This is a genomic window from Janthinobacterium sp. GW822-FHT07A03 (genome assembly GCF_058798815.1).
Map to the genome: position 1 here is coordinate 1 of NZ_JBXAKW010000018.1, position 52,933 is coordinate 52,933.

A 52,933-nucleotide genomic window follows, 5' to 3' on the forward strand; every position below is an offset into this window, starting at 1 on the left:
GACACTGAGGTTTCAATGCGGTTACCCCAGGCATCATATTGATAGCTGGTTTCCAGTCTGAGCTGTGCGTTGTCGGGCTCACGGATTTCCGCCTTGAGCGAGCCATCAGCGTAGTAAGTAAAATCCGTGGTGCGCGTGACGCTGGTGGCCGGCGCCGTAATGGCGACGATAGGTGGCGTAACCGCCTGGGCCGACGCGCACCAGAACAGCGCCACGCCGGCACCCAATGACCAGTGCCGACCGGTAGTGTAAATAGTATCTGCCTTCGATTTGAGTTTTTGTAGTGTGTTACGCATGCCAGGGTCTTTGCAATGGGTTGATGACAGTGAGTTCAACGACAAGCCTCTTTTTAATCATCGAGCAGTATCATCAGGATCGGTGTCAGGTCGATCGTCACCGCCACGGCGGCACCGGTACTGCTGGCGGCATGATTTGCATCGCCGGAATACTCTGCCCGCAGGGCATGCGTCCCGATGCCGTTCAATACCATGCTGAAGCTGGCCTTGCCTGCGCCATCGAGCGCAATCACGGCCTGGGCAGCATTGCCATCGAAGAACGTCACCGTGCCGACCAGCGGTGCTGCGCCACTCACTTGCACCTGCAAGGCCACTGTGCGGCCTGGATAGGCCTGCGCCGGCGGTGCAAAACCGGCTACCCAGCTGACCGTGCTGGCCTGCATGCCGGACCCTGGCGTGCCGCCGCCGTTGTTGCCGCCACCATTGCCTCCGCCCGGGATTCCCGTTTCGCCCGAAGGCAGTGCTGGTCCGGTGTACGCAGGCACCGTGTTGGTCACGCTGGTACGCTTGAGCTGGCCGATCACCCAGGTACTGGTGTCGGCCGGGTTATAGGTATTGACGGTCTGCGTCGACCAGGTCTGGCCGCCGTCGCTGACGCTGGTGGTACTGCTGGTGGCATTTCCCCATACGTCATAGGCCACAGTGCTGGTCTGCACAGGAAGGGCCGTGCCGTTCAGGTCCCATTTCTGACTGCTGCTTTGGCTGATGAACGGAAAATAGCTGCGGCCCCATCGGCGCACGCATGGTAGGCCATCAAGCGTATCGATGCAGCCAAACTGGCTGTCAGTCTGGCTTAACAGATTGCCATGCCCACGGCCCGCCAGGCTGGTGGTGCTTTTCAATACCATGCCCGCGTACGGCCAGTCCTGGCGGTACTCAACCAGGCTGGTCAGGCCAGTCGACAACTGCTGCTCTTCCTTCCAGCGGAAACCCGTTAGTTCGTTGCGGCTGCGGTCCTTTTTTAGGCCGCCATAGCGGTATTTGAGTGTGTCGCTGCCGCCATTGCCGTTAGGCAAATCTGCCGAGGCGATAACATACATTGGCATCTGGACATTCATCATCGGATAGATGTCTGTATCAGCGTCTCGCACATAGGTCGCGCTATCGGTCAGGGGCGTGTAGCGCATGGTGGTCTTTGCGCCTAGCCCATTGGTAATGCCTATCATCAAGTCGCCGATGCCGCTATCAGTCAAATACGGCAGGAAATAGCTCGCTTCCGATGGCTGGTTCCAGACGGACTGTTTATAACGTTGCTGAACCAGATCCATTTTTCCATCACCATTAATATCGAGCACGATAAACTCCGGGCTTACCGCTTGACGAATATAATTGCCGTCTGGATCTTCGACGACATGATATACCGTGGCCCATTTTTGCCCTGTATCATGCCTTGACTGATTCAGCAAAAATCCTTTCCCTTCTGAAATGAGCGGCTGAATAAAAAGCTTTGCCTCATCAAATGTAGGAGCGCGGCCATACCACGTCAACAGCAAATCAGTTTTGCCATCACCATTGATATCGCTGGCAGTCAGGAAATCTGGAATCATTCCCATATCTCCTCCTGTTCCTGCTTCACCAAGCAAAACTTCGCTTTTTCCCTGTATAAAATTAACACCATTGGAATAGAATGGACGCAGCTTGAAATTGGTACGCAAAAATACTTGATCATCCAAAACCTGGCCGGCAAACATCAGATCCATCATGCCGTCGCCGTTCATGTCCAATGGTAAAATTTGTTGTACGGCATTTGGGCCGTCATAGTTAAAACTCCTCCAGAAAAATCCAGAGTCCCGCCATTCCCCTGATACAAAATCAGTTCCATTTGACAACATGGGCTGAGTCCAGATGTTACCTGTACCATCTCCTTCAACTGCCCAGGTTTCAAGTAGATCCATCTTGCCATCACCATTGATATCCAGTGGAATAAGGCTGGTTCGCGCCACATATTTTCCTCGCCGGGTATTCATTTTTTTCCAGGCAGGAGGATTAAAAGTCGTGCCGTTGAATTTTGAAATAGAAATCCACATTTCATAGGTCAGCAATCCATCGTGCCAGAACTCGACCAACTCCGCTTTACCATCCCCGTCAATATCCAAGGCCAAGGGATAACCATAACCACCAAGGTAGGTTCTGTCTGGGATTTTATCGCTATGATGACTGCCGCCGTTTACGTGAATAAATCCTGCTCCCGTCGACATGAAAATATCAACTTTCCTTATCCCATCCGGCCCTGTTGCAACGCTGATCAAGTCAGCCAGACCATTGCCATCGACATCCGCAACTAGAAAATCACTATAAATGCGGCCCAAGGGGATCCATTCACCGATCGTAAAACCAGTACCATTGGAATACATCGGAATTAGCCAGGACTGTCCATCCCTTTGTACGTGCTGCAATAAATCGGTTTTACCATCGCCATTCAGATCGATAGCCATGACGGTTTTAGAATCAATATTGCCATCCACAACAAATCCAGGCGAAACCCATTCCCCGGCCGTACTTCCATATGTTCCGGGCGCCTGCCAATCAAATTTAATGGCCGGCAAGCAAGTGACTCCGTCTCCCTGGCACTGTTTGATGCCATTCAGGCGCGAGCGCTTGGTCAGTGCGTCGTCGACATACGACAGTTGATAGTCATGCGTGCGATTCTCACCTTGATAGGCATCGATGGCTTTCAGGCGCACCGTCGCCTGAATCAGGGAACCCTTCTTGTAGCCGGGGATCAGGATCGGCAAGGGTTCATAGCTGAAGCGCACGGAATTATTTGTCGTCGTGCCGGTGTTGGCATTGCCCGTGTAGTCGATGCGGACTGGATAAAAATCACCGTTTGCGTTATCTTCTGTGTATGAAACAATCAGAAAGTTGCCTTTGATATCCTGCTCGCGGTTGATCGCCCAAGTACGTACCTCAGCCCTGCCCTGTGCTTCAATGCGGGAGTCAGCCGTATTGCCGTATTCCAACACGCGGCCCGCCTTGGTCCACACCTTGAACCAGGTCGGTCCTTGTACGCCGCCATATGAAATAATTTGGGAGAAGGAATCGTTTTCCGTACGATACTCGGCATTATTGGCGCCATAGGTAAGGCCATTGCTGACCATTAACCTCTGCCCGTCTAGGCAAAAACGGTCATTCGCATCGAACTGAACTTCACCAAGTCCGGCACCATCCTGGCCCGGTGTTTGTGCGCAGCGTGTAATGCTGGACAAACCGCCGAGTGACCAGCCCCTGCCCAGTAATCCCGCGTTGGCCTGGCTGTTGAAGGACAGCGAAAGGGAAGGCGCTATCCCGGCAGTGCCTGGCGGTATAGCGATGGGCACCGTATAAGTTGCCGCGCCTAAATCGCTGACGCTGAATTTGCCTGGGGTGTGGACTGCGGCAGTGGCGTGTACGGGTATCGCGAGTGACGCGGCACATCCTAGGAAAAATAGGCTTGCTTGGAAAAGGGATGCAAATGTTGAGCGCCGCAACTGGGCAAGAACTAGCGAAATTGTAGGCATTTGAGGAAAATCAGGGGATTGACGGGAGGAAGGATTTCTATTTATATAATTTTATAATTATTAATTAATTTCCACAACGAAAGATTGCATTCAATGAATTTTCACCAAGAAAATACGTAAAGAAAATTGTCCTTGACAAAGCGTCTCAATAGATGATGAAAAATACTTTGAATATCCAGTCATATCGCGATGAGAAAAAGCTTGACCAAGTGTTACAGCTACATTTTAATTTTTGGAACTTGCCACTACTTGCGGCTCGTATATGAAACGCCAATCCCTGTAATACTCCTTGCCCTCAAATTCACTATCGCGTTGTTGAAAAGCGTTGCGCTTAATCGTCGGGGATGCGGAAAGGCTGTAGACGCCCATGATGCCGCCATCCGGAGCGTGCACCACGCCCCACTCAGGCAGCTTGGTGATTGGGTCACGATAAGCTCGGCGAAGATGGCGCATCGCGGCAGGAAAGCGCAAATCCTCGAGTAGCGCGTCGATATCGCCGGGGTAGCGCTTGACTGCACCCGGGGTTTTTTCGTAATAACTGGCAATAGCCTGGCGATATTCATTGCCGATAAAAAGCAGCTCCGCCTCACGCTCGCGCGCCTGCTGCGTTGACCACAGAACACCAGCACCCGCCAGCATGATCCCGGCGATGCTTATTGCGAACAACACAGCAAGATAGGTAAAACCCAGCTGGCGCGATGGAAGGCGAGCCGTTCTGTTACCAGTCACGGTAATAGCTTCCGTCGCGGGCGCGGGTCTTTGCTCCACTGTGGATGTCGAATATGCCGGCTTTTTCGGGATCCTGCGACGGTACGATTATCCAAGTACGGTTGCTGTCGGTAAGTGGGTCGAGCGGTATTTTTCTGATATAGCGACTTGTCACCAGATCCTGCAATTCGGTCGGATATCTGCCCGTATCGGCATAATGCTTGTCGATGACGTCTCTCAGCGTGGCGAGATTTTCGGTCAGCACTGACTCACGGGCCTTGTCGACATTGCCCATGTAGCGCGGTGCGGCAAGCGTCAGCAAGGTCGCGATGATCGTCATGACCACGAGTAATTCGATCAAGGTAAAGCCGGTCTCGGTAGATGCCGGCAGGAACGCGCAATTTTTCATCTGCTCACCATTCACGATAGGCAATCCCATTGATCCCGCTGCCGGCGCTCCTGGAATACACGTCGAAGACATCGTCGCCTTCTTTCGGCTCCACTGAGCTTGATGCATAGCTGCGGGTAGCCCAGGTTGCGGCAGCAGGCTGGCCATCAGCCTTGGGTGCCAATGGATCGCGTGGCACGCGGCGCAAAAAAAAGATCGGTGCGCCGTCCGGATCCTTGGCATTGGGCACGCCGTCCTGCAGCACCTGCAAGTTGGGCGGGTAGCCGGACTGGTCTGCTTTTCGCATAACGCGACCCTCATCGGTGGCTTGTTTGTAGGCGTCCAGAGCGACTCGGATTTCTCGCAGGCTGCGTCGAAGCTCTTGCTCCTTGTCGCGCTGATAAGCCAGCTCCGCCATGGGAAAAGCTGCACTGGCCAGGATGGACACCAATACCACGGTGACCAGCATTTCGACGATCGTGAAGCCACGCTGTGCACCGATCATGAGTCGCCCATGATGGTTAATGTCTGCTTGACGGATAGGGGCAGGTACTCAATCACCATTTGCGCGTCGTCCACGCTGTCCAGGCGATACGAGGTATCGAAGGTGTCTCCGCGGCTGACGGCAAACGATTGATCGCCGCGCATCAAATAATAGGTCCAGCGCCCGCCCTCTCCTTGCAGGCGCCCCGCATAGACAAAAGGCATGGCGGGTGCGCTTGGCGGTGGTGGCGGCGCAGCGGAAGGCTGTGGCGGCGGGGGCGGTGCGACAAACCAGGCGGTTGGAGAAAAGGGGTTTTGCTCGGTGACCACCATCGTTTCGCGTTCCAGTTTATGCAGTGGCAGCGCTGGAGCGGGCTTTGTATTTTTCGCAGCTGATGCCGCCGCGCGTGCAGGGGCCGCTGGCCGAGCTGCACTCGGTTCGATGATCCCCAGGTCAACTTCCGGGCTTGGCCACAATGCAGCGGCCACCGTTGCCGCCAGCAGCGTCAACAAAAAAAATTTCCTCTTATTCATGATGGTCGCCGAGGTAAAGCGTTAATCTGATATTCGCCTCCAGCATCGCATCGCCCACTTTCTGGCGCTCAAACGAGATGCTCTGCAACGCGAGATGAGGAATTCTGGCCAGTGTTTGCCCAAGGAACTTACGTACTTGCGGATAGCTACCGTGCACGGGCAGCACGATGTCATAGCGCCACATGGCACCTTTGTCATCATGAGAAAGCTGGTATTGACCTTGATCCAGCACCACGCCGTTTTCGCTGGCGGTCTCGTACAATTTTGTCTGCCACTCAGGTAAGCTGTTCCTGTCCGGGAAAAACTGATAGAACTGCCGCAGTTGCTCCGCCGCACCGTCTGCTGGGGGCAATTGCATCAGCCGCACGGTTTGCGCTTTGCGATGGCTGAGCAGCCGCTGCTGCGCGACGGCGATCTGGTCCGTCATGGGAGCCACGATCATCTTTGCCGCGCCCACCACCACGAGGGCCAGGACCAGGGCCAACATGGCTGGCCAGCCCAGGCCCACCGCGTGCTGCCACAGCTGCCAGCGAAAGCGCTGAAAGTTTATTTGTAGCTTCATGGGGTAGCCTGTTGCTGTGCTTCCAGAGGCTTGGCAAGTGGCGCTGCGCCGGTGAGCCAGCGTGCACTAACCAGGAAGCGCACTGGTTTCTGCTGATCTTGCTGCTGAGTTTGGTGACTGGAAATATACACATCCTGAAACAGTGCGTCATCCGCCAGGCGCGTTTGGTAAGCTACCATCGCAGCCAGGCTGCGCGCTTCGCCATTGATGTTCAACGTCATTTTTTCCGCATCCGGCACCACGCCCAGCAAGCTCACGTCATCACCCAGCGTTGTTTCCAGCGTTTGAAACAGCGTGTCCCACGGCATCGCGAGTTGGTCGATCACTCGCTGCGCGAGCAACAATTCCAGCGCCAGTTGCTTACTGGTCCTGTTGCCGATAGCGACTGCTGCGGTCGCCTTACGCTGCATCTGCGTCAAGCGATGCAGTTGTGCGTCCAGCGTTTCCAGTTCGGCTGTGCGCTGGCGATAGACGTACATCAGCGCAGTCAGGCCCAGCAGAGCAAGCAACAGCAGAATGACGCCGGCCATGCGCAATAGCTGTGGCCTGCGTACAAAATCGAGGTCCGTTTTTTTCATGGATCATTTCCGCATGCGGCCATCATGGCCGCGGCAACCGGGGCGGAGTTGGCGGCGACGACCAGGATGGTGGCATCGCTGTCTGGCATGGTGGCCGACATATCGCGGCCTGGCGCATGCAGATACACGGTTGCTCCGTCCAGTCCTTGCAGCACAAGCTCGCGTTCTATCAGCTGCTGCAGTTGAGAGACACTGGTATCGCTAAGCCGAATGCGACGCACGCTGTGCCATGCGCCAGCCTTGAAGCCTGCCATCATGCAGTGCTCTGGCGCTACCACGACCAGCAAGGCGTCGCCGCTCAGCTGGGCATGCCAGCGGTTCATGACACAGATCAGATAAGGGCGCAGCGAGACCATGCGTATTTTGTGGGCAGCAAAAAGAGCGTGCAGCGCGGATGACAAGCGAGAGTCGACGGCGCAGGCGATGCGCGCTTGTCCATAGCCCGCCGGTGCCGCCTGGAATTCCCATTCGCTAAGCATCGGCCCGAACATAGCTTCGAAATGGATACGCGCCATCGTACGGTGCTCGTCTGCGGCCAATACATCGGCAGACCATGGCATGATGGCGTAGCGCACCAGGCTGTCCGCCAGGATTACTTCCACGCGCGCCGCGATTTGGTTCTGGTCCAGCCATATGCCCAGGTTCGCGATTGCCAGCTCCCAATCCGAGCCATCGGCATCGATGTCACAGGGAATAATGAGGGTATCTGACGCGAGTTGGCGCCAGCCGCGCGACTGCACGCTCAGGGCCAGTTGCTCACGGCAGAGCACTACGCGCAGGCGATTACGCAACAAAAGTGACACGGTTGATCTCCTCTAGCGTGGTCCTGCCCTGTGCCAGCAACTCGATGGCGGAATCCCGCAGGAAGCGAGTGCCCTTGGCGCGTGCGGCTTCCTTGATGCTGCGGATCGGCGCCCTGGAAATGATCAGTTCTCGCAATTCATCGTTCAGTACAAGCACTTCGCCGATCGCATGGCGTCCGTGATAGCCGGTACTGCGGCACTGGCTGCAGCCCTGCCCCTTGCAGAAACTCATGCTCGCTGCATCGTCCGCGCTGATGCCAGACAATGCAAGTTCTTCCAGGTCAGGTACATACGGTGCCGTACATTGCTGGCAAACTAGCCGCAGCAATCGCTGTGCCAGGATACCGTTCAGGGCCGAGACAAAACTATAGGTATCGACGCCCATGTGAAGGAAGCGCCCCAGTACGTCGAACACATTGTTTGCATGGACACTGGTAAATACCAGATGGCCGGTCAGTGCGGATTGAATGGCTATCTGCGCTGTTTCCGGATCACGTATTTCACCCACTAGTATCTTGTCGGGATCGTGGCGCAGGATCGAGCGCAGGCCCCGAGCGAAGCCGAGGCCTTTCTTTTCGTTCACGGGGATCTGCAGGACACCGGGTAACTGATATTCGACAGGATCTTCAATCGTGATGATCTTGTCTTGCCCATTGTTGATCTCGGATAGGGCCGCATACATCGTCGTCGTCTTGCCGCTGCCGGTGGGCCCTGTGACCAGCAACATGCCATACGGTTCACGTGCAAGGCGGCGTATTTGCAGGAGGGTGGCAGGATTGAAGCCCAGCAGGTCGAGGCGCAAGCCCTGGATCTGATCGGTCAGGTTGCGCTTGTCCAGAATACGGATGACCACGTCTTCACTGATCAGGCTTGGCATGATGGACACTCGGTAGTCGATCTCCTGCCCACGCACCGACAATTTGAAACGACCATCCTGTGGAATGCGCCGCTCTGCAATATCGAGTTCGGCCATGACCTTGATGCGAGATACAACCTGCTCGGCCATCTCCAGCCCCTGGACATGGGCGATGCTGGCTAATACTCCGTCAATTCGGTACTTCACGTGCAAGCCGGCTCGGGTAATTTCGAGGTGGATATCGCTCGCGCCGGTTTTCAGCGCATCATAAATGGTCGAATTAACCAGCTTGATGACGGGATTGGTATCGCTGGCGATGGAGCTGAGTGACAGGTCTTCCAGCGTCAATGACGCGGGTGCCTCGTCCGGGGTACTGTGCAGGGCACCATCAATGGCGCGCAAGGTATTTTCGTGAAACGCGAAGAAAACCTTCAGGTGATCACGGTGCGTGAGGCACCATCTGACCGCTTCGGTGCTGCGCGCTTCGATTGCTGCCTGCGAGGCCAAATCGAATGGATCGGCGATCACACAGACCAACTCGTCGTTGTCGCGGGCCAGAAAACAAGCCTGCTGCAATGCTTCAGCAAATGGCAAAATCACAAACTCGGGCACCAGCCGTTGCAGCTCCTCCAACTCAAACACCGGATAATGCAAGGTCTGGCCGAGAGACTGTATGAACTGCGCTGGCGGCAATTGCAAGTGCTTTTCCAGCAGATCGATCAATTTGCCGCCACCAAGGATCGCTTCCTTGCGGCAGTCGGCAAATACGGCATTGGGAATAACCTGCCCAACGACAGCGGGACGTGCAAGCATCATTGAATACTGCTCGCGAGTTCGAAAATGGGCATATACATCAAAATTACGATCAGACCGATAATCAAGCCTATCCCTATCATTAATAAAGGTTCAAATAAGCGCCCGAACCAGTCCACCCAGCGGGCCAATTCATCTTCATATAGTGTCGCGATGCGCTCCATGGCCAGCCCCAGTTCACCGGAACGTTCTCCGACTGCCAGCAGCCGCACGCCGACCTCGCTGGCCAGCCCATGTGCGGCAAAGGCGTCCGATACCGAACGGCCCTCGCGTATCCATTGCGATGCCCTAGTCAAACCATGTTGAAGACCCGGTTGATGCAACAGGCCGCCGACCATTTCCAAAGAGGTGACAAAGGGAATGCCCCCCTTTACCAGCATTGCGAGCGTTCGAGTGAAACGCGCAAGCTGATACAGGCGCATCTTTTCCCCTACCGCCGGGATCGACCACAACAGTTGCTCAATAACCATGCGCGTGGACGGTCGCACGAAGATGGCGACCAGCCCAGCCATGATGGCCACCATACTCAACGCCAGCCAGCCGCCATAATTGCCGACCAACTTGCCCCAATACATGAGCACTTGTGACATCCAGGGCAAATCGCGCCCAAGATCTTCATAAACCTGGCTAAAACGTGGCACGACATAACCCAGCAAAAATAAAATGACCAATGTGCCCACTGAAATCAGTAGCGCCGGATAAACTGAGGCAGCAACGATTTTTTCGCGAACAAGATTAATCTGCTGATTGTAAGACAGGTAGCGCCGCAACGAGGCAATCAGATCGCCGGTCCGCTCCGACGTACGAATCGTCGCCACATACAGAGAAGAGAAAGTTTCGGGGAGGTCTTCCAATGTGCGAGAAAAAGAAAATCCTTGTTGTAATCGGACATAAATGGCAGCAAGAATTTTTTTGGCGCCAGCATGTTGTGATTTTCGCTCAAGTAGATCCACGATTTCAATCAGGCTCAGCCCCGCTTCCAATAGCGATACCAACTCCTGGCTAAATAGCGGCACCGAGAAATCATGCTTGGATTTAGAGGAAAGACGCCAGTTCCACTGCCTGTGCATGGAGAGGACTTGATATCCGAGCACCTCAGCTTGTTTCTTCGCGTCAGCAAAGCTGTCTGCCTGCAGAACCAACCACGCCACCCTTTGTGCTGGACGAAAAGTCTTGATTTTAACTTGCATTTAATTTAATCAGAAAATTGTACTCACCTTTTCCGGGTTGCACCAATCCAGAACTGATAATGGTGTGGCGTTTCAGTTGCCAATAAATATGCATGGTAGCGCTATGCTTTAGGCTACGCCTGCGTGGTGTAGAAACGGCTTTGCCAGTGTGCGACGCATCTCCGAAAAATTTCAGAAACGATCCGTATAACTGGAATACCCTCCCGCAAATCGCGCCTATATTAAGTGAGTAATTTCAATTTTTCAAGATGCCAGGCCAGCTGTGGTAGCGCTAAGTGCTTGGCGCACTTCCGCTATTCCCCAGAATAGATCAACACAACCAATAATATCAAATTGGAGAAGTGCGTACATATGCAGCCTATTTGAGTGGCATTATTCAAAATGCATCTATGTATTATTTAAAAATAAATTATATCAATTTTACAGATTTCCGTCAAGAAATATTTATTTTAAAAATTATACTTGCAATTTTGATAGGTGTGAAACTTGCTATAATTAAAAATTATTATTAATGAAAATTATTTCAATGGTTTCTTCGAGTGGGGCTATTTAAGTGGTCGTTTGAGTATTGAATTATTACTTAAAAATAAAAGAAGTTTCTTAAAAATGTCATTGTGGTGTCGCAACCACGAAATCAGGAATGGCGTAGACTTTATTTTTCTCGTTGCATGAGGCTAAATCATTCCAGGCAAATCCTAATTTTTTATTGCTTAGCTGAGCTGATAATAGCATTGCATATGATTGCTTAACAAAAGAGGTATTTCCTGTGAATTGACACCAATTCACGCAGGTTAGGCCTGTTGTGAAATAAATATTCCCATTTGAATGGCTAATTATGGTAACAATATTTTCATTGCAGAATGCCGCAGTTGCCGTTGTGCTAAATGCAGCTCCAGAAAGCATGCCTATTCTAATGATATTTTTTATTTTCATATCTAATGTCATTCAATATATTTTAAGGTGACGTTGGCAGGTGCGTGGCGTTTCGAATTCGATAATGTGAGAGGATGAAGCATTTATTAATGAAAAATAAGAATTATTGTAGGCCGAAACTAACTAGCATGCAGATTCCTGGGTTTTCATCATAATAAATAAACATCGTTGCATTGGAGGTTTTTGCTGCAATGAGTGTTGCATAAAAACGATTTTTATCAGCGGCAGTCATGTTACTTGGAAAGCTAATCGCACCATTGTTACATGACGAAGGAGTGTTCCATATGGCAACTCCATCAGCCATGTAGTTTTCCAATTTCCAGCTCGGTTGCCCGGATGCCACAGAATAAAAGATTTGGCGTCGCTCAGCATGTGCGGAATCAAAAAAAAATATGAAAAAAATAGCTAGAATTCTTAATATCTTTGGGAGATTTTTCATGTAAGTTATTTTATTGTTAATGCGGTAGCATTGCATTGATTTTATGCTGTTGTTCATGTTACAATATTTCTGGTGTTGTTGTCAAACAATACTTGATGATTTTAGGTAAGCTTTAGGTATAGAGTTATTGAGGCGCTGTCTCGTTGTTGATTCGAAGATGTAATTTTCTGGGAAAGAAATTTCAATGTTTCAATTCGGGCGGCCCTAGGGAACCGCTGATTTAATCACTACCCATCAAACTACCTACACAACGGAACAATACTAGTTAAGCGACGCCCAGGCACTGGCAGAGGCGGTTCAGCCGATTTGATCGGTTCAAGGATTGGTGGGCACGTGGCTACAGGTCAATGCCGCTTCGGCCCTTGCCCTTGCGTCGATCGAGGTGGGCGCGAGGAAGACGGCCTGGATCACCGACGACCCGCGCGGGGACATCTGTACCGGCGGGTCCGCATGTACGGCATCCATGTCGATATGCCCTTCATCCAGGCGCCGGATCCTGCGCTGCTTCGCCGGCGTTCCCTGGAAGGCGACCAGCGTTGCCCCCACCGCGAGGGCCGTGTAAGCGATGATGTGCGAAAAGCCCATCAAATCGTTTCTCATGACCGCATCTGCGGCGCCCAGCCTCACGAATCCCACGTTTTCCCATTTTTCCAAGGTGGCTTGCAAATCCTGCGTGTGGTCTAGCAGAATTCGCGCGGCTTCACATGTCTCCGGTTCCAGATGGGAAGTTGCAACCGGGGGTGGCGCACTAAGTTCGAACGTCGTGCTTCCATAGCCTCGCACGGTCCGGCCTGCCTCTCGTGCCTGTGACGAGGCCGGCGCCAGATAGACGGCTTGCGGCGGAGCTGGCCAAGCCGTAGACACGACGACAGATGCTCCAATGGCTGCCGCCTTGAAGGGAAAGCCGCTCCGATCCATGTTGTCGGCTAGCGATGTCTCACCGCACGGGTTGACCCGCACAAAGCCCAACTGCTCCCATTTGCGGACCGCAACCGGCAGGTCCGCGGTGAGTTCGAACTGGATGGTCACCAGGGTCACCTTGCTTGGCCCGATGTAGGCGACAGTTGGCGACACGGGAAGATAGTGTTCGGCAAGCGCACTGATAGTTTCGGGCGTGGGTTCATGCATGACGTTGTTCGCTTGAGTTCGGATGAACAGCATCATAGCTGAACAAGCTTATGGGCGGTCCTCCAGAACAGGGGCGAATGTGCCCGAATAGTTGAGTATCCAGGGAAGCATTGATTTGAACCGGCAGCGGCCCGCCTGACATCCTGAACTGGCACAATGACGTCTTCGATTCCTTCCAGAGAGCCATGAAGCAAACCACGTTCTCCGACGCCGAGTTCATCCACAAGAAGAAGCAGACTCGCCGAGACCGATTTCTGGCCGAGATCGAGGCGGTGACCCCGTGGCTGCCGCTGGTAGCGGCGCTGCTGCCGTATTACCCGAAGGGCGATGGCCGCGGCCGTCCACCGACGGGCCTGGAGCGCATGCTGCGCATGTACATCGCGCAGCAGTGCTTCGGTTTGTCGGACGAGGGAATCGAAGATGCGATCTACGACAGCCAGTCCATTCGAGGCTTCGTCGGCATCGATCTCACGAACGAATCGGCACCGGACGCGACGACGTTGTTGAAGTTCCGTCGACTGCTGGAGAAGCACAATCTGACACGCCGGATTTTCGATGAGATCAACATGCACCTGGCCAGGAAAGGCTTGGTCATGCGCGAGGGGACGATCGTGGACGCGACATTGATCGCCGCGCCGCCGTCGACGAAAAATCGCAACACGGAGCGCGATCCCGAGATGCACCAGTCGAAGAAAGGGAACGACTGGCACTTCGGCATGAAGGCTCACGTGGGCGTGGACATGGCGACCGGCCTGGTGCACTCGGTGGTCGGCACGGCAGGCAATGTAGCCGACGTGACCCAGGCGCATGCGCTGCTGCACGGCGGCGAGAAGGCGGTGCTTGGCGACGCTGGCTACCAGGGCGTTGGCAAGCGTCCGGAAAACACGGACAAGGCAATCGACTGGCACGTTGCGATGCGTCCGAGTGTGCGCAAGACGCTCAAGAAAAATCCACTGGGCCGAGCCAAGGAGACGCTCGAGAAGGCCAAAGCCAGCGTGCGCGCGAAGGTCGAGCATTGCTTTCATGTCGTGAAGTGCCTGTTCAAGCATCGTAAGACGCGCTATCGCGGCCTGGCGAAGAACAACGCCCAACTGTTCACGCTGTTCGGCTTCGCCAATCTGGTCCTGGCACGCAGATTCCTCGGAACGGCGCACGCCCAAGTTGCGTGCTGAGGTCGGAAATTGGCCACAAATGTCGCGCGAAACGGCTGATTCGAGACACCACAGCATCTGATTCGATCAAAAATCGCAGAGCGCGAAACTCAGCCAGTGATCGCACTGACTTTCGCGCGCGAAAGTGAATTGTTCAGCGCTTCCCTAGATCAATGTCGCGGTAGTCATCTCTATGGTGGACGCTCCGTTCGGTTAAGGGTATACCACCCCTATTTTGGCACCTCGATGCCGTTTGAAAAGAGGGCGTTCATTCCACTGGACCAAAAAAAATCCCTCATTTCCCCGCACATACGCGGCACCTTAAAAAAACACAACATGCGCCGTCTCAGCTATTGTTACGGTTCTACCGTACCATACAAAAAAGTAGGATAGTTCGGAGATTGGCACCCGGACACATAAAAACTGATTTTCTTTTTATTGGCAGCGGCCATCATGATGATCGCCAGCCATGACTTGCCATTGGCATCATTTTTGGCATCCCAACGTATTTGGGTACCCGTGCATTCGGGTCCGCCAGTAAACGCAGGGCCATCAAGAGATACAAAACATGTGCCATCGTTTTTATGGCATCCATAACCCAATATGTTTCTGTCCCCCGTAATTTCATCCGCATGGGCCAGGCCAGCCATACAAACGAACACAGCAGCTGCAAGATATCTAAATGACATTATTCCTCCTTGATAATTTTTCTATTTTATATAACTATGGCCTCATAAGGAAATAATTTATCAAACAAATTAACAATTTGGCATATCGCCAGTAAATTTTTGTTAAGGATTTGACGCTTACAACCCAGGCTCTATCGCAATGGTGGCATGGCGATCGAACGAACTGAATCGCCACCTGTAGCTTAGACACTCCTGGTCCATAATTCTGGAGGACGAAAACCCGATGGAACGTGTTCGAGCCCTGAGTGTCCTGCCAGGCACCTAGTGTGCGATCTCGTAGCTGGTTGATCTAACGACGACATCAGGTCTTAGCTGGCTATCCCCCGTCCTGCAGATACTCGTGCCGCGCTCAAGCACAAGCTGCTTGAGCTTCGGTGAATCCCCCCATGAAATCTTCCATGGCTAAACACCCTGCTACGTTATAACTGAGGTTTTGCGGGTCGCCGACTTTGACGTGGGACGTCGCCGCGCCCGCAAATTGGGTTCCGCCGCCACGGCCAGTCCAGGCGTTTGAACGTCGATCGGTACTGCAACGCATTGCTCTAGTCACGTTGCATTTGGCCGCGCGCGCTCACACTGACCGCCTCAGCTGATTGGTACACATCGATATGGATCGAGTTATATGTCAGGCCCAGCTGTACCGGTTAATCAATGAATGGTCGACCGATACGCACCGCTCTTCCATCATTTCCTCAATGTACCGGTAGCTCAGCGGGTAGCCGCATACAGCGGATGCAGACCAAGATGACTTCGATCGGGAAACGCATTCCTCTAAAGTTGCGCATGCCGTACCGCCTAAGTTTCAATGGTGTAGCTTACCCGAGGCTACGGCCTCGTCGTCAATGCGACAGAACCGAGGGGCCTGCCAGAAAGCAGAATGAAAATTTAATCGGCGTCGCCTCGTAAATTTAATTAAAACATAATAGGCCAAATGGCTTGGCCAATAATTTAGTCAGAAAAACCCTCAAAACGCATCTGCTTTATTTACTTCAAGACGTGACAATACACGTAAATTTAGCCCTTTAGTTCATGTTACCTTGCTTGCAGTTAAGGTGTGTAGCTTACACTGACTGCGGTTTGTTTTGCCTGACCATCGCTTTGCATGCCGCCCTTGCTGTCTCCCTTGAATGCCAATAATAAGGAGATTCAACTATGTTACGTTCGCACCTTGTCGGAGTGTTGCTCTCAGCATTCTTTGCTTTGCCCGCATCCGCCCAGCCTGACGTCATGCAATCGACCAAAGAGAGTATGGTCGGAGGTGGCCGTACTGTCATGCGAATGGCAGACGGTGCCTTGGTTGCCACATTCGGCCGTGCTGCCGACAGGGGGCGGGAGCTGGCCTTTGCTAGTTCGCGAGATAACGGCCAGTCCTGGCAGACCAGCACTGTGTACGCTGCTGATCGCAGTGGCGTACTGCATAGTGCGATCGACTCAAACTTCCAGGGTTCCTATATCGCTTTCGTTAGTGCGAGTGGGAAACAGAACGTGGCGCGCGTGGCCTATACGGCTGCCCCGTTATCGGCGCAACGCAAATTTTCTGTGTCTCAATCCTTGATGCCGGATGGCTCTATACCTGTAGACGGCTTTATCCAAGCTTCGCGCGTGGGCTGGGGTGAAAAGGCCGACAAGGATGCTGAGACGGTCGCCTATGGCTGGCAAGATGCAAAGAGCAAGGATCTGTATGTCGGTATTTCTCCCGATGGGAAAACATTCCCAAAAGCGCGCAAGGTGGTGGCTGACCGGCATGCGACTTCCGGCCCGTCGGTGGGTATTCGGGGGAAATATGTAATGGTGACCTACCTCACCACCGATCCGGCGATTGCGCCGTCTGACCTAAAAGCATCAGGTCGTAGTTACCAGGCTTGGATAGAGTCACGTGACGGCGGGACCAGTTGGAGCAAGCCGCAGCCTTTGTTCGGCCCCACATCAGCTAATTATCCGAACATCGATGTAACTACTGTGAGCCCCGGCCAGCAGGCCAGCATAGAGAAGGAACGCCTCAGCGGAGGTACAAATGGACGCTTGGCGGGCATGCTTGTGTGGCAGACTACCACGGCCGGCACTGATTCTGGCATTGTCTTTGTCCTGAGTGAATTGAGCACCTCGCCGGTCTCCCAGCAATACATAGGGGTGGTCAGTTTTCGTCCGCTAACTCCAGGCGCAGCTTGGACTCACAGTATTGCGGGCTATGCATTTGTGCGCGGGGACGCAAAAGCGATTGAAACCTATACGAAGCCGGGAGGGATTCAGTTCGCCCTACCTGATGCGGTAACTCGCCAGTTCCAATATAGTGCCTTGGTCGATACTCCAGTGCGTAGTGCAAGCTACTTGGAAGTATCGAAAACATCGGGTGTGCGGTTGACGGTGGCGACGTCTAAAGATACAGGCAAGACCTTTGATCAACTACGCAGTTTCTCCGCCACTGAACTGCAGAAGTTGGGTCTGCGTGACTTCGGCCCGGACACTGTCTTTAAAATGAGCCAATGCCTGTTCGAAGATCGTGATGGGCAAGTTTACGTGGATGTGCTGGCGCATGGCCTCAAAGGCGAGTTGCAGTACACCCGCCTACCAGTAGGTGCCAATGCACAGGCTATTAGGACTGCAGAAGCTAAAGTTCAGCGTGTTGCTGCTAACTAAAGCTCCCCGACCCCGGTCTGGAAATACGAAGCAGAATGCTATGCACTGCATAGTATTCTGCCTCTTCGGCGTGTCTACTGCACTCGTTTGGCGAGTATCGGCGGCACCATCTACAACGGAGGCAAGCTGGCAAAATGCCACCTCCTTGGGTGGTAGTGCTACTGTGTATTCCTATGGAAGTCAGGCCTATACCCGTGCAGCTCCCTTTCTTACATTAGAGCAGCGCACGGCGTTTGCGCGTGGGGCGGTGCTCTTTAACCAGCTCCGTGAGCAGTTTGCGGCCGATGCCCTGCCTAGCAATCAGACCATAGTTCTTCATGAACAATTCAATGCGCATTCGTGTGCTGAATGTCATGTGCGGGATGGGCGCTCGTTGACACAGGCAGGTGATGAATCCCAAAGCCCTCTGGTTCTAAGGCTGGGTGGTGGCGACGGTATTGAGACACGTTTTCGCCTGCAGTCCATACGCCCGGGGCAGGCGCCAACTATTAAAGTAGATTGGCGCGAACTGTCCGGTAGTTATACCGATGGAACGACCTACTCGCTGCGCGCACCGATGATCAGCATTGGGGGAGTGAGCTTGAGCGCTGCAAGCTTGCGCGCGGCACCGCCGGTTTATGGTCTGGGATTGTTGGAGGCGGTCGACGGGGCCACGCTGCAGAGAATGGCTAGCCGGCACACTCATGCTAATCTAGGCATTACTGGGCAACTACGTTGGATCGACGATGATCATGGAGGGCGAAGCATTGGCCGTTTCGGCTGGAAGGCAGATCTGCCAGGTTTGCTGCCGCAGGTTCGTACTGCGCTGGATGAGGAGCTTGGCGTACAAATATCAGCGACGGGTGTAGCGCATGTTGGGGAGGCGCAGGTGCATCTTGATTTGTTTAATTACATGCAATTACTGGGCGTCGGTGCACGTACACAGACACAAGGAGTAGAGTTGCGGCGCGGTGCAGTTCAGTTCGAACGCATGCACTGCGCGGCATGCCATATACCCGCGTTGCGCACGGGCTCAACGCATCCGGTAGCGAGTTTGAGACGGCAATTGATCCATCCGTACAGCGATTTGTTGCTACATAATATGGGACCTGGCTTGATGAGTGATACCAGCTCGATTGGGCGCCTCTGGCGCACGCCTCCGCTGTGGGGCATCGGCTTGCAATCCCAAGTCGCCTCGCAGGCAGGCTATCTGCACGATGGTCGAGCACGAAATTTGAGCGAGGCTATTTTATGGCATGGCGGTGAAGGAGAGGCTAGCCGCCTTGCCTTTGTGAATGCCGATGATGCGGAGCGTCGTGTACTAATTTCATTTATAGCAAGCCTCTAATTTTATGCGTTGCTGGATTGCCTGCAGTGAATCTCCACGAGTCTGCTAGACACTCGCGAGCCGTTCAAAGTGCCTTCGCTCAAACTCTGTTGGCGAAAGCTTGTCATTAAATCCGTGACGGCGCTTGGGATTGTAGAACATCTCAATGTAGTCGACGATGTTCTGCCTGGCGTCATCCCTAGTTGCATAGGTCTTGCGATTGATGAGCTCACGCTTCAGCAGTTGGAAGAAGCTTTCAGCGACAGCATTGTCGTGACAGTTTCCATATTGGCTCATGCTTGCTTCCAGCCGACGCGCGTTCAAGAAATCGCGCCAGTCCTTGCTGGTAAACTGCGAGCTCTGATCCGAATGAGCCGTCGCAGGATCGTTATGGCTCAGGAGCGTCTACAAACTCGTGGCGATTCAAACATCGACGGCCGATTAAAGATCGAGCTACGCTTCAGGTGCAGCGCACACTAGCTATTTTCGAATGTTAAATCGATCACGCTGTCATCACCCCAGTCCTTGTCGCGCAAAGGCGGTGTAAATGAATGTCCGCTAAATGGCACAGGTTCGGTTTTCCCATTGAAGCTGATAGTGGCACTGAGGATACGCTTTGGCTCGGACAGACTATAGGTTCCCTTTTGCGATACGAAATTACATGGGCCGCCCAATGCGCTAATGGTGGTGCGCATTGCAAACGGCAGCGTCTCTTTGTCAATGGCCCAATGGACTTCACACGTCAGTCTCAGATCCCCCAAGCGGCGGGTGGTATCGGTGGTAGTGGTACTCCTAACGTAAGGAATCCACCTGACTGAGCCAGCCTTCCGATTGAGTGTTAATTCGGCTTTGTCATACAGAGGGCCTTGCTCAACGGGCAAGGTGAAGATATTCCCTTCTCCCAGAGGAATCGCAGAACCCACCTCGTCACTTTCAAGTTTGAGCTGCAGTGCGTTCATATCAACATCTGGACGGCGGGACTCCAGGATGAATCTCAGCTCTGCAGTAGGTGCTAGATCGTGCTTTTCCTTAAATCTTTTCACTCCCTTGAGCATCGCGCTGTACGGCTTCCAATCCGGGTCCCTGATTCCTTTCACGCTGACCAGAGATGTAACATCTTGCTCGGGTACCGCTATGGGCTCTGGCGTGTCAGCGTATGCTTTGATCGAGGCGCAGCACAAACCCACTAGAAGACTACCTATTTTTAACACACGCATATTCATCATATTCATTTTTGAATCTCAAGAATCTGGTTATTAATCAACAACTTTAGCATCCGTTTGAGCATGCAGCCTTTAAAGTCGCGGGAAATTGCTCTTCATCGAGATAGCATGCAGCCCCTCAGATGAAGCAAATTCTTCTCCGAGGGGCATTGCTTGGTTCAGTAGTCGTCCTTAAGTAATGCCTGGAAAGATTTTCCAGAGAGTACCGCGATACGAATCGTATCATCAAATTGTACTGACCGACATTCGCTTGCATTGACTTATTTACCGCTGTAGACATCCGCCAAATTTCGCAGTCTGATACTTCCATATTTTTTTGAGCTTCTTAAATTTCGCTATATGGGATGATTGCCCGGTAGGTAGAAAGGCATCTCGCTGAGGACGACACTCTGTCTCTAATTTGCATGCTACCGACGAAGCGGAATATTCTAAGTCATCTCATCATCTTGAACGGCGAGCGCGATATGGATTAGGCGCGGAATATGACTTGGGAGTATTTCTGTAGTAATGGGTAATATTGGGTTACCGGCATCTGAATTTAACGTGTTGTTGCTGCCTTGGTTACATTGCGTGAGTATCACCCTGGAGTCGGCTGCTATAATCTCCAAACTGCACTTATCTTTTTTGTCCATTTATTATGACGATAGCATGTTGAGCTCCCGCAGCGGCATGGATTTAGGTTGTGTCAAAACATTGGCTATCCGGCGATCTCGCCATGAATCGCCCTGCATGGTGGATGTTGCTGAGGCGATTGCTGGCTTTGGTTTGTCCGGTGATATGTACGCAGACCCACTTTCAATGCGCCAGATTTTGTTGGCGGAAGCAGGTGCCTATGACGATCTGCGTTTGCCGCCCTTAGCTTTGCGCGAAAATCTTCTCGTGAATTTTGATACCTCACGCTTGAGTTCAGGTACGGTATTGTGCATTGGTCAACATGTGCTGTTGTGGCTGACCTTCCAGTGTGAGGCATGCGGCCAGTTAAATACACATCAAGGTGGCTTATCGAAGGCTATCGGTGTACGCCGGGGCATGCTGGCTCGCGTCATTCGTGGTGGCCTTATCCAATCTGGTGATGCCGTTCGGAGTCTGGGGCCGCTGTTGCCTGGATGGTCAAACGATTGGCGAGAGCGGGTACGCGCAGTACTCGATGCAATCCCATCGACTGACGTGATCGAATACAAACAACTTGCCCGTCTTGCTGGCGTGTCCGCCAGCTATTGCCGTGTCTTCCCGCGTCTCATCAGAGAGTTTGGCCAGGCCTACACCAACAAGGCCGTACCGGTGCAAGACAACACCTCCAGATTAAGGTGGCAAGGAGCAGCGCTGTTTGAACTACCGTTCTCGGATTATCTGAGTGCAGAAAGCTCACATTCACTTCGCCAGCCTATGCAAGTTACTTCGCCCCCATTCGGCAAAAGCACCGTGAACAATACTGCTGCCGAGATCAATGAGGAAGTTTAGTTTCTGCGTAAATTTGCCGCCAAATTCTTGGACCAGCATTTATTATGGTTGGCGACATGCTGTCAACCGCTGTTCACGCTGTGAGCAAAAAATGGGAGTTTTTGTAGATATGCATATATAGTGGCCGAATGATGATTGTATTCGGAAATTTAAGAGTAACATCCTGAAAAATTACTATGGGTAATGGAATTAATGCCATGGATCAGGCATACTTGTTTTCCTCGAAAAACACCATGCTGCTATTGTCTCAGTTTGCTCTGAATAAGCTACGTCTTTGCGCTGCTGGAGCTAACGCACTGTGATTTTGTTAATCAACACGCCTACTAGCACCAACGCGTCCTAGGTAGTGCACCGATCATTGGCAACCATGGCGCTGTTTATCGTGTCGCATCAAAAAGAACCCCGCAATGCGAATCTGGAAAAGAACGGCGGTAAACAAGATGACAGCATATCCCATCCTACATTCTGCAATATGAGCACAGCTGCGTTGTCTTCATCAGTCGTCGGCGTAGCCGGGTTGCTACCATCCCCAGTACCCCTCGGCGTGGTGGCCTATGCGTGCATTACTGTTCCGGGGGCCGTGGCAGTTGATGTCCATATGCTCAAGTTCGATCGAAGAGATGCCATGCCGGACGCCTTTGATAGGATAGGTATCCACCTGCCTTCCTCAATAGCCCGTAGTGTGGAGTCGAGGCAGAGGGAGTTTTTGTTTGGGCGTATGGCGGCTCGCACCGCCCTATCCGCTTTCGGACAGCAAAGTTATCAGGTGATACCCGGTCCCAATCGTGAGCCGCTCTGGCCATCTGGATTTATCGGCAGCATTAGTCATTGCGCTCAGCATGCCGCAGCTTGTGTTTTACCATGCGGTGATCTGCGAGGGATCGGCATTGATATCGAAGCGGCGATCACGCTGGAGGCGCGTCATGCAATCGAAAAATTGGTCTTGCTTCCTGCTGAACGTGAACGGTTACAGGCCATTCGGACACTTCCATTCGGATTGCTGCTGGCGGCAGCCTTTTCTGCGAAAGAAAGTTTTTACAAGGCTGTATCTGCCGCAGCCGGAGGATATTTTGGCTTTGAAGCCATATGTATCGACGATATCGATGTGGAAAATGGTCGTATCTCTTTTACGCTGGAGCAGACAGTTTGCCCAGCCTGGCCGCGTGGTAAAAGGAGCGAGATCGGCTTGCTCCTGTTAGGGGATGGGCTGGTATTGACCCATTTTCTATGGTGACGCTGTTGCATGCTTGATTCCGAGATGCAGAAGGCGTCCGGCCGACTTGGTTTCGCCTTCAGGCGATGATTGGCCAACTTGATTGTCGGCCAAGTTTGTCACAGTGCATTACGTTTTTCTAGACGTATTCGGCAATTTGCAAACGGTTGTCGATGCATGCGAGAACCTGGTTGCGCATGGGATGGATGAAGAAATGTCCACCATCAAACCAGTCTATTAGGACTTGGCCAGAGGATTCCTTTGACCATCCCTCAGCACCGTTGTTTTCTTTGCTGTCGTCCTCGCGTCCCATCAGTACCGATATTGGTAAGCGTAATTTGGGGCCAGCATGATACGTGTATGTCTCAGCCATCATGAAATCAGCGCGTAGCATTGGCAAGAGCAACTCCATTAATTCACGATTTTCGAGCACCGCAGGCGGGGTTCCTTTGAATTCCTTGAGCTTGTCGATCAGTGCCTTGTCGCCGAGCAAGTGTACATCCGACGCTCGCCGATGCTGCGGTGCGCTGGCACCTGAGGCGAACAGGTGGAACGGCATTGCCATGTCGTGCTGCTGCAGGTAGCGTGCTACCTCGAACGCAACCAATGCACCGAGACTGTGCCCAAAGAACGCGAAACGCGGATGGTTCTCGCGACAGATCAGCTTCGCGATTGTTTCCGTTACCATGGGGAGCGAAGTCAACGGTGTTTCGCCGAAGCGCATACCCCGCCCAGGCAGCTCTATTGCACATATTTCGATCGACGGATCCAGGTCTGGCTGCCAGTTTGCATAAGCGGCTGCCGAGCCACCTGCATAGCAAAAGCAGTAAAGTCGAATGGGGCGAGGGGCACCTGGCTGGCGTACCAGCCAGCGGTTCGATTGCTGTGTCATTGCTCAATATCCCAAATACAAAAGAAAAAATGGTTATCTGCGCGTCGGCTATTCGTAGCGTAAGGCTTCGATTGGATCCAATCTGGATGCTTTCAGCGCAGGCAATACGCCGAACAGAATGCCAACGCCCGCTGAGAACAGAATGGACATGGCCACCGCCCACCACGGAACGACGGGATCGGGGAAGTCCGGAATTAATGCGGCAATACCGTACCCCATGGCATAGCCAAGTGCCAGGCCGATCGCTCCACCCATCAACGAAAGCGTCACCGCCTCGATCAGGAACTGCATCAAGATATCCCGGCGGCGTGCCCCGATGGCCTTGCAGATACCGATTTCGCGAGTGCGCTCAGTGACAGACACCAGCATGATGTTCATGATGCCAATACCACCAACGAGCAAGGCAATGCCGACGATGCCACCCATGACCAGTGTCACTGTGGTGGTGATCTGCGACAGGCTCTTGCTGATCTGATCCGAGGCATCGATCTTGAAGTCGTCAGGTTCACCGGGCGCCAAACGATGCGCTGTTCGTAGCACACTTGCAATACGGAGCCGGACCTCGTCCGATTTCGTCGTGTCCTTAAGCGTCACTGTCAAGGTTAGGTTCTTGAGCGGCTGATTATTTCCGACAATGCTACGGCCCGTCTGAAACGGAATGATCAAGTAGTCATCCTGCGAGGCGCCGAACAATTCGCCCCTTTTTTCCATGACCCCGATGATTTTGAACCACTCTCCATTGAAGGCGATGAATTGCCCCAAGGGCTGTTCTGGGAGATTAAGGGTTTCAAGCAACTTGTCCCCGATCACCACAACGCGTCGTGCGCTGGCTTCGTCGGTGGGGCCATGAAAGCGTCCCAGACGCGTGTAGCGTTGCTGCACTTTTTGGTAGCTGGCACCGGCGGCAAAGACCCGAGCCGTCTCGGTGGAGGCGCCAAACCGGATTTCGGATGGCGGCAAGGCAAAGCTCGGGCTCACCTCACGGATGCCTTCAATATGGGCACGCAGGTATTCGATATCGTCGAATCTCAACGTATTGGTCTTGCCGCTCATGAACGTCTTGAAGTCATTATGGGCCGAGATTGTCAATGCGTTGCTCCCCAGCCCCTCAAACTCCTTCGACACTGTTTTCGACAAACCTTGGATTAATGAAATGACGGTAATCACCGAAGCGACCCCGATAATAATGCCGAGCGAAGTGAGGAAGCTACGCAGGCGGTGCGCTCTGATTGATGCCAAGGCCGAGCGCAGGCTTTCGAGAAAGAGATACATGCTTAGCTCGCCTGTCCAGTACGTGTATCGCTCACCACGCGCCCATCTTGAAGGCGTACGATGCGATGGCACTGTGCGGCAATCTCGGGCTCATGGGTGACCATCACGACGGTTTGCCCTTCGCCATGTAATTCCTGGATGAGGGCCATGATTTCCTTGCTGGTACTGCTGTCGAGATTTCCTGTAGGCTCGTCGGCGAGCAGGATCGACGGTTTGCCGACGAGCGCACGCGCAATCGCGACGCGCTGGCGTTGCCCGCCAGACAGTTCATTCGGCCGGTGGCCCATCCTCTGCCCTAAGCCGACACGTTCAAGTGCCGCAGCCGCCATTTGCTTGCGTTCGCGCTGGGCAATGCCGCGGTAGATCAAGGGCTGCGCTACGTTGTCGAGTGCACTTGCACGAGGCAGTAAGTGAAAGCTCTGGAAAATGAATCCGATTTCCTTGTTGCGTACAAGGGCGAGTTCGTCGCTGTCCATGGTGGCGACATCGCGCCCGTTGAGGCGGTAGGTGCCTGCACTGGGTCGATCCAGGCAGCCAACGATGTTCATCATGGTCGATTTCCCGGAACCTGATGCACCAATGAACGCTACGAATTCGTTGTGCGCGATATGTAAATCGACCCCCTGTAGTGCGCGTACGGTCTGATCACCCATCTGAAACTGCTTTTCAATCGCGGATAGGGTAATCACTTGGATGCCTTTCCGGCAAGCTTGAGCGTGGCGGGCGTGGTCTTGGAGGTTGCGACGGCGTCGCCATCGCGCAATTCATGAAGAATACGAGCTGGCCCGACGATAATCGGATCGCCCAATGCAAGGCCTTTCAGAATTTCTTGATTGGTATCGTCTGCCATGCCTACTTCGACCACTGTCTTGCGCGCGACGCCATTCACGAGCGCGAACACATAGTTGGCGTTTTTGGCAGCTTTTTCGTCCGTAACTTCGGCGGTCAAGATCGCCTGAATCGGTAATGCCGGTTTGGTACCTGCAGACTCGACGACAATCTCGACACGGCAGGTCATCCCGGTTCGCAAAGGTCTCGAATCCTCATCGAGGCGCAGCTTGACGATGTAACTGCGGCCCTGCGTGCTAACCTTTGGTGTCAACGACACGGATTCCACAGTGGCATTGACCGCTTGGTTCGCAAAGGCCGCCGCATAGACGCGGGCGCGCTGCCCCTTGGACACGCGCGCGACGTCGGCTTCATCGACGTTTACTTCCGCCATCATGCTGGCGACGTCGGCAATTGTCATCAGGCTCGAGCCGGCAACGCTGGTGGCGCTGACTACAGCGGTCTCGCCGATCTTGATTTGAATAGCCGTTGCTGTACCGGTAATAGGGGCACGCACTTCGGTCTTGGCGAGGCGTTGCTGGGCTTGCGATAGCATGGCCCGCGCTTGCTGTAAAGCTTCGCGACTCGCACGCAACTCGACATTGGCCAATTCTTCCTGATGCACGACCTCATCGTACTGACTTTGTCCAATGAATTTCGCCTGTAACAATTGTTTGCTGCGCTCGACGTTGCGCTGCTGGTTGCGCAGATTGAGCTGCGCACGTTCGATCGCCAATAACGCACTGCCTTGATTCGCCTCCTGCTGCGCCACCTCGGCTTGATAGGTAAACGGGTTCAAGCGCAGTAAGATTTGGCCAGCCTCAATCCTATCGCCCTCCTTGACCAAGACCTCCGATACTTTACCGATGACCTCACTCGATAACTGGACTTCCTGGCGGTATACAAAGTTGCCGGATGCGAGAATTGCAGGATGGATTTCCTTGCGTTGCACTGTGGCCGTTTCGATTTCTTTCGACTGCTTTACCGTACGGAATTGGAAGCCAATGATGACTGCCGTAACGACAACGATGCCGATCCCGACTCCACTTAGCACTTTACGACTCATATTTCCTCTTGTTTCAAGTATTCGATTGGTCAGCAGCGAATGCGCCGAAGGCAATTGGGCAACAGCCGCTTTTCGATTTGACGCCCGGGTTCATTTGATGTTGGATTGCTCACTGTATATGAAGCCGTATTCGTCATTTGCCTATATCGCGCAAATGGCCGTCCTCGATCTTCACAATACGGTCTGCATAGGGGAAGTACGAATCATCGTGCGTAATGGCAATGATGGTTTTTCCACGCGCCTTCAAGTCGGGTAACAGTTCAGTGTAGAAAATGCGTTTGAATACAGGATCTTGGTCTGCTGCCCACTCATCGAAGAGATAGACCGGACGGTCTTCCAAATAGGAGCACACCAGTGCCAGGCGTTTGCGCTGGCCCGTCGACAGGTTGAGCGTGGAAAATTTCCCGTCTTCGACCTTGACCTTGTGGGCAATATCTAATCTGTTGAGGTAGGCTTGGGCGTGTTCATCGATCTTTTCGGTACCGAGCAATTGTTCGAACAAATGGAAGTCGGCAAAAACTGCAGAAAAATGGTTTCGGTAGTCGCTCACCCGCTCAGGCGTTACCAATTTTCCGTTCAGGAGAATCTGGCCGGACTCGGGTTCATACAGACCCAGCAGGAGCATTGCAAGCGTGGTCTTTCCGCTTCCATTGCCGCCAATGATGAAGACAATTTCGCCCTGCTCGATCCGGAGGCTCATCGGGCCAAGCATGAATTTGTCTTGTTTTTCGGACGAATACTGATGGCAGACGTCGCGCAGTTCGAGGACAAGCGGGGTTTCGCTGGCGAATGTATTGTTGAGACGGCTCGAGGGAGCTTCTACCACGTTCAGCTGTCCGTCTAACTGTGCGATCTTCTTGAGAGAAACGCTGGCTTTTCTAATCACTGGAATGGCCTGTGCCAATTCGTTTAGCGGGCGCGTCAAGAAAATCAGTATAACGACGAAAGTTGCCAGCACCTCAAGTCCCTGAGGGCTCCGGCCAGGCATTACGAAGAGCAAGATGCCGATAAAGCAATAGAAAAATAGCAGCCCCACGTTGCCGAGCCATGCGTAAGTTGCGGCTGTATCGATCGACAGTCGCGTAAGTTCATGCGCATCGGGTGCAAGCACATTCTTGATATACAGATCACCACGGGCGTCATTCAACTTGAGCTCCCTGCTCCCGTCGATCAGGTCAGCGAAGTTTTTATACTGGCTATTCACCTGGGTACGGATCGCAACGACATTTTCCTTAGGCCCACGCTCTGCAATATAGTGTGTGAATATCGTCAGTGCGACGAAGGCGCTCACAAGTAGCAGCATTTGCCATGATAGGAATGCCATGTAGGCGAAGCAGGACAGGATGATGATGCTATTTCCAAAAACGGCTGGTAATTTCTGAGATGCGGCGAGAAATGCCGGCACGTCGCTTGTCAGGATTACCAGTAATTCCGACTTACCTAGCGCTTGCAGGGTTTTGAGTGGTGTCCGCAGTAGCTTTTCGCACAAGTCGAGACGCATTTTGCACATCACTTCTTGACTCAGGCGCGTTACGGTGAGTTCGGAATATGTCTTCGTCGCGAGATAGAGAAAGCAGAGACCAAAAAACAGCTTAGCATCGACAGAGAAGTTGCCACCGCCTATAAGACCATTGCTGATAAGTTTGGCCAGATTGGCTCCGCTGAAACCTGAAACCAGACTGGCGATGGTGACAAAAAACAGAGTTTTCCAAGCGTTGCGAAAAAGGTAGGTGATGATGATCATTCGTCTTCGGGGATGAGATTTTACTTGCCAAGTATTAGGTCATGCACAAAGGCACCACCATCAATATAATGGGGGTGATCATGAACGACCTGAGCTATGAGGTCGCTGCCTCGAAAAGTATCGATTGTCGAAAAGGGATCAGACTGTGATCGACTACGCGCCTATATACAGCGCGATACACCCGTCAGAACGCACGGGACTTCGTTGCGGGCAACTTGATGCTAGGTGCGCGGCGCTGTTACAGCGGCCACCATCGCTCCTTGGTGATTTTGCGGCTAAGGGCGCTAGCAGTAATACTGGCTAGCAGTGGCAGCAAGCGCCGATAGGAACCACGTACCTCATTAATGGAAACTCGCGTAGCCGGTTCTTTCCAATGCCCAAGACGCTTCAATGGGGTTCTGAAGCAGTGTGCATGCGTGACACCAAAATCCGTATCGGCTGGGTCGATGCCATGCCACCAGAATGGTGGAATATAGACTGAGTCCCCAGCCTCGAGTACGCCTTCGAGTTTGACGAGCCCTTTATCGCGGGGAAAAAATTCGTGTGCGCATGAGAAATGGTGGAAGTTGCCGCGAATTGGTTGCGAGTAGGCCCCCCAATTCTTTGGCGACAGCCTAAATAAAGAGATTCGTTTGCTGCCGACCAGTTGGCTAGTGAGCGTTTCGTCAAAATCATGGTAATGCCAGTCGGTCGACGCATTTTTGTAAATGAATACTCGGTTGCGCGGATAGCGCCGAGGCTTGAGGTCAACTCGCTTGCCCATAAACGGGAAACTGCCCATCTCCGCCTGCCATTGCGCGGGAGCGGCAATGGCAGGAACCGCATAGGTTGACGTATCGGAAGCGCCGCGCATTTCTTGTATGCACTCGCTAAGTGTACGCAGCTCGCGGTTGGTTCTAAAGTACGGGTTCGCATTGAACGTGCGGCTCACGCGGACTTGCCTGTCGCCGCAACGAGATTCGAGGTAGCCGGGTTGTTGCCAGGCTTGGAAGGCAGGCCAATCCTTCAGCGCGCCTTTAATCAAGACAGGCTCATGACGGTTGATGAACTCCTCCAAAAACCTTTCTTCCGTCAGCGTCGACGCATCCACAGTGCGCATGGCTTGAACCGTTCCTGGTACCAAATCGATAACCCGTATTACCTTTTCGATCATTTTATTCCTCAATAAAACCTAGCCCCATACGTGGGCAAAGCTTGCTAGCTGGCCTCAACAATGTGCCCAAGCCACCATGCGCTACCGCGATGTCAAGCCTGTCGAAAACGCACATCCAGCATATTTCCTGCTATCACCTAATAGAATGCATCAGGTCACAGTTTCTATATACAAGAAGCCGTCCATGTCCACTGCACATCAAGAAAAAAATAACAATATGCCGCCGCAGCGGGTCGGTGCACTGGGCAAATTCTTCATCCGGCTGTTTATAGCGCGACAAATAATAACACAAGGTTTTGCTTCCGCAACGCCAATGTTTCTGAAAGAAATAAAAAATACTTTGTATTAAACGGTCCTGAGTTCGAGTAACTTGACGGTTACAAGTTTGCCGATGCTGGCGTATGATTGTTGAATATGCGGTGTAACTCGCTTAAATCTCACCAATATACGCGGAGTTCATTGTTCAAGAATCTCACCAATATTCACAATCGCGCGCGAGGATGAAATCTCACCAAAATACGCAAATCAGAAGTTCCTATTGCAGGGTTGCACATCACACCAGATAGTATCAATTGTAGTAGGGAGGATATAACGTGTTTGACTGTTGCCAAAAAAAAAGAAAGCATAGATAATTAGATAATTATGCAATTAAAGTCTCTAGCCGCGTAATTGGCGCTATGGCCTGCTTTTCGAAGAGGCAGGCATGCAATGACTGTCCTTAACCAAAGAAGCAAGCCGCACGATGATTCAGCCATTGTTTGATATACGAGATCCGTCAATATCGCAGAAGTGCATTTCAGGCCGCTCGTCCAACGCGCTAGGCGCTTGCTGTCCCTTGTTACACCGGGATAGGCGTAACGTCTGGCGCTTATCCCAACGGTGCCATCCAAGATGATGGCTTCCTATGTTAAGCGACATAGCTGTGCTTTCCGATCCAGAGGTATTGCCTCTTTGGAGGAGGCATATGAGCGGGAATATTTCCAGTTCATATGTACGGAAGCCACTTGCGGCTGTGTCCCTTTTTCACTCCACTTAGCTTCACCTCCTCAGGAGTATATGAGGCTGCGTTGAAGCAAATAGGAATCTCGGTTATGAATGCGCACCTGCCACAGGACCGCGATGGCGTTGCGCCTCACGTCTGTGGTAGAAAAAACGCATGTCATTGCCGCAGTTGACTGAAAAACTGCGCTGCAAGTCATCTGACTCGATTAAGCGTCTAGTTATTGAGAATTTTTATATGAGTATGAATTATTTTCTGGTTTGCCTAAAAAAAATGAATTTCACTGTGGATGCCGAGAATCGAAAATATTGCCGCTCGGAATCAATGATGGGGCCACGCTCTCCTTCACTGCTGTCGTAATGGTGCATTCCGCCTGTCATGTCGGTGTTTGACCACCGACTTTCGCTACAAATCATCCCGAATCTATTCAGTCCCCCGGTTATTGAGGAATTTTTATATGAACACGAATGAGTTTCTAGTTTTCCTGCAAAAGAAGAACATCGCTGTCAGTGCAAAAAATGGAGAACTAGTCGTTCGCGCACCTCAAGGTACGATGGATGCGAAGCTTGCCGCCCTTCTCAGGGAGCATAAACAGGCGCTACTGGAGATTTGCAGCGCAAAGCAGGAAGCGCAGGGGGACGTGGAGACGGACTTGGGTAATTCGTCAGCTTATCGGACAGCGACGACAAGAATCACCCCCGAGATGCTGCCGCTCGTGCAGCTATCCCAGGCTGAAATCGATCGCGTGGTGCACGCTGTGCCGGGTGGGGCGTCAAATGTGCAAGACATCTATCCACTCTCCCCGTTGCAGGAAGGTATACTGTTTCACCATTTGATGCAAAGTACGGGCGATGCATATTTGACGCGATCAGTTTTTGTTTTTGAAAAACGGGAGCGGCTCGACCAATTTGTCTGCGCATTGCAAAAGGTGATAGACCGTCACGATATTTTGCGCAGTATGGTTCAATGGGCGGATTTGCCACAGGCAGTGCAAGTCGTGCTTCGGCAAGTCGCGCTGCCGGTCGAAGAGCTGCTCGTGGCAGCGGACGGGAATACGCGTCAGCAGATAATCGAGCGCACCGATTCGCGCCAGGTCCGCCTCGATCTTGCGCAAGCGCCTCTATTGAAGGCGTATATTGCGCAAGCTCCACTGGCCGGTGAAGTCTACCTGTCCCTGCTCTATCATCATCTGATCGCCGATCATGTGACGCTAGCCCTTATCCTCGATGAAATCAAGACCATCCTTGACGGTCGCGCGAGTAGCTTGCCGGCACCGTTGCCGTATCGAAATTTTATTGCACAAATTTTGTCTGTTCCCGAGTCGCACCACAGCGATTATTTCAAGGAGCAGCTTGGCCAGGTCGATGAAGCTACCGCACCGTATGGCATTTTGGAGGTCGCCGCTGATGGGGCGCAAGTGGTGGAGGCGACGCTAACGCTTGATGATGCGACGGCATATCGTATCCGGACCGCTGCTATCCAAGAGGGCGTTACTTCGGGCGTACTGTTCCACGCGGCATGGGCGCAGGTCCTGGCGCAACTTTGTGGTCGTGACGAGGTGGTCTTCGGTACAGTCGTGTCTGGCCGTATGCAGGGCTCGCAGGGGGCGGACCGTACTTTCGGTATGTTTATCAATACGCTGCCGATCCGAATTTCCCTGCATGAGCAGGATGCGCGGCATCTGGTCGCGGCAACGTATCGCGATCTGAGTGCCCTGCTCGCTCACGAACAGGCGTCCTTGTCCTTGGCACAGCGCTGCAGCGCCGTTGAGAGAGGAATGCCGTTGTTCACAAGCATCCTGAATTACCGGCATAGCGCGTCGAGCCCAGACGGCGCGGAGTCAGCCGGCGATGGATTCGAATGGGCTGGCATGCGTTCCGTCGGTGGCGAAGAGCGCACTAATTACCCGGTGACGGTATCGGTGGACGATTTTGGAAAGGGCTTCAGCCTTAAAGTGCAATGCGTGCCCGGAGTGAATTCGGAGCGTATCGCGGCATACCTGGCCCAGGCCATCGAAAGACTTGTCGACGCGCTTGAGCAGCAATGCACGCAGCCTGTACGCCAGCAGAGCATCCTGCCGGAAGATGAAAAACACCTGTTGCTGGTTGGCTTCAACGATACCGAGGTCAAGTATCCGCAAGATTTGCTGATCCATGAGCTGTTCGAAGCGCAGGTGGCCGCGCAACCGGATGCCGTCGCGCTCGTATTCGAGGACGCTAGCCTGAGCTATGGCGAACTGAATCGGCGTGCTAACGGCGTCGCCCATGCGCTGCTCTCGCTCGGCGTGCGTCCGGATGACCGTGTTGCGCTGTGCGCCGAGCGCAGCCTTGAGATGGTGGTGGGGCTGCTCGGTGTGCTGAAAGCGGGCGCTGCCTATGTTCCGCTTGATCCTGCCTACCCTGCCGAACGGCTGATCCACATGCTGACCGACAGCGCACCCGTGGCGGTGCTGACGCAACGCGCCCTGCAGGACACCGTTGCGCGGCTCGACAGCACTGGCACGCTGCCGCTGCTATCGCTCGACGACCTGGATGCGTATGGCGATACGAATCCGGACCCGGTCGCGCTCGGATTGACGGCACGCCATCTGGCCTACGTCATCTATACCTCCGGCTCGACTGGTATGCCCAAGGGGGCGATGAATCAACATGACGGCGTGGTGAACCGCTTGCTGTGGGCGCAAGGCGAGTACCGGCTCGATAGCAGTGATCGCGTACTGCAAAAGACCCCATACAGCTTTGACGTCTCCGTCTGGGAATTCTTCCTGCCTCTGCTCGCCGGCGCACGCCTCGTCATCGCCAGTCCTGAAGGGCATCAGAATCCGCTTTACCTGAGCCAGATCATCGATGATCAGGGGGTTACAACCCTGCATTTCGTGCCGTCCATGCTGTCAGCATTCCTGGCGCAGGATCGTACCGTTCCGCACTCCACCCTGCGCCGCGTGCTATGCAGTGGCGAGGCGTTACCCTACAACGTGCAGAAGCGTTTTGAACTGGTTTATCCGGGTGTGGAGTTGCATAACCTCTACGGTCCCACGGAGGCGGCGATCGACGTCACGTATTGGCGCTGCCACCCCGATCTGTTTGCTGGCATGGTGCCGATTGGTCGCCCAATTGCGAATACTCGTATCTACCTGCTCGATGATGAGTTGCAATTGGTTCCGCTGGGCGTTGCCGGGGAACTTCATATCGCCGGTGTTGCCGTTGGCCGCGGTTACCTGAACCGTCCAGAGCTGACTGCCGCGCGCTTCATTGCTGATCCTTTCAGCAATGATCCGGAAAGTCGCATGTACAAGACGGGAGACCTCTGTCGTTACTTGCCTGATGGAAATATTGAATATTTGGGCCGCAATGACTTCCAGGTGAAGATCCGCGGCCTGCGTATCGAACTGGGGGAAATTGAATCCCACATCCAGGCCTGTCCAGGCGTACGGGAAGCGATCGTCATTGCGCGTGGCGATGCTAGCGATCAGCCAGGAGACGCGCGCCTGGTAGCCTATTTGCTCGTCCAGCAGGGCGCTGCCCCTTCCGTCGCAGTACTGCGCGCCGAGCTGTCGCGCTTGGTGCCCCAATACATGGTGCCAAGCGCTTTCGTCTTCCTGGATGCTTTCCCGGTCACCGCAAACGGTAAACTCGACCGCCGCGCCCTGCCCGTGCCCGACCAGCTGGCTATGCTAAGTACCTCATACGAAGCGCCTCAAGGTACCGCCGAGATTACCGTCGCGGCAATCTGGCAGGATCTGCTTTGTCTGGAGCGGGTCGGCCGTCATGACCATTTCTTTGAGCTTGGCGGGCATTCCCTGCTGGCCGTGAAACTGGTATCGCGCCTGCGCCTTGAACTTGGTATCGAACTCAGCTTGCGCGAACTGTTTGATCATCCGACCGTGTCGGCCTTAAGCCAGGTTGTACAAGATGCGGCACCATCGCTCCTGTCGAACATCCGCCCGGCAGACCGCAATCAGGCCTTGCCCCTGTCGTTTGCACAGCAACGTCTCTGGTTTCTTGACCAACTCGATCATGCTGCTAGCGTGGTGTACCACATGCCTGCCAGCCTGCGCCTCCAGGGTAGCCTGGACCGTGGTGCATTGCAGGCGGCGCTCGATCGCATTATCGGTCGCCATGAAAGTCTGCGGACACAATTTGTCAGTGTCGGCGGCCAGCCCATGCAAGTGATTGCCGCCGCCGAATCCGGCTTTTCCCTGACTGAACATGATTTGAGCGCCTTGTCAGGAAACGAACAGAAAGCCGCTCTTGGACGCATGAGTGCGGACGAAGCCCTCACGCCGTTCGATCTCGCGACCGGCCCCCTGATCCGCGGTCGCCTTTTGCATCTGGGGAAGGACGATCATGTTTTGTTGGTGACACAGCATCATATTGTCTCCGACGGCTGGTCCATCGGCAACCTTGTGCGTGAGTTTGCCGCGCTGTATACGGCGTTTACCCAGCAACTGCCGGATCCGTTACCGGTATTGGCACTCCAGTACGTCGACTATGCTGCCTGGCAGCGCGAGTGGCTGCAAGGCGAGGCCTTGCAGCGGCAGGTGGATTACTGGCGCCTGCACCTCGCCGAAGCGCCGGCGTTGCTGGCAATGCCAGCCGACCGTCCGCGCCCAGCGGTGCAGAGCCATGCCGGTAGCACCGTCCCGGTGGTATTGTCCGCTGAATTGACAGCGAGCATGCGCGCACTTGGTCAACGCCATGGCGCGACTTTGTTCATGACTCTGCTAGCCGGTTGGTCGGCCCTGCTTGCGCGTATGAGCGGGCAAGACGACATTGTGGTCGGCACGCCGTTTGCGAACCGCCAACGTAGTGAAGTCGAGCCGTTGATTGGCTTTTTCGTCAATACGCTCGCGCTGCGCGTCAAGTTCGAAAACGACCTGAGCGTGAGTGCGCTAATTGCGCAGGTCAAGGCCGCCACACTCGAGGCGCATGCGCACCAGGACATCCCGTTCGAACAGGTGGTAGAACTCGTCAATCCTGCTCGCAGCCTCAGTCATAGCCCGATTTTTCAAGCCATGCTGGTGTTGCAAAATACACCGGATAGCGGTCCTTTATCGCTGCCAGGCTTGAGCCTTTCGGGACTCGAATCGGTTCAGACGACCGCTCACTTCGACTTGTCGCTAACGTTGGCAGAAGTTGACGATGTACTTGTCGGCCGGCTTGAGTACGCGACCGACCTGTTTGATCACGGCACCATCGAGCGTACGGTTCAATACTTTCAGGTGTTACTCGAAGGTATGGTGGAGGATCAGCAAAGAGCCGTGAGCGAATTGCCGCTGCTGTCCGCTTCACATCGGTCCCAGGTATTGGAGCAGTTCAATGACACGGCCGTCGGCTACCCGGATATGCAGCTGCTTCACGCGCTATTCGAAGTCCAGGCTGCTGCGCATCCAGATGCGCCAGCGGTAGTGTACGAAGACAAAAGTCTGAGCTACGCAGAGCTAAATCAGCGCGCCAACCAGGTGGCACATTACCTGATCGGCTTGGGTATCAAGCCAGACAATTTGGTCGCTCTATGTGTCGAGCGCAGCATCGAGATGATGGTTGGCCTCTTCGGTATTTTGAAGGCAGGTGCCGCTTATTTACCGCTTGATCCAAACAATCCGCCCGAGCGGCTTGCCTACATACTGGGTGACAGCGCACCGGCCGCGATGCTTAGCCAGCAGGCGTTGATAAGCAGCTTGCCTCAGTCCGCGATGCCAGTACTGACTCTCGACGGCGGGCATCAGCCTTGGTCCGGCTTGCCCGTGCACAATCCCGACCCCGTCGCACTGGGACTCGGCGCGCACCATTTGGCCTACGTCATGTATACCTCTGGTTCGACCGGCGACGCGAAGGGTGTGGCGGTCGAGCATCGATCCCCAGTCAATTTCTGGCACGTACTGGAACATACCGCATACGGTCAACACAAACCTTCGCGTGTCGCACTGAACTCGTCATTTGCTTTTGACGCTTCGCTCAAAGGCATCGTACAGTTGCTCTCGGGCCGTTGCGTATATGTGATTCCCCAGGGCATTCGCGCCGATGGTGCGGCCATGCTTGCATACCTGGAAGCGAACCAGATCGAATCGTTCGATTGTACCCCGCTGCAGCTATCGGCGCTGCTGGCCGCGGGCCTGCTCGATCATCCCCGCTATCGTCCGCCCTGTATTCTGGTTGGTGCTGACGTGATCGATACTGCTATGTGGACGAAACTCAGAGGTTCGACGACCACACGTTTCTTTAATATGTATGGTCCGACCGAAACGACGGTCGATGCGACGCTCTGTAGTATCCGCGAGGCCGGCGCATCGCCCACGATCGGCCGCCCGATCGACAATATGCAGGTTTACATCCTGGACGGCGCACGCCAGCCGGTACCAGTTGGCGTCACTGGGGAGTTGTACATCGGCGGTGCGGGCGTGGCGCGGGGCTACCTTGGACGGCCCGCACTCACTGCAGAGCGTTTCCTGGCCGATCCGTTTAACAGCGGTGTCCGCGCACGCATGTATAAAACTGGTGACATCGGGCGATGGTTGCCGGATGGCAACATTGAATACGTAGGGCGCAATGATTTTCAGGTCAAGATCCGGGGTTTTCGCATCGAACTGGGCGAAATCGAATCCAAACTACGCAGTTGCGCGGGGGTACGCGAAGCTATTGTCGTTGCCATGGAAGATGGACGCGACGATCAGCCTGGTGAGAAGCGTCTGGTAGCGTACGTGATTGCGCAAGACAGCGTGATCTTGGCACCGGCAAATTTGCGTGGCGAGCTCATGTCCGTGTTGCCACAGCATATGATTCCAGCAGCATTTGTCGCGCTTGATGCATTCCCGCTCAATTCCAGTGGGAAATTGGATCGTCGCGCCCTACCCGCGCCGGATGCCTCGTCGATGGTGACGCGTGCGTATGAGCCACCGCACGGGGAACTGGAGACAAAGATAGCCGCAACCTGGAGCGCGCTGCTGAAATTGACCCAGGTGGGACGCCAGGACAATTTCTTTGAGCTGGGCGGACACTCGCTGCTGGCTGTTCAACTGATTGCTAAACTACACCAACAGTTTGACGTTGCCCTGCCGCTTGCCGCGTTTTTTTCCAATCCAAGCATTGCGGCGCTGGCCGAGCGGATCGCAGAAGCTGAGACCGATGCGTACCTGGCTATCCCGGCACTGCCGTCTGCACCGCGTTACAACCTGTCGCATCCGCAGCTAAGGCTGTGGATCTTCCAGCAAATCAACCCGCACAGTACCGCCTACCACATGCCCGGTGCCGTGGAACTGCCATCGGAAGTGTCTCCGATGCTGCTGCAGCGTGTCGTGCGCAAACTGGTCGAACGCCAAGCCTCTCTGCGCACGGTATTTATACCAGTGGATGGCATTCCTGCGCAGATCGTTCTTGAAGAGATGCCTTTCGAGCTACCTGTGGTCAAGGTCGCATGCGACGACTCCCTGTCCGCCTTAATGCATGAGCATGCCTTGCGTCCGTTTGACCTTGAAACTGGCCCGCTATTTCGCGCTACCATTGCCAAACGCGTTGACGGCAGCATGACGCTGCTGTGGAACATGCACCACATTATTGCGGATGGCGCATCGTTCGAGATTCTCAAGCGGGAGGCACTGGCCTTGATCGCCGCTTATCAAAAAGGGCAGGCCGATCCGTTGGCCCGATTGCCGATCCGTTACGTCGATTTCGCAGCGTGGCAGCAAGCGATGCTCGACATGGATCGCCAGGGTAGTCATTTGTTCTGGCACGCCAATCTGGGAGGTAAGGTGCCTAGGCTCGACCTTCCGTATGACTATCCGCCAGTGAGCCATCTACACCATCAGGGGGCGTCGTACTCGTTTTGCGTTTCCGCCAACGTTTCGAAGGGGTTACAGGCTCTCGGTGCCGCGCGCAACGCCACTGCCTTCATGGTACTGATGTCCGGCTTCTTGGCCTTGCTGTCCAAGCTTACCCGGCAATCTGACCTTATTATCGGGATGCCTGTAGCGGGGCGCGAACATCCAGATACCCGGGAACTAATTGGTTGCTTCATCAATACGGTGATGTTGCGCAATCGCATTGACAATACGGCATCTTTTTCCCGGATTGTCGAGCAGGTCAGGGAATCGACACTGGCGGCATTGGAGCATCAGAGCTATCCGTTCGAAAAGTTGCTCGATGAATTGCACGTACCTCGTGATCTGGGACGTTTCCCCATCTCATCCGTGTTCATGAATTTCCAAGCGCTTGGCGAACCTGATGCTTCGTATTTCGATGGCTCCCAGGCCTGTCCACAACGCGGCCACCGGTCACTCGACAGCGAAGTCAAGTTCGACCTAAACCTGTATGCACGTCAATCTGGCGACGAAATCAGCTTCGATTGCCATTACCGTACCGCCTGCTTCAAGCCGGAAACGATTGAGCATATCTTTGGTCAATATGCGCACCTGCTCGAACAGGTTGCACACGATCCCGAACTCGTTCCGGGAAATTTCGATTTCCTGGCGCTTCCGAGCACCCTCGCGGCAGAGGATAAGCAACGTATCTTGGCTGCCTGGGATCAGGTGCAACCTGGATTTACGGACTTGTCCGATGCCGACTTGAAGCTCGCCCTGCCATTCGATCATGTCATGGCGATGTTTGGGCGGATTACCGCTCAGGATCCTGGGCATGTCGCCATCGAATGGCGCGACGTCCAACTCAGCTATGGTGAGCTGGACCTCCGTGCTAACCAAGTGGCCAACTGGTTGCTTGGCCACGGGGCCAGTGTTGGTGCTATCGTTGTATTGCTGCTGCAGGACCCGGTGGCGCAAATTGTGGCTACCCTTGGCGTACTCAAGGCCGGCTGTGTATTCGCGTCGGCCAATATCCAGCACCCCGAGCAACGCTTGCGCACGCTTTTCGGCCTCGTTTCGCCGCGCTTTGTCGTGACCGACACGCTCTGCCTCGATCGGCTGGCTCCGCTTCTGGTGGGCGACACCAGTGTTGCCCACATCCTGGCGCTCGATGATGGAGATAGAGCGATGCTACCGGCTACCTGCACCCGCAACGGCGCGGCCGTCGACTCCCTTGCTTCGGTCAGCAAGTGTGCAGTGCAAGTCGCGGTGTCACCAGACGCCCCGTGTTACATCTATTTCACCTCCGGTTCCACAGGCACGCCAAAAGCAGTGGTTGGCCGCAGCAATGGTCTTGCACATTTCGTTCAATGGGAGATCAGCGCTTTCAATCTTGACAAATCTTCGCGCATCAGTCAGCTAACGACACCGACCTTCGATGTCTACCTGCGCGACATTTTCGCCGGTCTGTGCTCCGGCGGCACGGTATGCATTCCACCGTCAACTGAAGTCTTCGACAATGCGGCGCTGCTGTCCTGGCTTGAACAAGCACGTATTACTCTCATGCACTGCGTGCCGTCGCTCTTCAAACTCCTGTTCGGCCCAGACCTGGGGGGCGAGAGACTCCCGACGCTGCAATGGGCGTTGTTGGCTGGAGAGCCGTTGAGTCCTGCGATGGTAAACCAGTGGATAGCCCTGTTCGGTGCGCGCATACAGTTGGTCAATCTGTACGGACCCACGGAAACCACCCTGGCCAAGTTCTTCTACCTGGTACCGAGCCGGATCACCACCGACAGCTTCATCCCCGTTGGCCGACCAATCCCCGGCGCGCAGGCTATTTTGCTTAACGATAATCTTGATCCATGCCAAGCTGGCGAAATCGGTGAAATATATATTCGCACGCCTTACCGTAGCCTGGGTTACCACGGACAGGACGCGTTGAACCGTCAGGCTTTCATCCGGAATCCGTTCACCACAGGAACGGACGATATCCTGTACAAGACGGGTGACTTGGCGACCGTCCTTGCAGATGGCAATTTTCATTTAGTTGGCAGAAAAGATTTTCAAGTCAAGATCCGCGGTCATCGTATCGAGCTCGGTGAAATCGAGACGAGACTGATGGCTTGCCCGGGCATCCGTGACGCCGTCGTTATTGCACGGGACCTCGATCTTGCGGAGCCGGACGAAGTGCGTTTGGTGGCCTATCTGGTCGTCCAGGACGGTGCCTCGCCGACGGCGACCGACTTGCGAGACGCCCTGTCGGTGCTGTTGCCGGACTACATGCTACCGAGCGCCTTCGTTACTATGGCTGCTTTCCCACTCATGTCAAACGGCAAGCTAGACCGCCGCGCTCTGCCCGCACCTGGTCAGTGGGCTGTGGCGAACCGGACCTATGAGGCCCCGCGAGGGAACCTAGAGACTGCCATCGCCACCATCTGGCAGGATCTCCTGCGACTGGATCAAGTAGGGCGCCGCGACAACTTCTTCGAGTTGGGTGGCCATTCGTTGCTGGCAGTGCGGTTCGCCTCGTGCCTGCGCAAAGATCTTGGCATCGACCTGCCGCTGCGCGATCTGTTTGCATACCCAGCCTTGGCTGATCTAGCGCAGCAGCTAGGTGCCTCCGGGCCATCGGCACTACCGGTAATCGGGTTGGCTGATCGGCGCACCCCGCTGCCGCTGTCGTTCGCCCAGCAACGCCTTTGGGTGCTCGACCAGCTTGGCCATGCTGCTTACCATATGCCGGCAGGCTTGCGGCTGCAGGGTTGCCTGGACCACAGCGCCTTGCAGTCGGCACTCGACCGTATCGTTGCCCGCCATGAAAGCCTGCGCACAGCGTTTGCCACCATCGATGGCCAGCCGGTACAGATGTTCGCGCCGGCCGATTGCGGATTTTCGTTGTTAGAGCAAGATCTGAGCATGCTGGCGGGACATGAACAACAAGCAGCGGTGGCGCGCATCAGTACTGATGAGGCGTGCATGCCGTTCGATCTTGCCGCCGGTCCGCTGATCCGCGGACGGCTATTGCGCCTCAGCCAGGATCATCACGTTCTGCTGGTTACCCAGCATCACATCGTTTCGGATGGATGGTCTTTGGGCATCCTGGTGCGCGAATTCGCCTCCTTGTATACGGCATTCACCCGGCGGCAGCCAGACCCATTACCGGTATTGGCGATCCAGTATGCCGATTATGCAGTCTGGCAGCGTGAGCGCATGCAGGGCGAGGCGCTGCAACGACAGGGCGACTTCTGGCGCCAGCATCTTGCCGGCGCGCCGGCGCTGCTGGAAATGCCAACGGACCGCCCGCGTCCGGCCATACAGAGCCATGCCGGCAACACGGTCCCGATGTCTCTTAGCGCCCAACTGACCGCCGGGTTGCGTCTGCTCAGCCAGCTTCATGGCGCGACCCTGTTCATGACCCTCCTGGCAGGCTGGTCGGCCCTGCTCGCACGTATGAGCGGGCAGGACGACGTCGTCGTCGGCACGCCATTCGCGAACCGCCAGCGCAGCGAAGTTGAGCCACTGATCGGCTTTTTCGTCAATACGCTCGCGCTGCGCGTCAAGCTCGATAATGACCCGACCGTGGCGGCACTGATCGAACAGGTCAAGGACGTCGCACTAGACGCGCATGCCCATCAGGACATTCCGTTCGAACAGGTGGTCGCAATGATCAATCCTACACGCGGCCTTAGCCATAGCCCGGTCTTTCAAACCATGCTAGTGCTGCAGAACACGCCCGACACGGGGCCCGTCTCGCTGCCGGACCTGACCTTGTCGGGCATCGCGACGGCACATACGACCGCCCGATTCGATGTGTCGCTGTCGCTGACGGAAGTGGACGATGTGCTCACGGGACGACTCGAGTATGCAAGTGATTTGTTTGATCACAGCACCGTCGAGCGCCTGGCTCAGCATTTGAATGTACTCCTAACGGGCATGGTGGAAAACGAACAGACGCGGGTAAGTGAACTGCCGCTGCTGTCTGCCAGCCAACAGGAGCAGTTGCTGGTTGGTTTCAACGATACCGAGGTCAAGTATCCGCAAGATTTGCTGATCCATGAGCTGTTCGAAGCGCAGGTGGCCGCGCAACCGGATGCCGTCGCGCTCGTATTCGAGGACACTAGTCTGAGCTATGGCGAACTGAATCGGCGTGCTAACGGCGTCGCCCATGCGCTGCTCTCGCTCGGCGTGCGTCCGGATGACCGTGTTGCGCTGTGCGCCGAGCGCAGCCTTGAGATGGTGGTGGGGCTGCTCGGTGTGCTGAAAGCGGGCGCTGCCTATGTTCCGCTTGATCCTGCCTACCCGGCCGAACGGCTGACCCACATGCTGACCGACAGCGCACCCGTGGCGGTGCTGACGCAACGTGCCCTGCAGGACACCGTTGCGCGGCTCGATAGCACTGGCACGCTGCCGGTGCTATCGCTTGACGACCTGGATGCGTATGGCGATACCAATCCAGACCCGGTCGCGCTCGGATTAACGGCACGCCATCTGGCCTACGTCATCTATACCTCCGGCTCGACTGGGGTGCCGAAAGGCGTCATGGTCGAACATGCTGGATTGAGCAATCTTGTCGCCGCACAGATACCCCTTCTTTCGGTTACCGCGGATAGTCGCGTCCTGCAATTCGTCTCGGTTAGCTTTGACGTCAGCATTTCCGAAATTGGCATGGCCTTGTGTAGCGGTGCCAGCTTGTATATGGCGACGCCGGAAGCACTGTTGCCAGGTGCCCCGCTCGTACAAACCTTGCGCCGATATGACATTACGCATATCAGCTTGCCGATGGCGGCGCTGGCGGCGCTGCCGTGTGACGCTCAGCTCGACAAGCTTGGCACCGTGGTAGTCGGTGGCGAGGCGCTTCCCCCGGCATTGGCGAACCGCTGGGCGGCGCGGTGCAATCTCTTTAATGCCTATGGGCCGACTGAGGCCACCGTCTGCGTATCCCAATATCCATGCAGGATCACTGACCGCCATAGTGTACCGGTCGGGCGTCCGATCGCGAACACCCGGATCTATCTCCTGAACAGCAATCTGCAGGTGGTTCCGCTGGGCGTAGCAGGCGAGGTCTATATTGGCGGCATAGGGGTGGCGCGTGGCTACTTAAATCAGCCAGTCCTGAGCGAAGAGCGTTTCATTGCCGACCCGTTGAGCAACAATGCCGGCGCGCGGCTGTATAAGACGGGTGACCTGGCGCGTTATTTGCCAGACGGAAATATCGAATACCTGGGTCGCAATGACTTCCAAGTCAAGATTCGCGGCTTCCGCATTGAGCTCGGCGAAATCGAAACAGCATTAGCCGCCTGTGATGGGGTGCGCGACACGGCGGTGATCGCCATGACAGATGATTTGGCCAGCCAGTCTGTCGACAAGCGGCTCGTGGCCTATCTGGTAGCGCATGAGGGCCAGACGCTATCACCAGCAAAATTGCGCGCGCAACTGTCGATCCTGCTACCGCACTACATGGTGCCCAGTGTTTTCGTTACTCTTGATGTATTTCCGCTTACCCCTAATGGGAAGCTCGATCGTCTGGCGCTGCCTGTGCCCGATCGATCGGCCATTGTGGCAATGGCATACGAAGCGCCACTTGGCACCTCGGAAAAAGCCATTGCTACGATTTGGGAGGAACTCCTCAAGCTGACCGATGTCGGCCGGCATGATCATTTCTTTGATCTTGGCGGACATTCGCTGCTTGCTGTGCAGTTTGCCTCGCGCTTGCGTGCTGAAATGGGAATTGAGCTTGCAATACGTGATGTGTTTGCGAATCCGACGCTGTCAGGGCTGGCAAAAATTGTTGATATGATAACCCCGGAAATTGCGACAGCAATTCCTTTGGCCGAGCGCAGCAAACCGTTGCCATTATCGTTTGCCCAGCAGCGTCTTTGGTTCCTCGACCAGTTTGATCACGCCGCCAGCGCGGCCTACCACTTGGCTTCTGGACTGCGGCTTCAGGGCAAGCTCGATCGTGACGCCCTGATAGCTGCATTGAACCGCGTCGTTGCTCGCCATGAGGCGTTACGTACCACGTTCGTGCAGGTCGAGGGTCAGCCGACACAATGCATCGCACCGCCAGAGTGCGGGTTTGTGCTTGTCGAGCATGACTTGAGCGCGTTGGGCGAGAGTGAGCAGAGAGAGGCCGTGTCAAGCCTTGCCAGCAAAGAGGCACGTACAGCATTCGAGTTGCCCGCGGGTCCGATGATCCGCGGTCGCCTGTTATGCCTTGGGAAAGACAATCATGTGCTTCTGGTCACGCAGCACCATATTGTCACTGATGGCTGGTCCATCGGTATTCTGGTGCGCGAATTCGCCGTGCTATACACTGCGTTCACCCAACAACTGCCTGATCCGTTGCCGGCACTGGTGATCCAGTATGCTGATTATGCGGCCTGGCAGCGCGAGCGCATGCAAGGCCAGGCGCTTCAGCAGCAGGCTGATTTTTGGTACCATCACTTGGCTGGTGCGCCGGCGCTGCTGGAAATGCCGACCGATCGCTCACGTCCTTCGATGCAGAGCCATGCCGGCAACACCGTCGCGGTGACGCTCTCGGCCGAACTGACTGCAGGCTTGCGCGCTCTAGGCCAACGTCATGGCGCGACCCTGTTTATGACACTGCTGGCGGGTTGGTCGGCCCTGCTCGCGCGCATGAGCGGGCAGGATGATGTGGTGATCGGCACGCCGTTCGCGAATCGCCAGCGCAGCGAAGTCGAGCCGCTGATCGGGTTTTTCGTTAATACGCTCGCGCTGCGCGTCAAGCTCGAGAACAATCCGAGCGTGGCTGCGCTGATCGAGCAGGTCAAAGCGACCACGTTGGAAGCGCATGCGCATCAGGATATCCCGTTTGAACAGGTCGTCGAATTGGTCAATCCCGCCCGTAGCCTTGGGCACAGCCCGATTTTCCAGGCCATGCTAATGTTGCTCAACACGCCAGACATGGAGCCCATGTCACTGCCGGGCCTCACTCTGTCGGGAATCGCGACGGTCCATACCACTGCTCACTACGATTTGTCTCTGTCGCTTGCTGAAGCGGACGGTGGCATCGTCGGTCGCCTCGAATATGCGAGCGACCTGTTTGATCAGGGTACCGTCGAACGCCTGCTGCAGCATTTCCAGGTGTTACTGACGGCGATGGTGACAGACGAGCGGACACTCATCAGCGAACTGCCGCTGTTGTCGGCCCCACAGCAGAAGCAGTTGCTGGTCGACTTCAACGATACAACGGTCGAATATCCACAAGATTTGCTGATCCATCAGCTGTTTGAAGCACGGGCAGCCGCACAGCCCGATGCGATAGCATTGGTGTTTGAGGGGCACCTGCTGAGTTACAACGAACTGAACCGCCGTGCCAATAGAGTCGCCCACACGCTGCTCGCCCTTGGCATCAGGCCGGACGACCGTGTTGCCCTGTGCGTCGGGCGTAGTCCCGAGATGGTGGCCGGCGTGCTCGGCGTGCTCAAGGCGGGTGCTGCCTATGTGCCGCTCGACCCGGCTTATCCGGCTGAGCGTTTGGCGTATATGCTCGCCGACAGTGCACCCAAAGCTGTTCTGACCCAGACTGCAGTATGCGAAGCACTTGGGCCGGTCGGCAGCGTTGCAATGCCTATGCTGCTGCTGGATGAAATGCCTGCGTCTGCTGATACCAATCCGGATCTGTGTGCGTCAATATTGACGCCGGAAAAACTCGCCTACGTTATCTATACCTCAGGGTCAACAGGCCAGCCTAAGGGAGTCATGGTAGAGCATGGTTCGGTTGTGAATTTCCTGCAGTCGATGTCGATCGTGCCGGGCATTTCCTCCGAAGATACGTTGCTGGCGGTCACAACTTTGTCTTTTGATATTGCTGGCCTCGAGTTGTATTTACCGCTCATGACTGGTGCCAGGATCGTCCTTCTGGATGCGTCTGCTGCATCTGATCCATCCCGTTTGCAAGCGGCAATCGACGACTACGGAGTCACCGTCATGCAGGCCACACCAGCGACCTGGACCTTGCTTCTTGCGAATGGCTGGTTGGGCAATAGCAGGCTTCGGGCCCTCTGTGGCGGTGAAGCGATGACGGTCGAGCTGTCGCAGCGACTTGCCGGACATGTCGGTCAAGTCTGGAATTTATATGGCCCGACGGAGACGACAATCTGGTCCACCTGCATGCAGGTCACCGAGCGCTGCCCCGCTACACTAACTGAGCCGATAGGACGGCCGATTGCCAATACGCGCATCTACCTTCTGGATCGCCAGCTGCAACCGGTTCCGCTCGGTGTCATCGGCCAGCTCTATATCGGTGGCGCGGGGTTGGCGCGTGGTTATTTGAACCGCCCAGAACTGACCAGCGAATGTTTCATCAGCGACCCATTTGATACCGAAGCGGGCGGGCGCTTATACAGAACTGGCGATCTGGCGCGGTATCTTCCTGACGGTAATCTCGAATTCCTGGGGCGTAACGACTCGCAAGTCAAGATTCGTGGCCTACGCATTGAACTTGGCGAAATCGAAGCTAGGCTGATCGACGTCCCAGGTGTACATCAGGCGGTTGTTGTTGCACGCGAACGTATAGCGGACCAGCCGGGCGACATGCATTTGGTTGCCTACTTGATTGGGCAGGATGGTATCAGTTTGCCGGTAGGTGAACTGCGCACCCAGTTGTCGGCTGTGTTGCCGCACTATATGGTGCCAAATGCGTTCATGTTTCTCGATGCCTTCCCCCGCACGCCTAATGGCAAGCTCGATCGCCGAGCCTTACCTGCGCCCGACCATGCAGCCATCGTGAGCAAAGCCTACGATGAGCCAACTGGGCTCGTTGAAATAGCGATCGCCTCGATCTGGATCAACTTGTTGCACGTGGGGCAGGTAGGGCGCCGCGATCACTTCTTTGAACTTGGCGGCCACTCTCTGCTGGCGATGCAGCTAGTTCTTCGCCTTCAGGAGGAGTTCCATGTGCATGTGCCCGTCCGGTCAGTCTTTGACAAACCGCAACTTGCGGCTCTTGCTGAACATGTCACAGAACTTCAGTTCGCGCATTTCTTGGGGCAAGAAAAAGAAGACTTGGAGGACCAGCTCGATTCCATGACTGCGGAGGAGCTCATGGCTCTTCTCGAAAAGGATGATGTCAATGACTGAGCATCGCTATACAAGTTACCACTTGCAACCTTACGCCCGCTTTGATCGTCAGGCCTCGAGATAGTCATTAAGCATTGATTGCCTGGTCTTAGTGCAATACAAACGAGGAAGAAATTAGCAGGCGTCTTGCACTTTAACTGAAAATTTCTCTTTGGCTGTGACTAGGGCGCATATAACGTTTTGGAGAAAATCCCTGTGACGGTGTCGTCGGCAGGGACTTTCATCATTATTCCGAACTGCGCTGAAACTATTTGCGGCGATGACGAGATGTGGGAAGCTATTTCTACCCCGTGCGGATTTTTTTTGGGGGAAAAGTTTGGCGTGTGGTCGATTGGTTATTATTGGTGAGTTTTACACGCATTTTGCCCTGATATACTCAGCCGCTCTGAAACGAATTCCAGTCATCGTTTCTGGTCGGCTAACGTATGCCTGGAACATCTGCGTACTCTTGCTGATTTTATTTGTTGGGCATAATTGAATTACGTTGGGCAAATAGCTTCGATATTTTTTTTGGTCTAGGACCAATAAAGGGGATCGATTGAGTGTCGCGGTTCTTTGCCGCGCAGTGGTGCTTTCATAATTCTAAATATTTTTACTCAATAAAAATTAGTCAACCAATTTATCGACATTTTTGAGAAATTTACGTATGTGCCATGCTGGAAAAATTATGAGACATTCGTCATCTGGAAGTATCTCGCGTCACCTCCTCCCTCTTCCTTCATGTTTACAGGTGTTCTTTCGATGAAATAACTCGGGGATGTGTCGTCCCGCGCCTGTAGAGTCGGAAGAGATCCGCTGATCTGCGCCGCGTTTGAGACCTGAGGAGTCATCTGGAGCAAGCACCATAACGTTGCATGCTTCCCTCCACTGGTCGACATCAGCCCTAACTCTATCCCTGTGTTGCGGCTTGAACCAGGCTTTTCAACTGTTTTCATGAACTGATTAAATGATTAATAGCATTCTTGACGTTGCATACCCAGGCATTGCACCACAGGGAACAATTCCATCGAGGGAGGAGGCAGTTCAGACGGTACGTGACTTTGTCGCTACGCGATTCCCGGAAGCCATTTGCGCTTTCTGCTTTGGATCCTATTCTAGAAATGAACAGAAGTGGTTTTCTGATCTGGATGTATTTGTGATTCTTCCAAAGTTCTCAGCCGGAAAGATGTGCGAGATGCAGCGTATTATTCACAAAGGGCTGAGGGTCGAAGCCTTCGTTTATACGGAGGAGTCGTTCCAAAAGGCAATGCAACGACTTACCCGGGATGGACGATTTGTTTATCATGCGGCCGTGCTCGAAGGGGTGCTCGTCGCCGGATGTGAAAAGACGTTCAAAAAGCTGCAGGAAACCACGCGCATATCGATTGCCAAGCCTCGGCCTCCGATGGCTCCAATATTCCTTACCTATTTCCGGACATATGTATCCTCGCAACTGGTCAAGCTATCACAAGTCCAGGACGCATTTAGTATGGCGCACCACGCATATAACGTTTACACCACCTTGTATTTGGCGATCCTTCGTCACGAAAAAAACGAAACATATAATATGGATATCTTGCCAAAGGTATTCCGCAAACATGATCCCTCCTCTGCTGAAAAAGTGGAAGCAGCATATCTGAAGCTTTGTTCGACCGCAGACCCTTCAGATTTTATTCACGTCAACAAGCTACTGCTCGACCGTATCGGTGGGCCAGCCTGGCATGGCGTGCACGACCCCTATCCCGGCGACATGACGTTTGGCGCGATGCTTCGCATGCGCCTGCGGTCAAAATTCGCATCCAAACGGGCATAACCAAGGCCACCTGTTTTCCGCCGTTTGGAGCGAATGCGTATGTTGCGATACGTCGCCCTGAATAGGTGCGCCGTCCCAACGTGATTCACGCTTTCCGCTCTCTCGCAGCGGTTCTTCCATTCCCGTCACTGGCGCGGCGGCGTTTCTTCGCGTCTTCGAACAGATATTGCATTTAACAAAGGATTTGTCGTGGCTTTGCTTCCAGAGAATGAAACCAAGATGCACCCCTTATCGTCCGCGCAAGACATGGTCTGGTTCGACCAAATATTGAATCCGGAGTCCGTTTATTACAACATCGGGTTCGTTTGGGAAACGCGGGGGGACATCGACACCAATCTCCTGGAGCAGGCAATCAACCAGGTGGCCAACAGCAACGATGGGCTACGCCTCATCTTTAGCGTCGAGGATGGGTTTCCTCGGCAGACCGTTCTGCCGTCGGTGGCAATCAAGTTGCGTTTCATCGACCTGAGCGGCCAGCCCAACGCCAACGAACTTGCGCGCGAGCATCTGCAGGCGGCATTAAACAGGCCATTTAAGCTCGATGGTGGACTAATCTGGGATACCGTGTTTGTGCGTGTCGACGCCGACACGGGCTACTGCCTGCATAGTCATCACCACCTGATGACTGATTATTATGGTTTTATCCTGGTAGCGCGGACCTTTGCTGACGCCTATAATCGATTGTTGTCCGACCGCAGTACGGTGCAGCCTCAAGGGCCGTCATATCTTGATTTTGTCGCTGAAGATCGTCACTATTTGTGCTCCAAGCGTTACCACAATGACATGCAGTTCTGGCGCGAGCGTTTTCCGCTCTTGCCACCACCGCTGTTTGAACGCAAGCGCGGCTTGTCTCAGAGCCAGATTGCGCCAAGTGGTCGCGTACGTTGGGCAATTTCTCGCTCCCAGTTTGATCGCCTCGCTGCATTTGCCGTTGACGTGGGTTCCTCTGCACCAACACTGATCCTGGCTGCACTCGCTCTTTATTTTGCGCGCAGTAGCGAGGCGGACGAAGTAGTCATCGGCTATGCAATGCATAATCGTGCGACTGCCAGTCACAAGCAGACGTTCGGCATGTTTTCATCAATTATTCCTGTTGGTATTAAGGTTAATCTGGCAGTGTCGCTCAAGGAGTTTGTTGCAGACATTACCGCTGAATTGCGTCGTTGCTACCGTCACCAGCGTTTTCCGATCGCCGAAGTCAATCGTGGCGTAAAGCTAGGCCGTTCGGGCCGTAGCCACATGTTCGATGTCAGCATGTGTTTCATGGGGTTCCGCGCTGACATGATGCTGGGAGATGCGCCGGCAATCATTAACGCCATGGACACCGGTTTCGACCAGACGCCGCTGGCTCTTATTTTCCGCGACCACCATGCGAAAGAAGAGATTACCGTCGACTTCAACTACAACACGGCGGTTTTTGAGCGCGACGAGGCGGAAAGGATTCAGCGCAATTTCGCGTTTCTGTTGCAGGAGCTGGTCCACCATGCCGATTCGCCCGTATTTGCCATCCCGCTCATACATGGCGCCGAACGCGATACCTTGCTCAATCAATGGAATCAGACCGCCCAGGCCTATCCGCAGGGGCGCTTGGTGCATCAGTTGTTCGAGGAGTGGGCTGCGGCCGATCCGGATGCGCCGGCGCTGGTGTTTCAAGGACGCCGCCTCAGTTATGGCGAGTTGAATCGACGTGCTAACCAGGTCGCTCATACCCTGCTGGCTTACAACGTGCGCCCGAATGACCGGGTCGCGATCTGCGCCGGACGTGACCCTGACCTGGTAATTGGACTACTGGGCGTTCTCAAAGCCGGGGCTGCCTATGTCCCGCTGGACCCGACCTATCCCGCTGAGCGCCTGTCACATATGGTGAACGACAGTGCGCCGGTCGCTATCCTTACGCAGTCTTCGATGCTCGACACGCTTGCTCGGTCGGGCAGTGCGGTGTCCACACGCCCTGTATTGCTGCTCGACCGCTTGGCAGCGCAGAGCGAGGTCAATCCCGATACCTCTGCGCTAGGTCTTACCGCCAGCGATCTGGCGTATGTCATTTACACATCGGGGTCGACCGGTTTGCCCAAGGGCGTCATGATTGAGCATGCTGGCTTCCTCAATTATCTCCAGTGGGCACTGTCCGAGTATGCTGCGCGAGGCAGACGCAACGCCCTCGTTTCTTCGTCTATTTCGTTTGACGCTACGATCACTAGTCTCTATTTGCCGCTGCTCAGTGGTGGTGTCGCAACGCTCATTCCCGATGGCAGCGAGTTGATTGACCTGGAAGCGCTGCTGGCAAAGCCGGGCAGCCATGGCTTGGTGAAGATTACCCCTTCGCACCTGAAGCAGTTGGGGGAGCGGTTGCAGCAGGTAGGCCTGCAGTCTTCGGTCGACGTATTTGTGGTCGGCGGTGAGGCCCTGCCACGCGAAACAGTCGCGCTTTGGAATAGCATCGATCCGGCCATACGCATTGTTAACGAGTACGGTCCCACCGAGACAGTCGTCGGGTGCATTGTGCATGACGCGGTCGCCTCCCAGTTAAGTGGCAGCGAGGTTCCCATCGGTCGTCCAATCGCCAATACAGACATCTACTTGCTGGACCAATATCTGCAGCCAGTCCCGCTTGGCTTCCCTGGCGAAATATATATCGGCGGCGCCGGCGTGGCGCGCGGCTATTTGAACCGTCCAGAGCTGACCGCTGAACGCTTCATCGCTGACCCATTCAGTGACGCTCCGAAGGCCCGCCTATACAAGACGGGCGACCTGGCGCGCTACCGCCCTGACGGTACCATCGAATATCTAGGCCGTAACGACTTCCAGGTCAAGATCCGTGGTTTCCGGATCGAGCCGGGCGAGATCGAGGCGCAACTTGCGGCTTGTCCTGGCATCCGCCAGGCGATTGTCATTACCCATGGAGACAGCCCGGACGACAAACGTCTCGTGGCCTATGTGCTGATGCAGGAAGGAGCGCCCGCCTTCGATGCAGCCACGCTACGCAACATGCTGCTGGAAACGCTCCCTAGCTTCATGGTCCCGGGACATTTCATCGGAATTGATCATGTTCCCCTGACATCGAATGGAAAAATTGACCGTGGCGCCCTTCCTGCGCCAGAGCTGACGCGCACCGAGACTGGTTACACGGCGCCACGCACTATGACGGAGGAGCGCATTGCTGCCATCTGGGCCCAGGTGCTCAAGCTGGACAAGGTTGGCATTCATGACAATTTCTTTGAACTTGGCGGCCACTCGCTGCTGGCGGTGTCGCTGATCGAACGCATGCGCGGCGCCGGGTTGCAGGGCGATGTGCGGACCTTGTTCGCGACCCCGACCATCGCCGCTTTGGCGGATGCTGCCGCGCCGGCTATGGTGGTCGAGGTGCCGCCGAATTTGATTGTGCCAGGCTGCGCCGCGAT

Annotated in this window: 31 protein-coding genes and 2 pseudogenes; 9 read left to right on the forward strand and 24 right to left on the reverse strand. The window is 54.6% G+C overall.

Features of this window, described 5'->3' with window-relative positions:
• From AC1RJW_RS28855 to AC1RJW_RS28920, 14 genes are all read right to left on the reverse strand, one after another.
• Positions 1-296 (reverse strand): hypothetical protein (locus tag AC1RJW_RS28855; RefSeq protein WP_493047968.1); only part of this gene is annotated, 296 nt, incomplete at its 3' end.
• A gap of 53 nt (positions 297-349) precedes the next feature.
• The gene (locus tag AC1RJW_RS28860) at positions 350-3,793 is read right to left on the reverse strand and encodes an FG-GAP-like repeat-containing protein (RefSeq protein WP_493047969.1); all 3,444 of its coding nucleotides are present in this window, start codon (positions 3,791-3,793) and stop codon (positions 350-352) included.
• Between the two features lie 225 nt (positions 3,794-4,018).
• Complete coding sequence (locus AC1RJW_RS28865; protein WP_493047971.1) at positions 4,019-4,522, reverse strand: type II secretion system protein; 504 nt, start codon at positions 4,520-4,522, stop codon at positions 4,019-4,021.
• Positions 4,512-4,940: a type II secretion system protein gene (locus tag AC1RJW_RS28870; RefSeq protein WP_493047972.1), complete on the reverse strand. Its 429-nt coding sequence runs from the start codon at positions 4,938-4,940 to the stop codon at positions 4,512-4,514. The genes AC1RJW_RS28865 and AC1RJW_RS28870 overlap by 11 nt, the downstream gene beginning before the upstream one ends.
• A complete protein-coding gene (locus tag AC1RJW_RS28875; protein WP_493047973.1) occupies positions 4,915-5,394 on the reverse strand; it encodes a type II secretion system protein in 480 nt (159 codons plus the stop codon). The genes AC1RJW_RS28870 and AC1RJW_RS28875 overlap by 26 nt, the downstream gene beginning before the upstream one ends.
• Positions 5,391-5,906, reverse strand: coding sequence for a hypothetical protein (locus AC1RJW_RS28880; protein ID WP_493047974.1), 516 nt, complete (start codon positions 5,904-5,906; stop codon positions 5,391-5,393). Before AC1RJW_RS28880 ends, AC1RJW_RS28875 begins: the two co-directional genes overlap by 4 nt.
• Complete coding sequence (locus AC1RJW_RS28885; RefSeq protein WP_493047975.1) at positions 5,899-6,468, reverse strand: hypothetical protein; 570 nt, start codon at positions 6,466-6,468, stop codon at positions 5,899-5,901. The genes AC1RJW_RS28880 and AC1RJW_RS28885 overlap by 8 nt, the downstream gene beginning before the upstream one ends.
• Positions 6,465-7,046 carry a PilN domain-containing protein gene (locus AC1RJW_RS28890; protein WP_493047976.1) on the reverse strand — a complete coding sequence of 194 codons (582 nt, stop codon included), beginning with the start codon at positions 7,044-7,046 and terminating at the stop codon, positions 6,465-6,467. The genes AC1RJW_RS28885 and AC1RJW_RS28890 overlap by 4 nt, the downstream gene beginning before the upstream one ends.
• Entirely contained in the window at positions 7,043-7,849 is an 807-nt protein-coding gene (locus tag AC1RJW_RS28895; RefSeq protein ID WP_493047977.1) for a hypothetical protein, read from the reverse strand. Before AC1RJW_RS28895 ends, AC1RJW_RS28890 begins: the two co-directional genes overlap by 4 nt.
• Positions 7,830-9,521: a GspE/PulE family protein gene (locus tag AC1RJW_RS28900; RefSeq protein WP_493047978.1), complete on the reverse strand. Its 1,692-nt coding sequence runs from the start codon at positions 9,519-9,521 to the stop codon at positions 7,830-7,832. The genes AC1RJW_RS28895 and AC1RJW_RS28900 overlap by 20 nt, the downstream gene beginning before the upstream one ends.
• Positions 9,518-10,708, reverse strand: coding sequence for a type II secretion system F family protein (locus AC1RJW_RS28905; protein ID WP_493047979.1), 1,191 nt, complete (start codon positions 10,706-10,708; stop codon positions 9,518-9,520). The genes AC1RJW_RS28900 and AC1RJW_RS28905 overlap by 4 nt, the downstream gene beginning before the upstream one ends.
• A 609-nt stretch (positions 10,709-11,317) precedes the next feature.
• Complete coding sequence (locus AC1RJW_RS28910) at positions 11,318-11,653, reverse strand: hypothetical protein (RefSeq protein ID WP_493047980.1); 336 nt, start codon at positions 11,651-11,653, stop codon at positions 11,318-11,320.
• A gap of 91 nt (positions 11,654-11,744) precedes the next feature.
• The gene (locus AC1RJW_RS28915) at positions 11,745-12,080 is read right to left on the reverse strand and encodes a hypothetical protein (protein ID WP_493047981.1); all 336 of its coding nucleotides are present in this window, start codon (positions 12,078-12,080) and stop codon (positions 11,745-11,747) included.
• A 315-nt stretch (positions 12,081-12,395) separates the two neighbouring features.
• The gene (locus AC1RJW_RS28920) at positions 12,396-13,244 is read right to left on the reverse strand and encodes a hypothetical protein (RefSeq protein WP_493047982.1); all 849 of its coding nucleotides are present in this window, start codon (positions 13,242-13,244) and stop codon (positions 12,396-12,398) included.
• A 149-nt stretch (positions 13,245-13,393) separates the two neighbouring features.
• Between AC1RJW_RS28920 and AC1RJW_RS28925 the strand changes: the two genes are divergently transcribed.
• The gene (locus AC1RJW_RS28925) at positions 13,394-14,380 is read left to right on the forward strand and encodes an IS5 family transposase (protein WP_493047983.1); all 987 of its coding nucleotides are present in this window, start codon (positions 13,394-13,396) and stop codon (positions 14,378-14,380) included.
• Between the two features lie 335 nt (positions 14,381-14,715).
• On the opposite strand, the gene AC1RJW_RS28930 is transcribed toward AC1RJW_RS28925, so the two are convergent.
• Entirely contained in the window at positions 14,716-15,048 is a 333-nt protein-coding gene (locus AC1RJW_RS28930; RefSeq protein ID WP_493047984.1) for a hypothetical protein, read from the reverse strand.
• Between the two features lie 634 nt (positions 15,049-15,682).
• Positions 15,683-15,833, reverse strand: a pseudogene (locus tag AC1RJW_RS28935) (IS6 family transposase); the annotation flags it as partial.
• Between the two features lie 367 nt (positions 15,834-16,200).
• Between AC1RJW_RS28935 and AC1RJW_RS28940 the strand changes: the two are divergent.
• Together AC1RJW_RS28940 and AC1RJW_RS28945 are read left to right on the forward strand one after the other, a co-directional pair.
• A complete protein-coding gene (locus AC1RJW_RS28940) occupies positions 16,201-17,685 on the forward strand; it encodes a hypothetical protein (RefSeq protein ID WP_493047985.1) in 1,485 nt (494 codons plus the stop codon).
• 70 nt (positions 17,686-17,755) lie between these two features.
• Positions 17,756-19,012 carry a di-heme oxidoredictase family protein gene (locus AC1RJW_RS28945; RefSeq protein ID WP_493047986.1) on the forward strand — a complete coding sequence of 419 codons (1,257 nt, stop codon included), beginning with the start codon at positions 17,756-17,758 and terminating at the stop codon, positions 19,010-19,012.
• 45 nt (positions 19,013-19,057) lie between these two features.
• Here AC1RJW_RS28945 and AC1RJW_RS28950 read toward each other — a convergent pair.
• Both AC1RJW_RS28950 and AC1RJW_RS28955 read right to left on the reverse strand, forming a co-directional pair.
• Positions 19,058-19,363 (reverse strand): annotated as a pseudogene (locus AC1RJW_RS28950) (IS3 family transposase); the annotation flags it as partial.
• 104 nt (positions 19,364-19,467) lie between these two features.
• The gene (locus AC1RJW_RS28955; protein ID WP_493047987.1) at positions 19,468-20,223 is read right to left on the reverse strand and encodes a hypothetical protein; all 756 of its coding nucleotides are present in this window, start codon (positions 20,221-20,223) and stop codon (positions 19,468-19,470) included.
• Between the two features lie 561 nt (positions 20,224-20,784).
• Here AC1RJW_RS28955 and AC1RJW_RS28960 point away from each other — a divergent pair.
• Positions 20,785-21,675, forward strand: coding sequence for an MOSC domain-containing protein (locus tag AC1RJW_RS28960; RefSeq protein WP_493047988.1), 891 nt, complete (start codon positions 20,785-20,787; stop codon positions 21,673-21,675).
• A 367-nt stretch (positions 21,676-22,042) separates the two neighbouring features.
• Positions 22,043-22,909 carry a 4'-phosphopantetheinyl transferase family protein gene (locus AC1RJW_RS28965; protein ID WP_493047989.1) on the forward strand — a complete coding sequence of 289 codons (867 nt, stop codon included), beginning with the start codon at positions 22,043-22,045 and terminating at the stop codon, positions 22,907-22,909.
• A 118-nt stretch (positions 22,910-23,027) separates the two neighbouring features.
• Here the strand turns inward: AC1RJW_RS28965 and AC1RJW_RS28970 are convergent, their stop codons facing one another.
• From AC1RJW_RS28970 to AC1RJW_RS28995, 6 genes are all read right to left on the reverse strand, one after another.
• Positions 23,028-23,780, reverse strand: a complete 753-nt coding sequence (locus tag AC1RJW_RS28970) for a thioesterase II family protein (RefSeq protein WP_493047990.1) — start codon at positions 23,778-23,780, stop codon at positions 23,028-23,030.
• A gap of 48 nt (positions 23,781-23,828) precedes the next feature.
• The gene (locus AC1RJW_RS28975; RefSeq protein ID WP_493047991.1) at positions 23,829-25,052 is read right to left on the reverse strand and encodes an ABC transporter permease; all 1,224 of its coding nucleotides are present in this window, start codon (positions 25,050-25,052) and stop codon (positions 23,829-23,831) included.
• 2 nt (positions 25,053-25,054) lie between these two features.
• The gene (locus tag AC1RJW_RS28980; RefSeq protein ID WP_493047992.1) at positions 25,055-25,741 is read right to left on the reverse strand and encodes an ABC transporter ATP-binding protein; all 687 of its coding nucleotides are present in this window, start codon (positions 25,739-25,741) and stop codon (positions 25,055-25,057) included.
• A complete protein-coding gene (locus tag AC1RJW_RS28985) occupies positions 25,738-26,946 on the reverse strand; it encodes an efflux RND transporter periplasmic adaptor subunit (protein WP_493047993.1) in 1,209 nt (402 codons plus the stop codon). The genes AC1RJW_RS28980 and AC1RJW_RS28985 overlap by 4 nt, the downstream gene beginning before the upstream one ends.
• 133 nt (positions 26,947-27,079) lie before the next feature.
• Positions 27,080-28,690, reverse strand: a complete 1,611-nt coding sequence (locus AC1RJW_RS28990; RefSeq protein WP_493047994.1) for a cyclic peptide export ABC transporter — start codon at positions 28,688-28,690, stop codon at positions 27,080-27,082.
• A gap of 238 nt (positions 28,691-28,928) precedes the next feature.
• Positions 28,929-29,843, reverse strand: coding sequence for a cupin-like domain-containing protein (locus AC1RJW_RS28995; protein ID WP_493047995.1), 915 nt, complete (start codon positions 29,841-29,843; stop codon positions 28,929-28,931).
• A 184-nt stretch (positions 29,844-30,027) separates the two neighbouring features.
• On the opposite strand from AC1RJW_RS28995, the gene AC1RJW_RS29000 reads away from it, so the two are divergent.
• The 4 genes from AC1RJW_RS29000 to AC1RJW_RS29015 form a co-directional block, all read left to right on the forward strand.
• Positions 30,028-30,192, forward strand: coding sequence for a hypothetical protein (locus tag AC1RJW_RS29000; protein WP_493047996.1), 165 nt, complete (start codon positions 30,028-30,030; stop codon positions 30,190-30,192).
• 1,108 nt (positions 30,193-31,300) lie between these two features.
• On the forward strand, positions 31,301-47,740 hold the full coding sequence (locus AC1RJW_RS29005; protein WP_493047997.1) for a non-ribosomal peptide synthase/polyketide synthase: 16,440 nt from the start codon (positions 31,301-31,303) through the stop codon (positions 47,738-47,740).
• 946 nt (positions 47,741-48,686) lie between these two features.
• Positions 48,687-49,532 carry a nucleotidyltransferase domain-containing protein gene (locus tag AC1RJW_RS29010; protein WP_493047998.1) on the forward strand — a complete coding sequence of 282 codons (846 nt, stop codon included), beginning with the start codon at positions 48,687-48,689 and terminating at the stop codon, positions 49,530-49,532.
• A gap of 189 nt (positions 49,533-49,721) precedes the next feature.
• Positions 49,722-52,933 (forward strand): non-ribosomal peptide synthetase (locus AC1RJW_RS29015; RefSeq protein WP_493047999.1); only part of this gene is annotated, 3,212 nt, incomplete at its 3' end.

Excerpts from the sequence above, each read along its gene's own strand:
- AC1RJW_RS28890 (WP_493047976.1), bottom strand. The coding sequence starts at position 7,046 with ATGAAAAAAACGGACCTCGATTTTGTACGCAGGCCACAGCTATTGCGC.
- AC1RJW_RS28860 (WP_493047969.1), bottom strand. The coding sequence starts at position 3,793 with ATGCCTACAATTTCGCTAGTTCTTGCCCAGTTGCGGCGCTCAACATTT.
- AC1RJW_RS28875 (WP_493047973.1), bottom strand. The coding sequence starts at position 5,394 with ATGATCGGTGCACAGCGTGGCTTCACGATCGTCGAAATGCTGGTCACC.
- AC1RJW_RS28870 (WP_493047972.1), bottom strand. The coding sequence starts at position 4,940 with ATGGGATTGCCTATCGTGAATGGTGAGCAGATGAAAAATTGCGCGTTC.
- AC1RJW_RS28915 (WP_493047981.1), bottom strand. The coding sequence starts at position 12,080 with ATGAAAAATCTCCCAAAGATATTAAGAATTCTAGCTATTTTTTTCATA.
- AC1RJW_RS28885 (WP_493047975.1), bottom strand. The coding sequence starts at position 6,468 with ATGAAGCTACAAATAAACTTTCAGCGCTTTCGCTGGCAGCTGTGGCAG.
- AC1RJW_RS28975 (WP_493047991.1), bottom strand. The coding sequence starts at position 25,052 with ATGTATCTCTTTCTCGAAAGCCTGCGCTCGGCCTTGGCATCAATCAGA.
- AC1RJW_RS29005 (WP_493047997.1), top strand. The coding sequence starts at position 31,301 with ATGAACACGAATGAGTTTCTAGTTTTCCTGCAAAAGAAGAACATCGCT.
- AC1RJW_RS29010 (WP_493047998.1), top strand. The coding sequence starts at position 48,687 with ATGATTAATAGCATTCTTGACGTTGCATACCCAGGCATTGCACCACAG.
- AC1RJW_RS28985 (WP_493047993.1), bottom strand. The coding sequence starts at position 26,946 with ATGAGTCGTAAAGTGCTAAGTGGAGTCGGGATCGGCATCGTTGTCGTT.
- AC1RJW_RS28930 (WP_493047984.1), bottom strand. The coding sequence starts at position 15,048 with ATGTCATTTAGATATCTTGCAGCTGCTGTGTTCGTTTGTATGGCTGGC.
- AC1RJW_RS28900 (WP_493047978.1), bottom strand. The coding sequence starts at position 9,521 with ATGATGCTTGCACGTCCCGCTGTCGTTGGGCAGGTTATTCCCAATGCC.
- AC1RJW_RS28970 (WP_493047990.1), bottom strand. The coding sequence starts at position 23,780 with ATGACACAGCAATCGAACCGCTGGCTGGTACGCCAGCCAGGTGCCCCT.
- AC1RJW_RS28920 (WP_493047982.1), bottom strand. The coding sequence starts at position 13,244 with ATGATGCTGTTCATCCGAACTCAAGCGAACAACGTCATGCATGAACCC.
- AC1RJW_RS28880 (WP_493047974.1), bottom strand. The coding sequence starts at position 5,906 with ATGAATAAGAGGAAATTTTTTTTGTTGACGCTGCTGGCGGCAACGGTG.
- AC1RJW_RS28940 (WP_493047985.1), top strand. The coding sequence starts at position 16,201 with ATGTTACGTTCGCACCTTGTCGGAGTGTTGCTCTCAGCATTCTTTGCT.
- AC1RJW_RS28925 (WP_493047983.1), top strand. The coding sequence starts at position 13,394 with ATGAAGCAAACCACGTTCTCCGACGCCGAGTTCATCCACAAGAAGAAG.
- AC1RJW_RS28910 (WP_493047980.1), bottom strand. The coding sequence starts at position 11,653 with ATGACATTAGATATGAAAATAAAAAATATCATTAGAATAGGCATGCTT.
- AC1RJW_RS29000 (WP_493047996.1), top strand. The coding sequence starts at position 30,028 with ATGTCCACTGCACATCAAGAAAAAAATAACAATATGCCGCCGCAGCGG.
- AC1RJW_RS28995 (WP_493047995.1), bottom strand. The coding sequence starts at position 29,843 with ATGATCGAAAAGGTAATACGGGTTATCGATTTGGTACCAGGAACGGTT.
- AC1RJW_RS28965 (WP_493047989.1), top strand. The coding sequence starts at position 22,043 with ATGGCGCTGTTTATCGTGTCGCATCAAAAAGAACCCCGCAATGCGAAT.
- AC1RJW_RS28905 (WP_493047979.1), bottom strand. The coding sequence starts at position 10,708 with ATGCAAGTTAAAATCAAGACTTTTCGTCCAGCACAAAGGGTGGCGTGG.
- AC1RJW_RS28955 (WP_493047987.1), bottom strand. The coding sequence starts at position 20,223 with ATGAATATGATGAATATGCGTGTGTTAAAAATAGGTAGTCTTCTAGTG.
- AC1RJW_RS28990 (WP_493047994.1), bottom strand. The coding sequence starts at position 28,690 with ATGATCATCATCACCTACCTTTTTCGCAACGCTTGGAAAACTCTGTTT.